Source organism: Pseudanabaena sp. UWO310 (assembly GCF_006861605.1).
Classification (GTDB): domain Bacteria; phylum Cyanobacteriota; class Cyanobacteriia; order Pseudanabaenales; family Pseudanabaenaceae; genus Pseudanabaena.
Genome location: NZ_SELU01000031.1, coordinates 1 through 57671, shown reverse-complemented (window position 1 = coordinate 57671; position 57671 = coordinate 1). Strand labels below are relative to the sequence as shown.

The following is a 57671-nucleotide window of genomic DNA, read 5'->3' as shown; positions in this document are numbered from 1 at the left end:
ACGATCGCCAATATGATCACGATCGCCACAGCGATCGATCGCACCGAATTGATGATTTTCATATTTTCTTAACTAAACCTATGGTAGTACTCGCCCATGCATTCCTGCTCCCTTGGCGCTGATGGGAATACACATCGGTGTGCCTGCGATCGGATCGGGATAGATGCGACATTTTAAATTAAATACCGCCTGAACGATGTCTTCAACGATTACTTCTTGGGGTGTTCCCTCCGCAAAGATCCTGCCATCTTTGATCGCTACGATGTAATCCGCATAACGACAGGCATGATGAAGATCGTGCAACACCATGACAATCGTGCGTTCTTGTTGTTGATTGAGATAGTGCAGCAGATCTAAGACTTCAATTTGATGTGCTAAATCGAGAAAGGTGGTTGGCTCATCCAGTAAGAGAACTTTCGTATTCTGGGCAAGTGCCATCGCAATCCAAGCTCTCTGTCTTTGTCCCCCTGAAAGGGTATCCAGAGGGCGATCGCTCAGTTCCACAAGGTCAGTCATTTCTAGTGCCTGCTGGACAAATTGGCGATCTTGAATCGACCACTGTTGCATCCAAGTTTGATGGGGATATCGACCTTGAGCCACCAGATCTCTTACGGTCAAGCCTTCAGGGGCACTGGGGTTTTGTGGTAATAATCCTAATTGTTGGGCAACGGATTTGGTCGATCGCTGAGCGATCGATTTTCCATCTAGATACACCACTCCATCGGTTGGTTTAAGTAAACGCGCTAATCCTTTTAATAAGGTGGATTTACCGCAACCATTGGCTCCCACTAAAGCCGTCACTTTTCCCGTAGGAATGGTTAAGGTCAAGTCTTGAATTATATTTTTCTTTTCGTAAGCTAGGGATAAATTTTGGGTAGAAAGTTCCAGCATTAGCGTTTGCGATGATGAATGAGTAAGGATAGAAAAAACGGAGCGCCGATCGCCGCCACAATCGTGCCACAGGGTAATTCTGTAGGTGCAAATAGAGTTCGCCCTAACCAATCGGCGATCGTGACTAATAGCCCACCGATGAGGGCGGCGATGGGTAGAAGGTTTTGATGATTTCCCCCCACAAGTTTGCGACCAATATGGGGAGCCATCAAGCCCACAAAGCCAATCGTTCCTGCGGTGGCAACTGCGGAACCTCCTAAGGCAACCGCGACGATTACTAGTAGCCCTCGCTCCCATTCCAATCGCGTGCCCAATCCCTTGGCGACATCATCCCCTAAGTGCAAGACGTTGAGATGGCGGGATAAGCCCAGAGCAAGGGGAATACCGCAGAGACACCAAGGCAGAAAAGCCCAAAATTGCAGCCAAGTACGACCGTAGACACTTCCTGCGAGCCAAACGATCGCCTGACTGACATTGGCAATTGCCCCAAAAATAATTAATAAATTGGTCAGAGCCGTGGCGATCGCCGATAGCCCAATGCCCAATAAAATCAATAAAATCGGCGAACTTCCGTCATTCCAAGCTAAGCGATAGATCAGTACCGCCATTAACAAAGCCCCAAGGAAAGAAGCGATCGGTAGGATATATAGGGGCGCTGCGGGAAATAAGACGATGGTACTGACAGCCGCGAGGCTTGCCCCCGCATTGATGCCAATCATGCTGGGGTCGGCGAGGGGATTGCGGGTTAACCCTTGAAAAATCGTGCCAGAAATGGCAAGAGCAACGCCCACCATGAAGGCAACGAGGGTACGTGGCAATCTCATGGTTTGGATGACAAAGGGATGATTGGGGTTGCCCGTATCTAGCCCCAAAATGGTTTTGAGAATATCGGCGATCGCAATCGGATATTCCCCCTGCGACACATTGAGCAAGATCGCGACCAAACTAAGGGCGATCAGGATTGCAGCGATCGCAGGTAAGCGGCGATCGATGGAAAAGGAAAGAACGGGATTCCGAACAACGAGCGATGACTTCATTTTCTGACCTTATTTTCTGACCTTATTTTCTGACCTTGGATTTCGCGAGATAGACAAACATAGGAGCGCCAATAATGGCGGTCATAACCCCTACAGGCAATTCTTGTGGTTTGAGCAATAGTCGCGCGGCAATATCGGCAGTTAATAAAAGAAGTGCCCCAAAAATTGCTGAGTAGGGCAAAATCCATCGATAATCGGTTTTGATAAAAAAGCGCACTCCGTGAGGAACGACTAAACCCACAAAGCCAATAGGACCTGCGATCGCCACAGAGCTTCCCGTCAATAAGACCACGCTAATTACGGTCAGTAGCTTAACGCCTAAGGTTTGTTGACCCAAACTGGTCGCGATTTCCTCTCCTAAGCTCATGGTTGTAATCTGCTTTCCCAATAACAGAGCCATAATTAGTCCTAGGATCGTTAAGGGAAGTACTTGTAAAAACAGATCGAAATCTCTCCCCGCTAAGGAGCCCGCTAACCAAAATCGAATTTCTTCTAAGGTTTGTTGGCTGAGGACGAGAATAGCCGTGGTAATCGAAGAGATAAATGCGGTGAGAGCTGCTCCTGCGATCGTTAGATTTAAGGGCGTGGCTCCACCCGCACCGCAAGAAGCCAGCCCATAGACTGCCACCGCTGCGATACTTGCGCCTAACAAGGCTGCCCCTGCATAGACCACCGATGAAGAGTTGCCAAATACAAAGAGGGTTCCTACTACGGCTAAGGCTCCCCCTGCGCCAATGCCTAAAATTCCAGTTTCGGCTAAAGGATTGCGGGTTAAGCCCTGCATCAATGCCCCCGATACGGACAGGGCTGCCCCAATGGCGATCGCCATTAGCGATCGCGGTAGCCTTACCGTTTGGATAATCAGGGGCTCGAAACGATCGCTATCGGCAAAGCTTGCAAAAGCGGTAAAGGATTTAAAGATAGTCTCTAGGGAAATATTGGTATTGCCTAGAGTCAAGCTGTAGATAGTGCAAATTAGCAAAGCGATCGTCCCTAATGTCAGTCCGATCGCGGGAGATGCTCGTAAATATTTGGGCAACCTAAAAAAAGGTCTAAACAGTGACAGGTGAAACATGAAAAGCTTGGGTAAATGACCTTGTAACAAGAAAGAGACGGAGCGTGGAAGAAGCCTTTTAGGTAGAGAAATCGCAAGAATCGATCAACTTCTGATCAACCTCTGATCAACTTCTGCTAAAGTTTGCCAGCGGCAATCGGACAAATTTCTGATTTATTATTGATATTTTATTGCAATTAACTCAGCTTTTTGCTATTAGTTTTAGTAGTTATTGATATTATCTAGCAATAAGTATGTCCAATATTAAATTATTTTATGCAACTTTGTCAGCCTTAGAAAAGCTTTAGACTATTTTATCGGGATTTTATTGGGTTTTTATTGAGCTTTATTGGGTTTGAGTCTTTCTAATCTATTGAATTATCTCTAAAAAACTAATTGCTAGTAATTCCTATCCTGTAGTCAACAAACCGATTCATGGCGATCGCCAAACACAACTGGGCTGAGGCAATTTTTTGCCTAAACCAAAAAAATCACAAAAAAATTCGCCAAAAAATTCGCTAAAAAATTCACAAAAAACAGGGCAAGCGCCAACTTGCCCTTGAATCATCAATATCAAATCGATACCTACCATCATAATGAAATCTGATCGTGTTTTGTTTGCCAGCTTGGTCTGTGCAGTCGCTAGTATGGCTACACCCGAATTATTGAAATTCGATGTCGCTGAAGTCTCCGCCGAAAATCTCACAAAAGAAGAAACTATTCAGTCAGATATTCTCGCTAATCCTGAAGCTGGGTCTCAGATAGATTCCCGCAATTCTAAATCTGATGGACAAATTTCTAGCGTTCGCGATCTGCGCCAAGTTTCTACCAAGGCCTCAGCGCTACTCGCTCAAGCTTCTACCAATCCCGTCCAAATTACGGGTGTAAAGGTAAATCCCACTGCCGATGGGATTGAAGTCATTTTAGAAACATCGACAGGCAACCTCGTTGCGCCAGTGGCAAAAACTTCGGGTAAATTAGTTTACTTCGATATTCCCAATGCTAAACTTTCCCTCTCTAGCGGCGATCGCTTTGTCGTGGAAAACCCTGCTAAGGGAATTGTGAGCGTATCGGTGAGCCAAGCTAATGCGAGCTATGTGCGAGCGATCGTTACTGGCGTTAGTGCTGTACCTAAAGCGACAGTGAGTTTTAGTAATCCCACCAGTCCTGTCACCCAAAAGCCCGATGACGGAGAGGAAGAAGTACAGGTAACGGGCAAAGTCGAAGCTCCTCCAGCCTATGTCGTACCCAATGCTTCTACCGCTACACGTACGAATACTGCCATCATTGATACGCCCCAATCTATTCAAGTAGTTCCACAACAGGTCTTGAAAGATCAACAGATTGTTCGCGTCGATCAAGCCCTAAGGAATGTGAGCGGGGTAACGGGAGAATTGGGAAAATTTGCCTCCTCGCAAAGTTTGACAATTCGCGGATTTACCACCGATAGCTTTTCCAATGGTCCCATTTTACGGGATGGGTTTCGCAGCTACTACAACCTCGGCGCACAGGAAACGGCCAACCTCGAACAAATTGAAGTGCTTAAAGGACCTGCTTCAGTTCTATACGGACAGAATGGACCTGGCGGGATCATTAATTTAGTGACGAAGCAGCCTCTATCTAAGCCCTTTTACGATCTACAATTTCAAGTCGGTAGTTTCGGACTAATTCGCCCCAGTGTCGATTTCTCAGGTCCCTTAGATACCAATGGCAACTTGCTCTATCGCCTCAATGCAGCCTATCAGCGATCGGATGGATTTCGTGACTTCTCGACTACTTCGGAGCGATTTTTTATTGCTCCCGTCGTGAAATGGAAAATTAGCGATCGCACTAGTCTCGCCTTTTCTCTAGAGTATTTGAACGATCGCTCTCCCTATGATGTCGGACTGCTTGCCTATGGGAAGGGCGTAGTCAATGTGCCCCGCGAGCGCATTTTTGGCGAACGGGATGATACGAATAACTCTAAAAGCCTGAGCATCGGCTATAACTTTGAGCATCAGTTTGATGATAATTGGACATTACGCAATGCTTTTCGCTATACCAACCAAACTCAGCAACTTTTGACGACTCTGCCCGCTGCATTTAATGAAGTGTCGGGAACTCTAATCAGAGTATATGGAAAACGGGAATTTGAAGTTAATGACTATTCACTCCAAACCAATGTGGTTGGGAAGTTCGATACGGGCTCGCTCAAGCATACCTTGCTGGCGGGAGTCGATCTTAATTGGAGTAAATTCAAGGATGTCCTTACGAAAATTGATTTTAGTAAATTACTGCCTCTGAATGTCTATAGTCCAACCTATGGGCTATTTTCCCGACCAAATTTCGACAATATCTCTCAGATAGCCTCAGGGTACAGCGATGCTGACATCAGTCGAACAGGGGTTTTCCTGCAAGATCAAATCGCTCTTAGCGATCAGTTTAGCGTCATTGCGGGAATTCGCTTTGATGGAGTCAATAATACTAATCCCTCCAATGGGAAGAGTCGGTATGATAATGCTTGGAGTCCTCGCTTGGGCTTACTTTATAAGCCGACCGAATCTGTATCTCTGTTTGCTAATTATTCTCAATCCTTCAGTCCTAACACGGGACAGGATGTGAATGGCAATTTTCTAGAGCCAGAAAAGGCTCAAGGTTACGAATTTGGTGTTAAAGCGGAGTTAAGCAAAAAACTATTTGCTACCCTGTCCTATTTCGACATCACCAAGCAAAATGTAGCGACTTCGGCATCGCCTCTGAGTCTATATTATGTCGCGACAGGAAAACAGCGCAGTCAAGGGATTGAACTTGATATCTCTGGCGAAATTGCCCCCAATTGGAATATTACGGGTTTCTATGCTTACACCAATGCGCGAGTGACCGAGGACAATGATATCCCTGTGGGTAATCGCTTGCCTGGTTCTCCGTACAATAGTTTTGGGCTATGGACAACTTATCAGATTCCCGATGGTGATTTGCAGGGGTTAGGATTTGGTTTGGGAGTCAACTATGTTGGCAATCGCGTAGGCGATCTCGCCAACTCCTACGAGGTTGGCGACTACTTTCTCACTAATGCCGCTATTTTCTATAAACGCGATCGCTGGCGGTTTGGACTGAACTTCAATAATATCTTTGATGTCAACTACATTAGTGGTGTCGGTGGCAGTGGACGCACGTTAGGTATTGCTCCAGGTGCGCCATTTTCCATGACAGCCTCGATTGGCTTGCAGTTCTAATTGCTATTAACAGCAGGATGGCAGGCGCTTCGCGCCTGCCATCCTGCTTACAAAAGCGATCGCAACCACTGTTCGGCTGCGAGTGGATTTGCGAATACTTGTCCCATACATCCAAACAAACCTGCGATCGTTTTAGGAGCGGCTTTTTGCCTTTTGCCTAATTCATGCTCCTCAACGACAAGTGCGATGCCAACACAGAACAAGGTGATTTGCGGTTTATGCTCCTTAGCCCAATGGACAGTTAATTGATGGACTGCCTCAATTTCTTCGGGATCGTTTTCGATCTGTTCTAAATCCTGTTTTGCTGAATCCTGTTTTGCTAGATCCTGTGGAGCATTAGCTTGATTGAGAATTAGCCCAAATTTTTGTTCTTGGGATAGCCATTTATCAAAATAGGAGAGATACTTCTTCGTACCTTCTAAGGTTGTTTTTCTGCCAAAATTTATGGATACAAGGGGATATTTATCTTCGTCAATGGTAATCATAAAATCAGCAAATCCTCTAGCGAAATGATTGCGAAGGGAATAATCGAACGGGATAATCGAACGGAATATTTTCGTTTCTAAGCCTGCGATAGATTGCGAAGGGTTTAACGTAAATATGCTTAACGTAAATATGCTTAATGTGAATATTATTACTAATTATTATTGCTAATTCTTCTTAATAATTTTCCTGATAAATTATCTCCAAATTTAGGCTCTTAAAGATGCTTAAGATGGCTTTTTATAAACCGCTAACAACTTGGAGCAGATCTTGGGACAGTAACTCTAGCAATGGCGATCGCGCTGAATGCAAGAAAAAATGATCGCCCTGCAACATATGCAATGCAAAAGCAGCATTGGTTTGCTCCCGCCATGCTAGGAGCATATCGATACTCGCCTCAGAATCCTCATAACCACCAAAGGCAGTTATGGGGCAATCTAGGGGTATCTCTTTTTGATAAATACTGGTTTCCACCACCGCCAGATCGGCGCGTAGGGTCGGCAATAGCAGTTGCATTAATTCGGCATTATCTAGAACTTCGGCGGGCGTACCATTGAGGCGACGCAGCTCTAATAAAAAATCTGGTTCGGGTAAATCATAGGTAGGAGCATTGCTACTGGGAATTTGCGGCGACCTTCGTCCCGAGACAAAGAGATGTGCTGGCAATAACTGATTATTTCGGCGCAGAAATCTCGCTAATTCAAAACTCAGTAAGGCTCCCATGCTGTGACCAAAGAAGCTAAAAGGTCGATCTAGGTAGGGTATAAGTGCCTCAGCGATCGCTTGCACGAGGGGCTCTAGTCTGGTAAATGCAGGTTCATGGAGCCTAAACCCCCTACCTGGCAATTCAATTGGGCAAATTTCGACGGTTGAGGGCAGATCCTTTGCCCAGTTACGAAAACTCAACGATCCGCCCCCTGCATAGGGAAAGCAAAATAGTCGTAAAGCTGCCTTAGTATTGGCAAAAGGACTGGTTAACCAACGGTTTAAGGTTTTTGTCTCGATCACAATTGTGCTAATTCTCCGAACTGTAGATTCTGCTTGCCAAAAGTCAAGCTAATGTAATAAGCTATTTACATCTTATTAATAGTTATTCTCAATAGCTAATATACACTAAGTAGTTAATAAGCAAGCAAGTAATACTAAATAATGCTGTGTTTGGCGTTATTTAGCCCATCTTTGCGAAAGAGCCTTAGCATCAAAATCGTGGTAGTTCTCAAAAATGATGATGAGCATCGCGGAGCAAGACTCTTGATCACCCCAAAATCATTACTACCCTAGGACTGCGCAGTTCAGCATAGGTGCAATCCCCAAAGCATACCGCTAGCGTAGCGGACAGAACGCTCTCTGGTTTTGGTTTTTAATTATGCTGAACTACTTACATCAAAAGAGTCACATCAAAAGAGTTAAGTAGCTAGGCATAGGTAAACTTAAAACCCAGAAGAGCATACCGCTCGCTGCGCGGGCGGTATGCTCTCTGGTTTTGGTTTTTAATTATGCCTAGCTACTTACATCAAAAGAGTTACATAAAACAAGAGAGAACTACTTGGAGATAGAAGTAATAGATACAATCAAAGCCATCTTGGTGGATTTAGGTATTCCCCAAGAATCACTTCATGCAGAAACATTACTGTATGCAGATTTGGGGTTGGACTCCGTTGAGACCATCAAGCTATCCCTTGAATTGAAGCGCCGACTTGCGATCGAACTGAAGCTAGGGAATCGCCATGACATGACCTTGGCAGAAATTTGTCGCATTGCCAATGCACAGGAATCATTAACCGCAAACGTTACTGCTAAAGTAAATTAAGATGGAAAGTATTTCTGCACAACTGCCTAGCATTTTTAATGTGGCAGCCCATTTTCTCGAAATCAATTTAACCGATCGCCGTAGTGAGAGAGTCGCTTTTTACTACCAAGAGCAATCCTATACCTATGCACAGGTAAGCCTTTGGGTGCGACGCATGGCTGGATTTTTGCATGAATTGGGGTTAGAACGCGAAAACCGCATTGCGATTCTTTTACCCGATACACCAGAATTTGTATTTGCTTTCTGGGGAGCAATTTGGCTCGGTGCAGTGCCCGTACCAATCAACACAGCTTGCACCGCAGACGATATTCACTACATTCTGCAAGACTGCCGCGCCAAAGTCTTACTGACCAATCAAGCATGGCAAACGAATCTCGCTCCGATTGAGTCTCCATACTTAAAGCATATTATCCAAACCGATGGCGATATACCGTTGATTTCGCAATTAAGCCAACAGGAAGAATTTATCCCTTGGGAGAAAACGAATCGCGAAGAACCTGCCTTCTGGCTTTACACATCTGGCAGTACTGGACGACCGAAGGGAGTAATTCACCTACATCAAAGTATGGTGGTCTGTGCCGAGCGCTACGGAAAAGAAGTTCTTGATTTACAAGAAGATGATGTAATTTATTCCGTTGCCAAAATGCCTTTTGCCTACGGTTTGGGCAATACTCTATATATGCCCATGTCGGTGGGAGCCGCCGCCGTTCTTACCGATGCGGCGAATGCGTTTGATATTATTGAGGATATCCAAACCTACCAACCCACGGTTCTATTTGGAATTCCAGGGATTTATGCGGGGATTCTCTCGGTTCATGAAATTGCCCCTCTCAATTCAGCGTCCTTACGGCTCTGTCTCTCCGCTGCCGAGCAATTGCCGCAAACAATTTGGCTGAAGTGGCGAGAGCGTTACGGGATCGAAATTTGTGAAGGCATCGGTACGACCGAGCTGCTGCATGTTTTTCTATCCAATAGACCGCATCAATGTCGTTCGGGTACTTCTGGCTATCCAGTGGCTGGCTACGAGGTGCAGATTGTTGATGATCAGGGTGTCCCTACTCCCGATGGTGAAATCGGTAATCTCCAAGTGTCTGGAGAGAGTCTCATGCTCGGATATTGGAATCGGTTGACAGCGACGCGCAAGGCTTTGTATGGAACGACCATGCGTACTGGCGATAAGTACGTCAAAGATGCGGATGGTTATTTCCGATTTATGGGACGTAATGATGATTTCTTTAAGGTCAATGGCATGTGGGTATCGCCCTTTGAAGTGGAGGATATTTTACTTCAGCACGAGACCGTTCTTGATGCCGCAGTTTTGCCATCCGATCATGATGATGCTTTGACGCAAGTGATTGCTTATGTCAGCCTGAAATCGGGATGTTCTCCCAATAAGGATCTGGAAAACCATCTTCGGCAAATGGTGAAATCGCAATTACCCCACTTTAAGGCTCCCAAGACGATCCATTTTCTCGATACCTTACCACGGACATCCACGGGCAAAATTCATCGTCAAGCATTGCTCAAACATGCTTGTTGATTGGCTATGGATTGGGATTGGTTGGACTTCACGCCCATTACCCTAATCCTAAAATTCTAAAATTATTCCCACGCATTCCCACGCATTCCCACCCATTCTTTTATTTTAAGTATTTAGGTATTTATCCATGTCTCCAATTGCTACTCAAGCCGATACTCAAGCTGCTGCTCAATCTGCTGCTCAATCTGCTACTCAATCTGTTATTTATCATGAGTTGTTTGTCCCCTCACCCAAGGATCCGCAATGCCTATTGCAGAATCTCTTGGATTTCGGACTTTTTTCGAGCTACATGTTGTATCAAGGCGATCGCGAAACTCGGATTGCGGGAAACACCCTAGGGAGTATTTCGGTAAGTACGGAAGCGGTGACCTGTACTTATATGGGGCAAACCCAGTCTGAACCGATTACCGATCCACTCAAACAGGTGGAATCGGCTCTAGCCTCTTTACCAATCGAAAATTGGACTGCCTATGGCTACGTTAGTTTTGACATGGCGAGGTTTTATTCACCCTATACCAAGGCAATTCAACAGCCGCTCCTCAATTTTTTCATTCCTGAGACAGAATTGCATATTACCGATCGCGGCATTCGGATCAGAAGTGTGAAGCCCATTACGAAAATCCTTGAAGCTCTGTCTATCGATGCGCCACTGCGTAGCTATAAGGCTACTCCTCCTGTTGTTGATTTTGCCGATCGCGAATACTATCAGACGCAGGTAAGCAAATTGATCCAAGCAATTCGCGAAGGACATCTGCATAAGGCGATTCTTTCGCGCTCTGTCAAGGTGAAAGGCGAAATGGATTTACTAGGAACCTATTGTCTTGGTTCTCAAAGCAATAATTCCGTCCGCTCCTACTGTTTCCAGATGGACAATGTGAGTGCGGTCGGTTTCAGTCCAGAGATTTTGATGACCGTAGATCGCGATCGCTTTGTTATCACTAACCCCTTAGCAGGCACTCGTCCCCGCTCGGAAGATCTCGAGCAAGATCAACAGTTAAACCGCGAACTATTTACCGATGCGAAGGAGGTCAAGGAACATGCCCTATCTATTTGGCTTGCCCAAGATGAGATCGGTGAGTTTTGCATCCCTGAAACGGTGAAGGTTTTTGATTTCATGCAGGTCAAACAATATCGCTGCGTGCAACATCTTTCCTCTCGCGTTGGTGGCGAGTTGAAACCCGAAAAAACGCTATGGGATGCCTTAAAAGTCCTATTTCCAGGCATTACGGTTTCGGGCATCGATAAACAGAATGCTTTGGCATGGATCGATCGCTTAGAAGCCGAGCCAAGAGGTTTGTATGCTGGTGGAATCGGCTGGGTGGACAGTCACGGAACTGCGGATCTCGCGATCGCGATTCGTTCCGCCTATCAGTACGATGAATCAATCTGTTTTAATGCTGGTGCAGGAATTGTGGCGGAGTCGATACCCGAAAGTGAGTATGTGGAATCCGTCAATAAAATGAATACGATGTTGACCAATTTAGTTCTCAAGTAGCTTCGTCTGAGAGAGCCGCAGGTTATGCGACTCTCTCTGTTAACCAATTCACGTTCGTGAATTGGTATAACAATGTGACAACACTTTCGTGAATTAAAAAATAAACCTAGTAAGAGTTTCTAAGAAATGACTACGCCATTTCTTAGAAACCATTTAAGAATCACTTTTTGCGGTCAAAAAATCTAAGAGATCCCCCTCAATCCCCCTTAAAAAGGGGGAAGAATTGAATTCTCCCCCCTTTTTTAAGGGGGGCTGGGGGGGATCTAGTGAATTCTTAAATGGTTTCTTAACTTGGTATTACTACGATTTTTTGCGGTCAAAAAATCTAAGAGATCCCCCTCAATCCCCCTTAAAAAGGGGGAAGAATTGAATTCTCCCCCCTTAAAAAAGGGGGGCTGGGGGGGATCTAGTGAATTCTTAAATGGTTTCTTAACTTGGTATTACTACGATTGACCGTGGTCTGGAAGTAAATCTTCTGCGTTGCGGAGCGTCGGGAATTTATAACTAATTACCCCAATTGCGACCATTAAAAGGGAGGCGATCGTCACCAATAGGGCAATTCCTGAACCTTTACCTATGCCAATAATGGGCGTAAATATGGTGGCAATGAGGCTCCCAGAATTCATGGCGGGTTCAAAAATGCGATCGGCTAACACTCCCGCGATTAGGCTCGCAAATGCGCCAACTACCAATCCCAATGCATGGGCTGATGCTAGCACTCGTCCTTGCACCTCAGGCTGTACTTTGGCATACCAGACGGCATAACTGGAACTATAGGTTAGAGGAATACTAAAGGCGGCGAAGAAATGGGCTCCAATCCAAATCCAAGGCGTTTGTCCCAGCCCTAGGACGCAACTGCCGAGCCCCACGCCGATAAATCCGATGATCATCCCGCGAATTTGGCGTTTAAAGCCCCCGAAAACGCTCAAGGTCGCCCCTCCCACAACACCGCCTATGCCTGCCGCAGTCACAACCATGCTCAATATCTGAGTACTTCCATTAGTACGCGCAAGGATCATGGGTTGATATAGGGTTTCCACCATGTGGTAGGTAAAGAGAAACAAACAAAAAGTAACGGTCATCGCCAATAGACTCGGTCTAGCGAGGATGTAATTAATCCCCCAAAACAATTGCTGTCCGATCGTCTTGCGATTGATTTCCATAGTTTCTTGGCTTTCTAGTTGGGGAATGCGTACCATGAGCACCGTCCCAATGCCGATTAAAAAAGTTGTGAGGTCGATCGCAATGATGCCAATCAAGCCGATCGCGGGATAGAGTGCACCGACAAGCGCGGGCGCTATAATTGCCGAACTGTAGTTGATCAGCGTTCTCATGCTACTCACGCGGGCGTAGTGCTGCTGAGGCACGATGGATGAAATCGATGCGGAAAAAGCTAGCCCTTGTATCTGTCCACAGCAGCCATAGATGACCGCTAAGGAATATAGATGCCAGAGATGGAGGTTTTGCGTTGCGTAAAGCAATCCAATTAAAACCGTACATAGAGCGACCCCCACATCGCTAAAAATCATCAGATATTGACGATTGAAGCGATCGATAATTAACCCAGCGAATAGAGCGATCGCTATTTGGGGGAGCAGAAAAAAGAAACTGAGGAGCGCGATCGCTGTGGTTTGCTGAGTCATCTGCCAAATCCAGATGGTGAGTGCAAATTGGGTCATCTCTGTCCCAATCGCCGAAGCCATCTGCCCGCTCCAAAGAATTGTAAAAATACGCACGACAAAAATCTTTAAACATCTTCAAAAATAATGTTCCATCATGGCATATTTATTGATAAAGATTACTAATAAATAAAATTGAATTTCCCATGATATCTTTGTAGATATTGCTTGTTTCTCGGAGATTGATATGTTAATGTCAATATATTCTCTTGAGAATTATGTGCAAGAAGCTTGTAAACCTTTGAAAAATTTATGAAGATCGTGCAATCGGTTGGTATTCGTTCGCTGGCAGTCAGCTTTCCCCACACAATTCGCACCAATCAATATTGGCAACAAAAATTCCCTGAATTGTTTCAGGTTAACCCAAGGCAAAGGCGAGTGAAACTCTCTGAAGCCTCTAAAGCCTTTGAATCTGTAGCCTTTGAATCTGTGGAATCTAGCGCCACTGCCAACGGAATCGATCTCTGGTTGCAAGAACTTACGACCTATCTAGCCGATCCATTTCGAGGCAGTGTCAATCGGCATGTGGTATCAGAAGGCGAATCCTCCCTATTGCTTGAATGTCAAGCGGCTCAAGATGCGATTAGGGCGGCGAATCTATCGCCCGATCAGATCGATTTAGCCCTCGTTTCTTCGCTCTTTCCCGATACGGTGGGAACTGGGCTAGCGACTCAACTGGCGGAGCGACTGGGACTGACTTGCCCAGCTTGGAATCTAGAATCGACCTGTGCTAGTGCCCTAATTGCGCTCCATACTGCTCAAGCTTTCTTGCAAACTGGAACCTATCGTCATATTTTGATTGTGGCTTCCCATCTGGGCTCTCAAGCGGTGAATGAAACTGATACTCTTTCCCTGTCGATGGGGGATGGGGCTGGAGCGATGGTTGTGAGTAGCGATCGCCCAAATCGTGGATTCATGAGTACAAAAATCGTACCGACTACCGCAACGATCGGAGCCTACATCCATGGGTTAGCGATCGATGCCCAAGGGAACCCACGCTTCCAAACTAGTACAGGTGACAATGCCAGTAGCCTCGGAGAAACGGCTGTGGATCGGGTGCGCCAATGTTGTTTAACCGCTGTTAAAGAAGCAGGTGTTAGTCTCGATCAAATCCATTGTTTTGCCTTTAATACGCCCACAGCTTGGTATGCGAGCGTATGTGCTAAAGCCTTGGGAATCGATCCTGCGAAGGTAATCGACCTATATCCCCTCTATGCCAATCTTGGTCCCGTTTTTCCCATTGCTAACCTCTATCATGCAGCAATGCAGGGGAAAATTCGTGACAATGATTTGGTGCTGGTATATGCCAATGGTGCTGCCGCAACTGCTGCCGCGATCGTAATGCGTTGGGGGGATGTGGGTTTAGGGGCTAGGATTCCCCCAGCCTTGAATATTTCCCAAGATAATTCTCAAAGTAATTCTCAAGATAATTTCCAAAGTAATTCTCAAGATAATTCCCAAAATAAATTGCAAGGAATTGCGCAGTTAGAAAATCTAATTCCTTTAGAAAAACAGATAGAAAAACAAATTCTCCCTCTTCCTATCGAGCAGTCTGTAGCTTTGTTTGCCGAAGCTTCTATCAAGCAGCGACTGGAGACAGCTGATTTGGACGATCGCTATAGGATCTTGGTTGCTTATCTACAGGATTGGCTAGCAAATTCACAACAAATTACCCCCAGTAATATCAGCGATCGCGATTGTTTGGCGACTTTACTGGATTCTTTAATGGCGATCGTCTTCCGCCATCGTATTGAAACCGATTTACAAATCCGCGTACCAATGGAGAATTTTTTTGGCGAAAATACGATCCAGCATCTGGCGGAATTCTTGCTAGCTCGGCTCGCCGTTGCCAAGGTTATTAACCATAATGCGCTTGAAAATGCGATCGGCAATGTGCTTGAAAATGCGATCACGGGAAACTCTCACAGTCAGCTAAATCGAGAAATTATCAGCTTGTAGAGCGTTCCCATCCATACCATTACCCCTCTCATTTCTCATTTCTCCTTATTGTTATCAATCTCATTATTTTTACCTAGGCAGAAATAATGAACGAACATTTATCCAGCTAATCTAGAGCTAATTTAGAGCTAATTTAGAGCTAATCTATGAATCTGTATTCACTTTTAAACTCACTCTCTAATATCGGTATTAAATTATCGGCTGAAGGCGAATCTCTGCTAGTGGATGCCCCGCAGGGAGTCTTAACTGCTGAACTGCGCGACTCTATCATTAATCGCAAGAGCGAGATTTTAGCATTGCTGCACCAGCACCAGACTAGTCCTACGGAAAATGATTTGCCCGCGATCGTTCCCGATCCCGAATCGCGTTATGAGCCATTCCCGCTGACCGATATGCAGCATGCTTTTTGGATCGGACGCAGTGGCGTACTGACCTTGGGCAATGTTTCCAATCATGGATACTATGAAATAGAAGGAAGTCATCTCGATCTCGATCGCTTAAATCGCGCCCTACAGCAATCGATCTCGCGCCATGATATGTTGCGGGCTATCGTGCGTCCCGATGGACAACAGCAAATCCTGAAGGAAGTTCCTCCCTATCACCTTGCAGTGGTAGATCTGCGCGGACAAACCCCGACAGCGATCGCCGATCGCCTTGCAGCCATCAGGGAAGAGATGTCCCATCAAGTATTACCCGCCGATCGCTATCCTTTGTTTGATTTTCGCGTGACCTATTTAGATGGCGATCGCACCCGTTTGCATATCAGTTACGATCTGCTTGTATTTGATGCTTGGAGCCTATTCCGTCTATTTGAAGAATGGTTTCAACTCTATCAATGTCCCGAGGCGGTTTTGCCACCATTAGAGCTTTCCTTTCGGGACTACGTTCTTGCCGAACAGTCTTTACCGCAAACCAAGCTTTATCAGCGATCGCAGGAATATTGGCTCAAACGCCTCAGCAATTTGCCCCCCGCGCCAGAATTGCCCCTCGCCAAAAATCCGCAAGAACTGAAACAGCATCGCTGTAAACGCTATCACGCCCAAATGGAGCGAGATGACTGGCAAAGGCTCCAGCAAAAAGCCAAAAATATTGGTTTAACGCCTTCAGGGCTATTACTTGCCGCCTTTGCCGAAATTATTGCTCTCTGGAGCCAAAATCCGCAATTTACCTTAAATCTGGCGCTATTTAATCGCCTACCAATGCATCCCCATGTCAATCACCTATTGGGGGACTTTACCTCAGTAACCTTACTAGAAGTCGATAATTCTCGGCAAGAAGCCTTTGGCGATCGCGCCCTGCGACTCCAAAAACAACTCTGGCAGGATCTCGAACATCGCTATTTTAGCGGGGTAAGGGTGACACGAGAACTCACTCGCCAACAGGGTAATGTGCCCAACGCGATGCCCGTAATTTTTACCAGTACCCTCGGATTTGCCGCTATGGGGCAGGAAACTTTAACCTTTAGTCATTTTGGTGAGTTAGTATATGGCATCAGCCAAGCTTCTCAAGCTTGGATGGATGTGCAGGTTTGGGAAGAGAAGGAAACTCTCACCTTTAACTGGGATGTAGTGGACGAACTGTTCCCCGATGGCGCGATCGCCGATATGTTTGCGACCTATTGTCATTTCCTCGAACGCCTAGCTAAGTCTGAGGAAATCTGGATCGAACCCAATCGACAACTACTTACCTCTGAGCAACTGTTAAATAGAAATATTGCCAATTTCACAGATGCCGATATTCCGAAGGTTTTATTGCAAGAACTATTTAAGGAGCGAGTAAGGGAATATCCCGATCTCCCTGCGGTAATTACTTCCCAAAAATCTATTTCCTATCAGGAATTAAGCGATCGCGCCCATCAGGTCGGTTATAAACTCAGACATTTAGGTGTAGTTCCCAACCAGCTAGTAGCGATCGTTATGGAAAAGGGATGGGAGCAGATCGTTGCGGTCATGGGAGTTTTGTTGTCAGGAGCTGCCTATGTGCCCATTGCCCCCGATCTGCCGCCAGAGCGCTTGCAATATCTCCTGAAAAACAGCGAAGCACAAATTGTATTAACTCAATCTTGGTTAGATGACACCTTGATTTGGGATCGAAGCATGAAGAGATTTTGTCTCGATCGTGAAGACTTTTATAAAGATTTTCATAAAGATTTTCATGACGAGAAGGAACTATCTCTCCCACCTCTGCAAAATCCCGACGATCTTGCCTATGTAATCTATACTTCTGGCTCCACGGGTTTACCCAAAGGAGTAATGATCACCCACCGCAATGTCGCGAATGTGATCGTTTACACGAACCAAAATTATCAGGTTACCCATCGCGATCGCATTCTTGCTTTAACGGCGCTTAATCACGATCTATCGGTTTATGACATTTTTGGGATGCTCAGTGCGGGGGGCGCGATCGTCTTGCCTGACGCGCGATCGCTCAAAGATCCCCACCATTGGGCAGATCTGATCGAGACGCAGCAAGTGACATTGTGGAACTCGGTTCCAGCCATGATGGAAATGTTGGTGAATGCTATCAGCGATCGCGCGGCATCCGCTACTTCTAATTTGGCCTCTAATTTGCGTTTAGCCATATTGGGAGGGGATTGGTTTCCCGTTTCGTTACCCCATCGCATTAGGGCTGTAGTTCCCCATATCGATCTATTGAGTATTGGAGGACCCACCGAAACCACCATTTGGAATATTGGCTATCAAGTGAATGAAGTCTCGCCTGATTGGAAAAGTATCCCCTACGGTCAGCCGATGACCAACTCAAAATACTACATTTTGAATGAAGCCTTAGATGATTGTCCGACATGGGTAGCGGGTCAAATGTATTGCGCGGGAGTGCAGGTAGCCAAGGGCTATTGGCAAGATGAAACTAGAACTAAGGCTGCTTTTATCACTCACCCAAGAACGGGGGAGCGAATTTATCGTACTGGCGATCGCGGTCGCTATTTAAAGGATGGCACGATTGAATTTTTAGGTCGGGTCGATTTTCAAATTAAACTACGCGGTCAGCGTATGGAAGCAGGGGAAATTGAAGCCGCCTTAATGCAACATCCCAAGGTCAAAACCGCCATCATTAAGATCGTGGGAGAGGGACAACAGGCTCAGTTAGCGGCTTACATTATTCCCCAGATGGACGATGCGACGCTAGCACCAACGGTGGAGGAACTTAGTCAATTTCTGGGACATAAGTTGCCGAGTCCGATGATTCCTTCTATCTATTTGTTCCTTGACAAATTCCCCCTATCGGCTAATGGAAAGGTCGATCGCCAAGCCCTACCGACGCAGGTATCCTTATTTCAAACCAGAGTGGCAGCCTACACCGCTCCGCAAAATGCAATCGAACGGGCGATCGCTTCTGTTTTACAAGCGGAGTTAGAACTGGAAAAGGTTGGGGTCAATGACAATTTCTTCGATCTCGGCGCAAATTCACTGCTAATTACTAACGTTTATCGCAAACTAGGGCTCGTCTTGCCACAGGAAATTCAATTGATTTCTCTGGTCGATCTCTTTAGTTATCCCACGGTGAAGGCTTTAGCGCAACGATTGACCCAAGGGCAGACCACAAATGTTTTAGAGCAGCAGAAATCAGCGCAAAGATTGGATGCTGGCAAGAATCGGATTAAACAACGATTGGATCGATCTAAACAGACAAATGTGCTGTGATAAATGGCTACTTAATCCCAATTCCCAAAATGGCAACGCCATTTTGGGAATCTTAAAACCTCACACTAAATTAAGAAATGGCGTAGCCATTTCTTAATTTGAGAACCCTTATACCGATTCCCAGAATGGCAACGCCATTTTGGGAATCTCAAAACCTTGAATGCGCATAAATCCTGCGATCGCGATTAATCGAGATTAATATTTTTACCAAATAAGCATTATGAATTCCCATCAAAATGGTTTAGAAATAGCAGTAATCGGTCTGGCGGGAAAGTTGCCAGGAAGCCCTACCATTGATGATTTCTGGAAAAATCTAGAAACAGGGGTAGAGCTAGTCACTCCCTTTAGTAAGTTTAATAAATCCCAACCATCCCAACAGGGATCAGATGCGAAGGATATCCCTTTGTCCGCAAAGATGCCTCGATTTGGATCGGTATTGCAGGATGTTGATCGATTTGATGCTGCTTTCTTTGGGTTCAATCCTAGGGAAGCAGAAGCTATGGATCCCCAGCATCGACTCTTTCTGGAATGTGCTTGGGAAGCCCTCGAAAATGCAGGCTATCGGTCTGAAACTGAGGCTAGTCCCATTGGCGTATTTGCTGGCGTAGGTATGGGAACCTATCTGCTCTACAACCTGAGTCCCAATCCCAACTTTATTGAATCGAGGGGATTCTTACAAACTTTAGTGGGAGTGGACAAAGACTATCTTCCTACCCGTGTTTCCTACAAGTTGAATCTCAAAGGTCCGAGCATGAGCGTGGGAACAGCCTGTTCGAGTTCTCTCGTCGCAGTCCATTTAGCCTGTCAAAGCTTGTTGAGTGGCGAATGTGATATGGCTCTGGCAGCGGGAGTTTCCGTAAAAGTGCCCCAGAATGAATCCACCCTATCCCCCGAAGAGATCGTCTCTCCCGATGGTCATTGTCGAGCCTTTGACTGTGAGGCGAATGGCACGGTGGGCGGCAATGGTTTGGGAATCGTGGTACTAAAGCGCTTAGAAGATGCGATCGCCGATCGCGATTGCATTTATGCAGTAATCAAGGGCTCAGCGATTAATAATGATGGATCGATGAAAGTCGGTTATACCGCTCCCAGTCAGGAAGGTCAAGCAAGAGCGATCCGTGCCGCGCAAATGATGGCGGAAGTAGAACCCGACACCATTACCTATATGGAAACCCACGGTACGGGCACGGCTCTGGGCGATCCGATCGAAGTTGCTGCCATGACCCAAGCTTTTCGAGTCGCGACCGATCGCCGCCAATTCTGTGCGATCGGTTCCGTGAAAACTAACGTGGGGCATTTAGATGCCGCCGCAGGAATCACGGGTTTCATTAAAACCGTACTGATGTTGCATCACAAAAAGATTCCCCCCAGTCTTAACTTCACAGCGCCCAATCCTCAGATTGACTTTGCGAATAGCCCATTTTTTGTCAATACCCAACTGACATCATGGGAACCCCAAGGAATCCCTCGCAGGGCTGGGGTGAGTTCCTTTGGCTTTGGTGGCACAAATGTACATGTTGTGTTAGAAGAAGCTCCTGCGCCAATAACAGCCGATCTAAAACCGAGGGCTTATCAGATCCTCGCGCTTTCCGCCAAAACAGAGACAGCCTTGGACAAGGCAACTGCAAATTTAGGCGATTATCTCAACCAAAAAACCGAGCTTAACTTAACGGATGTCGCCTATACCTTGGGGATTGGACGTTGGGCGCTACCCCATCGAAGGGTGGCGATCGCCCAAACCTTGGCAGATGCGAGCCAAATCTTGCAACAGCCAGAGCGATCGCTGACAGGACATGCTGAAGCAAATAATACGGCAGTTATGTTCATGTTTTCTGGGCAAGGCTCGCAGTATCTAAACATGGCGCGAGAGCTATATATGAGCGAGCCGACTTTTCAAGCAGAATGCGATCGCTGTTTTACGATCCTCTCGACCCAGCACCAAATTGATCTGCGTTCCATATTATTTGCCGAGGGTGAAGCAATACCATCCGCGCAGCAGAAATTAAGGCAGACGGCGATCGCCCAACCTGCCATATTTGCGATCGCATATGCCCTTGCCAAATTGTGGATGTCTTGGGGAGTAAAGCCCCAATCGATGATCGGGCATAGTATCGGCGAATATGTAGCCGCCTATCTTGCGGGCGTGTTCTCGCTTGATGAGGCCCTCGCTCTCGTTGCTCTGCGCGGGAGCTTGATGCAACAACAGCCCCAAGGAGCGATGCTTGCCGTGAGCCTATCGTCCACAGATGTTCAGTCTTTTCTCGGAGCAGATCTCTTCCTTGCCGCCATTAATAGTCCATCGCTCTGTGTCGTTTCAGGAGCAATAGAAGCGATCGCCAAACTGCAACAGGTGCTATCCGCTCAAGAGATCCCTTGTCAACCTTTGCATACCTCCCATGCCTTTCATTCGCCCATGATGGAAGGAGCGATCGCGCCATTGGTCGAGCACTTACAAAAAATAACGTTGCATCCACCACAAATTCCATTTATTTCCAATGTGACGGGTACTTGGATTACGGCGGCATCTGCCACCGATCCCCAATATTGGGCGCAGCATTTGCGGCAACCCGTTCAGTTTTCGCAGGGTATTGCCGAGCTATTAAATAATGCCGATGGCATTTTATTGGAAGTAGGTGCAGGACGCACGCTCAGCACCTTAGCCAAGCAGCAGTCAAGCGATCGCGTAATTCTTAGTTCTTTACCCCATCCCCAAGATCGATCTTCAGAACTAGAATTTCTCCTCAAAACCTTGGGACAACTTTGGCTGCATGGGGTAGAAATTGATTGGGCGGAATTTTATGCTCAACAGCCATCGGCGCGGGTTCCCCTTCCTACCTATCCCTTTGAGCGGCAGAGCTATTGGGTCGCGGCTCCCCAGCTAGAATCGAACGATCGACCTACGATCAATCTGAACAAGAAGTCGGATATTGGCGAATGGTTCTATTTTCCCTCTTGGAAGCGTGCGGCTTTACCGATGCGAAAGGAATTAAGCGATCGCTGCTGGGTCATCTTTGGCGATCGTCAGGGCTTAGGTGCGACGATGACCCAAAGCTTGCAGCAGCGTGGATATCGAGTAATTCAGGTGCATATTGGTACTGAGTTTAGTCGCAGTGACGATGATATCTATCGGATTAATCCCAGCGATCGCCATCACTATGAGCTGCTAATTCGAGAAGTTCTCACCTTGGGACAATCGCCCATCATTGCCCATCTCTGGACTTTAGGAGATCGGCTTGATGGGGAAGAATCGCAGAGGTTGGGCTTCTTTAGCCTGCTCTATTTAGCTCAAGCGATCGGTCAGCAAAATGTGACGCAAGCAATCTGCCTTGGGGTGGTCTCGAACCATACGCAAGATGTATCGGGAACGGAAGTAGTTTTTCCAGAAAAAACCACGATTTTGGGAGCCTGTAAGGTGATCCCTCAGGAATATCCCCAGATCGCCTGCGGTGCGATCGATGTGGCGATCGCTGCCGACCCTGAGAATAAACTCGATCATAAACCTGAGAATAAACAGTGGGGCGATCAATGCGATCAAATCGTTGCGGAAATTCTCAATCTCGTCGATCGCCCCTCTGCGTCCATAGTTGCCTATCGGGGCAACTATCGCTGGTTACCAATTCATGAAGAAATCTATTTACCCTCGGTAACTTCACCTTCAGATCGGACAACAGATCTGACAACAGATCGGACAGCATTTCGGCATCGGGGAGTATATTTGATTACTGGCGGCATGGGTGGCATTGGCATGACTATTGCCGAATATCTCGCCCGTAATTTCCAAGCCCAGCTAGTTTTAATCAGCCGCACCGCTTTGCCTCCTAGGGATGAATGGGAACGATGGATGCAAAATCACGGTGACGAGGATAGTATGACCGTCAAAATTCGCAAAATCCAAGCCATGGAAGCGCATGGTGCGAAAGTGATGGTGTTAAATGCCGATGTTGCCGATCGCGAACAAATGCAATCCCTGCGCGATCACATTCAACAAACCTTTGGAAAACTCCATGGTATTTTGCATACGGCTGGAGTCGCTGGCGATGGAATTATGCAACTCAAAGATCCCGCCGTAGCCGCTCAAGTCATGCGTCCCAAGGTTCAAGGTACGCTCGTTCTGCAACAGACTTTCCAAAATGATGGTTTGGATTTCTTGGTGCTATTTTCCTCTCTTAGTGCCGTTCTCGGTGGACTAGGACAAGTGGACTATTGTGCTGCTAACTGTTTCCTCGATGCCTTTGCGGCGCAGTCCACGCACCAACGCACCATTTCCATTAATTGGGATATCTGGCAGGAAATAGGCATGGGTGCAGATCTTAAGGGATTACCCGATCGCATCAAGCAGGAACGTCTAGAGGCTCTAGCGCTGGGCATCGCTCCCCAAGAGGGGCTAGAAGCTCTACAGCGCATTTTGCACAGCGATTATCGTCAGGTCTTAGTTTCCACTAAAGACTGGTCATCGGTGCTGAAGCAAAGGCAACAGAACAATATGGCTCTACAGCAACCCGATGCTCCTGCCGCAAAACCAAATGATCAAGTATCTTCTCAAGCATCGTTGCCATCGGCTATAGGAGTCGCAGGACACCAGCGATCGCTCCAATCCACTAGCTATGTAGCCCCAAGTAATGCGATCGAACAGAAAATCGCCGAACTCTGGCAAGCTCAACTAGGGCTAGAACAGGTGGGAGTTAATGATAATTTCTTCGAGTTGGGAGGACATTCCCTCTTAGCGGTGCGATTGGTGTCACAGATCCGCGAAATGTATCCTGTGGAACTATCGCTGCGGACATTGCTTTCGGATGCGCCCACGGTGGCGGGATTGGCAAGTTTAATCGGGGAGCAACTTTTACAGCCACTTTTACAGCCAGAGGATTCCGATGAGATGGCAAAGATTCTTGCCGAGATCGAAAAATTATCCCTAGATGAAATACAAGCCCAGTTAGCTCAAGTGCAGGATTAGAATTATGGAATTTAGTTTGTTTTATTTCTCTGGCGATGGTTCCACAACCAGTCGCGACAAATATCATCTATTGCTAGAAGGGGCAAAATTTGCCGATCGCCATAAATTTGCCGCTGTTTGGATTCCCGAACGTCACTTCGATGCCTTTGGGGGGCTTTATCCCAACCCATCGGTGGCGGGCGCAGCGATCGCGATGATTACCGACCATATCCAAATTCGCTCTGGCAGCGTCGTCATGCCATTGCAAAATCCTTTGCGCGTTGCCGAAGAATGGGCGATGGTAGATAATCTGTCCAAGGGGCGTGTTAGTCTATCCTTTGCTCCAGGATGGCATCCCAACGATTTTGTGCTTTATCCCGAAAAGTATGCTGCCAAAAAAGAAATTATGTGGCGCGATATTCAAGTATTGCAGCAGCTTTGGCAAGGCGAGGCGATTGCCTTAATCGGTGGCAATGGTAAGCCTGTCAATATTCATACCTTTCCCAGACCCTTGCAAACCAATTTATCCATCTGGATCACCGCTCTCTCCGACGAAACCTTTCTGGACGCTGGCAAAATTGGCGCAAATATTCTCACTTCGCCCCTATACCAAAGCCTCGACGAAATCCTGCGGAAAATCACCCTCTATCGTCAAGCCCTAGCGCAACATGGTCACGATCCCCAAAGTGGAAAGGTTGCCATGATGATCCATACATTTATCGATCGCGATATGGATGCCGTGCGGCGCAAGGTGAAACAGCCCTTTAAAAATTATCTCAAAACCCATTTCGATCTAGTAGTCAAATCCTCTGGTGACCTGCGGTTTTCCATCGATCCTAACACCATGACTCCGCAAGACCTAGACGATCTGCTTGAGTTTAGTTTTGAGACCTATTTTAACGGCAAGGTATTAATGGGAACTCCCGCCTATTGCCAAACCATGATCGATAATCTGCAACAGGCAGGAATCGATGAAATTGCTGCCCTCATTGACTTTGGTGTGGAATTTGATTGGGTGATGGAAAGCCTAGACTTTCTCAAAGACATCAAAAATAGCTACCTATCCCATCCCAACTCCCTTCCCAAATCTCCAATTCTAGTTTAGCGAGCTACCTGATGATGAATGATTTATCCAAACGAATTGCGGCGTTGTCTCCAGAGCAACAGGCTCTATTGAAATGGCGAATGTCCTTAAAGCCGAACCCATTGCCCCTTTCTCAGTCGATTCCCCAGCGCCAAGAGAAGGAGGGCAAGGGTCATCTTGAGGTTTCGTTTGGACAGCAGCGGATGTGGTTTCAGGATCGGTTAAGTCTTAATAGCGCGGTCTCCAATAATATTTCGATCGCCTTAAAAATTAAGGGCAATCTGCAAGTCACAGCCTTAGCCCAGAGTCTTCAAGCAATTCTGCAACGTCACGAAATCCTCCGTACCACTTACCAAACGATCGCAGGGGAACTAACGCAGATTATTAATCCGATCGATGATTGGCAATTAATAATCACCGATTTGCGATCGCTATCAACCGAAGCAAAAGAGAGGGAAGTCGAAAACATTACGCAGTCGCAAGCTTGCCAGCCCTTTAATTTAGAACGAGATATCCTATTGCGGGCAGATCTACTGCAACTCAGTACTACCGAATATATGCTGCTATTAACTTTGCATCATATTGCGGTGGATGCTTGGTCGATTGGTATCTTTTTCCGCGAACTGAGCAGGCTTTATGCAGCGCTGTCGATCGGGAACTCCTCGCCCCTCGCTTCCTTGCCCATTCAATATGCGGACTTTGCGATCTGGCAGAGACAATACCTGCAAGGGGCAGTATTAGAGAAAGATCTCAATTATTGGAAACAGCAATTGCTCCATGCCCCCGATCTCTTGTCCTTGCCGAGCGATCGCCCGCGTCCTGCCGTCCAGTCTTTTACTGGTAAAACCCTATCTTTTACTATCCCTAAGGATCTCACGGCGGCGCTCAGGGATCTATCACAACAAACGGGCAATACCTTATTTATTACCCTACTAGCGGCGTTGCAAACATTACTATTTCGGTATAGCGGACAGGAAGATATCTTAATTGGTGCGCCGATCGCCAATCGTCAACAACCAGAACTGGAAAATTTAATCGGTTGTTTCATCAATACCTTGGTGCTGCGTACTGACCTATCGGCAAATCCTAGTTTCCTAACCCTAATGCAGCGCGTACGCGAAACTGTCTTAGGAGCCTTAGCGCATCAAACGCTTCCCTTTGAAAAATTGGTCGATGAATTACAACTGGCTAGAAATTTAAGCTACGCGCCCCTATTTCAAGTCATGCTGGTATTTCAAAACGCCTTTTCGATTGAGAATATCGAACTTCCTAATTTACAGGTTGAGCATGAGCGTATCGACAATCACACATCTCAATTTGATTTTACGATTCACCTTGTGGAAGCGGATGGCTTAATCGGAAAGTTAGAGTACAACACCGATCTGTTTGATGAAGCTACGATTACCCGTATGTTGGCGCATTTCCAAACCCTATTAGCGGGAATTGTGACGAACCCCGATCGCTCCCTATCTGCCTTGCCCCTACTGCCCCTAGAAGAGGAACAACAGTTACTGGCATGGAGTCAAGCGCAAACCACTCCTGTTACTAATGCTTGCATTCATCAACTATTTGAGGCTCAGGTGCAGAGGACTCCTGATGCTATAGCGGCGATCGCTGGCGATCGCCAAATCACCTATCAAGAACTCAATCAAAGAGCCAATCAGTTAGCGCGTTATCTCCAGCATCTAGGGGTTAAATCTGAAAGTCTGGTCGGACTTTATGTCGAGCGCTCGATTGATATGCTGGTGGGACTGTTCGGTATTCTCAAGGCGGGAGGGGCTTATGTACCGATCGATCCCAACTATCCATCGCAAAGACTGGAATTTATTCTGTCCGATGCCAAAGTTTCCGTATTATTAACCCAGAGAACTTTGATTGAGAAAATACCTCAGTTTATTGACTCTGTTACTGCGCCTGTAATTTTGATCGATGGTGATTGGGAAAAAATTGCCTCCGCAAGTCGGGATAATTTAGAACTAGGGTCGGTGCAGAGCGATCATCTTGCCTACATTATCTACACATCAGGCTCGACGGGGCAACCTAAAGGGGTAATGGTGGAACATCATTCCTTAGTCAACTACACGGAAGCGGCGATCGCGGAATATGGTATCAGCGATCGCGATCATGTGTTGCAATTTGCTTCCATCGGCTTTGATGCGGCTGCCGAAGAGATCTTTCCCTGTCTATCGACGGGGGCAACTTTGAGCTTGCGATCGGAGGAGATGCTTGGCGCGATCGCCTCATTTCTCCAAACCTGTGCCGACTGGCAGATCTCCGTACTCGATCTCCCTACGGCTTTCTGGCATCAGATGATGACGGAAATGACCGATCGCCAGCTTACATTACCTGACACCATCAGGCTAGTGATCCTCGGTGGCGAAAAAGCCCTCAGCGATCGCTTTGCCCTCTGGCAAAAAATAGTCAAACCTCACGTACGTTTAGTCAATAGCTACGGGCCGACGGAAGCAACGATCGTTACCACCACCGTCGATCTCGCTACCCTCGATCTCGCAGGTCGGGAGATTCCCATTGGGAAGCCTGTCCGTAATGCTCGCACCTATATCCTTGATCCATGCTTGCAGCCCACGCCGATCGGCATTGCTGGCGAATTGTATATCGGTGGCATGGGTTTAGCTAGGGGCTACCTCCATCGTCCCGATCTGACCGAGGCGAAGTTTATTCCCGATCGCTTTAGCCCAGCAGGGGCAAGGCTCTACCAAACAGGCGATCGCGCTCGCTATTGGGCTGATGGAACCATTGAATTTCTCGGTCGGTTCGATCGACAGGTAAAAATACGTGGATATCGGATCGAGTTAGGAGAAATTGAAGCATTGCTAGCTCAGCATCCTGAAGTACAGGAAAGTCTGGCGATCGACTGGGAAGATCATACTGGGGATAAACGTCTGGTTGCCTATGTCGTTCCGAAGGTGGGCGATCGTCCTACGGCGGCAAGTCTGCGACGCTTTCTGGAAAAGCGCCTACCTAAATATATGATTCCTGCGGGATTCATGCTGCTCTCGGCAATGCCCCTCAACAAAAATGGGAAAGTAGATCGTTCGCAATTACCCGATCCAGAGCTATCACGTCCCGAATTAACCGAAACTTTTATTGCTCCCCGTAACGCAAGAGAATCCCAAATCGCCCAGATATTTGCCGAAATTTTGCAAATCGAACGGATTGGGATTCATGATGACTTTTTTGAGCTCGGTGGACATTCGTTACTCGCAACTAAACTAATCGCCCAGTTATTGAGTGCTTTTCCGTCAAATCTCACGATTATCGACCTATTTCAATCGCCTACCGTGGCTGGCTTAGCCGATCGCATTGAGCAAAGTCAGATTGCTTCCCCAGATCTCCTCCAGAGGAGCGAAAAATCCCCGATCACTATTACCGAACTTCAATCGCAGCGTCCGTTAGATCTACCAATTCCCCTATCGTTTTCGCAGCAATATATTTGGGAAGCCCATCAGTCCAGTAGCACAGGTGCAACCCTCAATAGTTCGATTATTTTACGGATGAAGGAAGCAGTCGATCCTGCGGTGGTGGAACGGAGTTTTAACGAACTCATTCAACGTCATGAAATTCTGCGAACGGGCTTTAAGATCGTTGACAGTCAACCGATGCAGTTCGTTTTACCATCTATGCATTTGCCGCTTGTCTATAGGGATTTGCAACACCTAGCCCCTACGGAACGCGAATCTGAAGCTTTTAATTTGGCGATCGCGATCGCCGAACCTGCCTTCGACTTAGCGATCGCCCCTTTAATCCGCACGACATTATTTCGTCTCGCACCACAAGAGCATTGGCTATCGATCTCGATGCACCATCTTATTACCGATGGCGCTTCTTTTAGCCTCCTGCTTCAAGAATTGCATAGCCTCATCCAAGCCTTTTCCCGCGATCTGCCTTCCCCACTTCCCGCCGTGGCTTTGCAATATGCAGATTTTGCTTTTTGGCAGCATCGGGTATACAACGAAGCGGCGATCGCGCAGGAACTGCAATATTGGCAGCATAAATTAGTGAGCGAATTAGTGAGCGATCGGAATTCCTTACCCCTTACTCAGCCATTGACCAGTCGCGAGGCAAGGCATTATTTTGCGGAAATACCCACATCCCTAGTAGAAGCGATCGTCGCTTTGAGTCGTTCTTTGGGGGTTACCAGTTTTGCTGTCTTCCTTGCGGGATTGAAACTAACCCTAGCTGCATGGCAAGGACAGCAGGAAGTGAGCATCTTGACAACCGTGGGCAATCGTCCCCTACCTGAAACTGAACAGATGCTCGGTTGTTTTATCAATGATGTTATTTTGCGATCGCCAATCCTTCCCGAACAAACGGGCTCGATTTTTATCAAGCAATTACAAACCAATATCAAGGAAGCGATCGAGCATAAAGAAATCCCCCTCAATCGAGTCATCGCCCAAACGCAACAGTTAGGGGCTTTGCGTCCGATCGCAAGTGTGACGATGACTGCCGCCACTCAGGGATTAGAAATGATACCCCATTGGGAAGTGGTGGAAATGCAAGCTAGAAAGCAGTCGTGGGAGGATATTAAGTCAGAACTGTATATGGAAAATATACCGTTGGAGTTTTATTTGGAAATGTCAAAACCCATGCGCATCATCTTAAATTACAGTACCGAGAAATTTACAGGTGAGATGGTGGCGCAGTTGTTAGCGAACTATCAAAAGGTGCTCTTAAAACTCGTAGATTTCCCTGAGGCAAGTATTTTATCCCAATTCACGAAAGTGTTGTCACACTTTCGTGAATTGATATAACGCCCTAAGCCCTGCGGCGCACGCTGCGCGTGCACCGCAGGGCTTATACCAATTCCCAAAATGGCAACGCCATTTTGGGAATCTCAAAACCTTACTGGGTTTGGTTTTTAATTCACAAAAGTGTTGTCACACTTTCGTGAATTGGTATTAGATCTGGATTTTAATTATGCTAAGGGAATTATGACTTAGGACAAATCAAAAGCAAACATTGATTGGTGGCGCTCCGCGCCACCAATCAATGTTTGCTTAGGACTGCTTCATGAGAACCATGACCCGACTCACAGCTTCTCGAACAAAGGCTTTGAGAAATTCATCGCGGCGATTTAATTGGAACTGTCGTTGTACCACTTCGGCAATTCCCCCATCACCCCAATCGCGATCGCGACTGAAATACTCAATGAAACTCTTGCCCGCAATGCGCGTAAGATAGGCTGCTGTTACAGATTGAACAGTGGCTTTGAGCACTAGTCCCACGACAGTTACGGAAATTAAGGTGGTAATAATTTGCACTACCCCTTTTACAATTCCCAAACTAACGAGAGTGCGTGTCAGCGAGTTAGCTAATTCTTTACCGCGATCCATATTGATCTCACAACCATAGACCCTCCCAATTTCCACCACCATTTGGGCATTGATCGCAGCCGTGGCAAGGAGATCGACTACGGGTAAGGGCGTAGCGAAAACCACACCTACCACTAACCATTGGAACTTCTCGACCACCTTTTCGGCTTCCTGCTGTTGCTGTTGGGCGAGGGCTTCGCGGGTTTCCTCGGTGAGCCTCTGCGATCGCAATAGCACGTTATCGGCAACTAACTCATCCCCTTCATAACTGAGAATATCGAGAAGGCGCGACAACAGGGGTTGAATTTTGGGTTTGGGCGTGACGACTGCCCCCGAATCGAGGGTAATGGCGGTAGGATTTGCCGCGATTGCGACGATATCTTCGGGGGGAATAAAATCCAAAACCCGCGATCGCAAACTGGTGTGGATAATATCGCGATCGCTGGGGGTGAGGCGATCGATTTTATTGAAGGCGAGAATGGTGCGCTTGCCGATTTCCGTAAGGGCTTTGAGAACTTCATACTCCGATCGGCGTAAATCATCATCGACGACAAAGACAATGAGGTCAGCTTCGGTTGCGATTTGCCGAGCCTCCCTTTCGCGATCGCTCCCTAGGGCACTCGCCTCTAAAATTCCTGGACAATCGGTAATTTGGACGGGGACATCTAAATTTGCAAATCGCACAGGCGCATAGAATTTTCCCAACTGGGTCGTCCCCATAGTCGCGCCAGTCTCACCTCGGCGGTCTTCGCGGCGACGATCGAGATCGCGATCGGCAAGATCGAGCAATCCATTGACAAGGGAAGTTTTGCCTGCGGAGCCGACCCCAAACACGACCACCCGTAACTCTTGACGGATAAAGTTATTTTTGAGCTGTTCGGTCTGTTCGGATAGCGATCGCCGCCTGACCTCATCTTGAATCCGTTCCACCTGACGCTCTAGCGCTTCCAGACTATCTTGAGCCGCTTCGATCTTGTCCGTCGGGACTTCGGGAAGGGGACGCGGTTTAGAGGGTTCAGCCTGAAATAAGCGTAAATAGCGCCAGACCAAAAAGCCCAATCCTGCCAATAGTCCGATTACCAATAGGACGACAAACCCTCCAAGGATCGGCGAAGTGGTGGCGGCAATTGCTTGATAGATTTGGATCAAGCGATCGAGTAATGGAACGACAAAAGAAATTATTAAGGCTATGCAGCCGATGGTAATTAGCGATCGCCACCAAGAGAATCTATTTTTCATAGCCCTTTTTCATAGCCCTTTTTCATAGTCCTTTTTCATAGTCCTATTTGGCAGATGCTGACAAACGACGCTTGCTCCACCACCTGAAGCCGATTTTCTCTAGCTCGACCCATAGCACTAATAACAGACTAAATCCAAAACATAAACCAAGTTCCGAAGCATTCAGGGCACTCGTTCCGAAAAATTGCCTTAAGCTCGGCACATAGAGAAGAGCAAGTTGTAAAATCGTGGTAAAAATCACGGAAACTAGGAGGTAGGGGTTAGAGATGGGATTTAACTCGATCAACAACTTGGAATCGGAACGACAGGCGAGGGCGTGTCCCATTTGGGCAATGCAAAGGGTTGTGAAGGTGATAGTTTGCCAATGCTCGTGCCATGCGGGATTACCAGAGTTGTAGGCGATTTCCATTAAGGCGATCGTTTGCAATCCGAAGATAACACCAATACGGAGGATATACCAACCCAAACCCCGCGCAAAGATGTTTTCTTGAGGGTTAAATGGAGGTCGCTTCATCACATCGTCTTCCGCTGGTTCCACCGCAAGGGCGAGGGCTGGTACCCCATCGGTCACTAGATTCATCCAGAGAATCTGTAGGGGCGTGAGGGGCACGGCTCCAAAGCCAAGAAATGGAGTCGAAGCGATCGCAATGACCTCGCCGACATTACTGCCGAGAATATATTTAATAAAGCGGCGAATATTGGCGTAAACCGTGCGTCCTTCCTCAGTTGCCGCTACGATTGTGGCATAGTTATCATCTAACAAAATCATGTCACTGGCTTCTTTGGAAACATCGGTTCCCGTAATTCCCATCGCAATGCCAATATTCGCTTGCTTCAGGGCTGGGGCATCGTTTACGCCATCACCAGTCATCGCGACTACCTCCCCCGATCGCTGTAAAGCTTGCACGATTCGGAGTTTATGCTCGGGCGAAACTCTCGCATATACGGTAGTTTGCCGCGCGATCGCCGTTAGTTCTTCATCATCCATATGTTCGATTTCACGACCCGTGAGCACCCTATTGCTATCGGGATAGAAAATATTCAGATCGCGGGCGATCGCCTGAGCCGTCAGTTGATGGTCGCCCGTAATCATAATCGTGTGAATTCCCGCATGTTGACTGATCTGTACAGCTCTGGCGGCTTCCCCACGGAGGGCATCACGAATGCCAACTAAGCCTAACCAAACGAGATTATTTTCGATATTGGGGAGTTCGGTTTCGGTTGGTAAATTCTCTAAAGGAAGATAGGCGAATCCTAAAACGCGCATTCCCTTAGAGGCAAGCAGATTGTTTTGCGTGTTAATGGAGTTGATCTGCGAAATCGAGATGGGATTGCTCTGCTTCTCATTATGTATGCGATCGCAGCGCTCTAGAACTAACTCGGGCGAGCCTTTGCAAAAGAGAATGTAAGCTGTTTTGGGCAGTAGGGCAGCGATCGTACGGATTGATTCGGGGGTATCTTCCGCATCCATACCTTTGATTGCCGCGATCGCACTCATGAGTTTGCGCTCAGAACTAAAGGGAATCTCCGCAACCCTAGCAAAATAGCTCATCAGTTGATCGTGCCGAAAATTGGCTTTGCCTGCCAAGGTTAACAAAGCGCCTTCGGTCGGGTCGCCGATAATTTGCCATTGCGATCTGTCTAGCCCTGTAGGCGAGGGAATTAAGCCGTTCGCGCCTTGATGGTTAGCATTATCTTTCTGTAAATAGGAATCGTTACAAATCACTCCCGCCGTTAATAAAATTTGTAATTCTGGGCATTGATAGATACTCAAATCACTAGCTAGCATATCCCCCGCCAGTCGAGAAATTGCAAATTCTCCGATCGGTTCATAACCAGTGCCCCCAACCTGAGCGACATAATTCGCCGTGAATGCGCTTTCTGCCACCATTTTGTTTTGGGTGAGCGTACCCGTTTTGTCAGAACAAATCACGGTTACCGAACCGAGGGTTTCCACCGCAGGGAGTTTACGAATGAGCGCGTGGCGCTTGACCATTCTTTGCGTTCCCAAGGCTAAAGTTACCGTAATCACCGCAGGCAGACCTTCAGGCACGGCTGCCACCGCCATACTCAAGGATGTGTTCAATAATTTAACTAAATCACCATGCCGCCACAGTCCAACGCCAATTACGAGAACCACCAGTACCAAAGAAGCAATTACTAGAACCTGCGAAAGCTCTCCCATCCGCTTTTGTAATGGAGTTTCTTCGACTTCCACATCCTGCAACAGATTGGCAATCTTTCCCAATTGCGTCTCCATCCCCGTTGCCACGACGATCATGATGCCTCGCCCCTGCAAGACTTCCGTACCCTGAAATACCATATTGCGCCGATCGCCTAGGGATTCATCGGCATTAAACAAGCGATCGGCAAACTTTTCTACGCCCTGCGATTCCCCCGTGAGCGCTCCTTCTCTAATCTTGAGGCTTACAGCCTGCAATAAGCGCCCATCTGCCGCAATCTGCATTCCCGCATCCACAAATACGATATCGCCGATGACTAATTCTGCTGATGGAAGTTCGGCAATTTTACCCTCCCGCAATACGCGCACGTTGGGAGCTGCCATTAGTTTTAATGCGGCTAGGGCTTCCTCAGCACGACTTTCCTGTACATAGCCCAAAATTCCATTGAGAATGACGATCGCCGCGATCGCGATCGCATCTTTGGGGAAATTCCCTTCTCGCAGATCTAAAAATGCCGAAACGACAGCCACGCCCATCAACATCAGTAACATGATGTTGGTAAACTGATCGATAAAAATGCTGAGTCGGGCTCTTCCTGTTTTACCTTTTAGCTCATTGCGTCCATAGATATTTTGGCGATCGCTAATCTGCCAAGACTCCAGCCCCATTTCGGGATTAGTATCCAACGCGGCGATCGTTTCATCGATTGTCAGCGCGTGCCAAACTTGCTTAGTTGGTATATTTGTTGCCATCGGGGTTGTCAACGCTCTTGATTCTGAAGTCTCTGTTTTAAGCCTATCAGAGTCTATCCTATCTCTAAGCTAAGATGTATTGAGAGATTGTTACGCCTTACAAGCATAGTAAAGCTGGCACCTTACAAATTTTATTCACAGCCTTTATTCACAACTTTTATTAACTCTTCTGCGCTATGTCCTACGATACCCCTCGCATTGCCAAAGTCCACCGCAAAACTGGCGAAACCGATGTCACCGTGGCGCTTAATCTGGATGGCACGGGCAAGGGCAATATCAATACTGGTATTCCCTTTCTCGATCACATGCTGCATCAAATTTGTTCCCACGGCTTAATCGATCTTGATATCCAAGCCACTGGCGATTTACATATCGACGATCACCATACGAATGAAGATGTGGGCATTGTATTGGGGCAAGCTCTGGGGCAAGCGTTAGGCGATCGCAAAGGAATTAACCGTTTTGGTCATTTTGTGGCTCCTCTCGATGAGGCTTTGGTGCAGGTTGCCCTTGATTTTTCTGGTCGTCCCTATCTGGTCTATGGCTTAGTGATTCCCAATCAGCGAGTGGGGACTTACGACACCGAGCTAGTCAAAGAGTTTTTTCAAGCCGTAGTCAATCATGCCCAAATGACTCTACATATTAGGCTTTTAGAAAGCGGTAACTCCCACCACATCATCGAAGCAGGTTTTAAAGCCTTTGCCCGCGCGATCAAAATGGCGATCGAGGTAGATCCCCGCCGCGCCAGTGTAATTCCTAGTTCTAAGGGCGTTTTATAGGATTTGATATTTGCGGCACAAAGCACCGCAAATATCATTAACTTGAGTTCGGGATAATTTAAAACGGGATTTAAGAAAGGGTTTGCGTAGCAAACCCTTTCTTAAATCCTCAAAGTAAAAGCCTTGCTACGCAAGGCTTTTACTTTGGGATTTGAAAATTTGCCAGCCTAACCCGAACTGACGTTATGATTAGGCGATGCTGTTGCGTTTTCGCGATTCCTTATAGGAAGTGGTCACATTGCGCAAACCAGATTTCACCATTTGCTGTTCTAAAATTGCAAAAAAACGACGACGATCGCTACCTGTCACTACCGCTTGATTGTGTGCTTCTGCTAACGCCACAGGGTAGCCATAGCCCTTTTGTACTTGAGAGAGAATAATTTGTAAAGCTTGCGATCGCAGTTCTTGATCTAGCGCCGTCCAAGCGGGCATTTCAATTCTGGCGATCTCCGTGCCCACATGGAGGTAACAGAAATAAATTTGATGCTCGCCATATTCCTGCAAGATTCTGGCATGGCTTTTCCATAAAGGACTGCATTCACCGACCTTGAGTAAGCGATTCCATAATGTTCCATCGCGCAAAGGTTGGAGCTGACTGCATGGCGCAGCATCAAGGATCTGTTCGGAACAGTGGATATGGCAATCGGGGCGCTCAAAAGGACAGAGTTCTAATCGTAAAAAGTTAGTAGCTTCAGCAGCGCGAGGGGCACTAATATATCCTGCTAGGGGAATCTTCTCAGCCTTGAGGAGATCCCAAGCCTCAAGAATATCGGGCAAAAGTTGCGCTCTTCCTTCAAGGGGGACTTCATCTAGTTCCCAATGGATTAATGCGCCATCGGTGAAGGCAAGGATTGGCAAAGATGGCGATCGCGTTTCGACAGCTAAGTCCGCTAAGGCGACAGTTTCTGCCACGGTGCGCTTGAGGGTCATCCATTCCTCGGTTTGGATTCCCCATTGCCGTGCTTTATACAGATCTTCGGGGCGATAAAAGACTTCGGGTAAGTTGTCCAGTAATGGATAGATCCCAGAGTTATAGTAAATGGCAACTCTACCGATATTAATCAGATAGCAATAGGCGATTTCGTGACGACTAGGGGCAATTTGCGAACCATCCGTAGCGATTACGATATGAGGGGCAGAAATGGGGGCGATCGCTTGAATTGCCTCTAGAGGCTCAACGGGTTCCGCACAATTAAAGGCAAGGCGATCGCGGGACTGTTGGCTGTTTTGACAGAGATGAGCTTGGTTGGCGGCTGCTTGATGAAAGATAGTCTCAGCGCGATCGAGTTTGACCGTCAATTGCTTAGCTTCCTTCTGCAATTGCTCGGACATTCCCTGCATCTGTCCCATTAATTTCTGTACGTCAAGCATAAGCTCTTATTTAAATTTTTAAGAAATTCATCAGTCATCCTAACATTTGAAGAAGTAGCTGTAAGTGAATTTCCCAAGCTGACTTATTAAGCATTTAGATAATCGACAATATAATTAACAATCGTTTCATTAAAAACAACTTCAGGAATTCTTGGATCGTGGCCTGAAGCTCCCTGATCTTGTGGGTTACTGGTTTTCCTAAAAATATTTCTTTGAGCCAATGAGTTAACAAGCTTTGATTACTTGTGCAATCTCTTGAGCTGTAAGATCATCTTCCCAATACTTTCCATGGGCATCAAATAAAGCGGCATTAATTGCTGCACCAATCCATGTCAATGACTTTCCATTTAAAACTATATCTTTTAGATCGATGCACCTTGCTGCGTGTCTTAATACGTTAAAAAGTATGGGATCTAAGGGATTAGCAATGAGATCCGCAGGATGAATGAAATTACGCCACGGCAATCGATTTGTCCCTCTTTCTTGATAAAGATACTCAAGAATTAAGCGAAGACTAGGCGTTATAGTATGAGATGAACCATATGAAGGGTAGAGCTTATCAAAAATACGCTCTTCATGATCTAGCGGATCTGGTTGTCTATCTGCATCTGTCATTAACAAACTGAAAATTGTGATTGGTGATCCCATTGTGTGAATACTGGAGAGATGAAAACCCTCTTTATACTGTCCATTATTACCCTTTAAACCAAAAACTCCATTTCTAAGTAGTAAAGCGCTATTTTGGTCTGTACTATCCAGATTATCCCAGCGAGACGAGAACAGAATATCAAACAAAATAACAGTACCCCAACTGTGAGTAATCAGGTGAACATGATCTTTCTTTTTGGGATCTGAATCAAATTTGTAGTCTTGTAATCCATTTGCGATTTGTTCTTTCAATCTATTGGCAACGTCAAGCCCCACATGTCGGCTAATATAAAGAGCAGCATCACCAGCAAATCGTAAAACTTGTGATTTGCGTTCATCTTGGAAATCTAATTGCTTGAATGCATCGGAATGATTAAAGGCATCAATAACTTCCTGTTCGTGGTACTCATTGACATCACCCCAGAAGCAAAAGATTGGTTTAAGATCGCATTGGGTTAGTCCTTCTTTGTCTAAGTCTCTGCGAATGCCACCGAGCAATTTTTTATAAGACTTCTCAGTATCTTCCTTATTGCGATTGTTGACACCATGGTTGAAAATTAGATAGTGGGTAGACATTATTTTTATCTCCTTCCTTTAATTACTCTATTTCTGGAAGATTGCGCAGACTCTACAGAATTACGTGTATCTCTTATATTGTAAGTACTTCAGCATAATTAAAACCCTAAAAACTGCGGCACACGCTGCGCGTGCGCCGCAGTTTTTAGGGTTTTATATTAATTAAGCCAACTTACTTATTCACCTGTTCGGATCTATCAGTTCTACTCCTCAGATTAAGTATAATTATGCGTTAACGAAGTGGAACAATTCTTACCTACTTCGCTAACGCACTTTACTGACTAGATTCTATATTTAGCCTATCAGGCGGTGACTGCTGTGTTAGAGGGATGTCCTAAGTTAGCAACTAAACTCAATGACTGTGCGTAGCTAATAGGAATTTCAAATCTGCCAAGGGATATATGCTGCGGACTATCTGGTTTGTAATGCACCCAAAATGTTAGATTAGGCTGAAAATTTATAAACGCAACGCCGAAGCCTTCAAAGCGATAATCTGTGTTCCCTTTCAATCCATCAAATGCAGGGGGTAACCCCTTAACAATGCAAGCCTGATTTACCTTGCTTCTAAATTGATCTGCATCACCTAAGATCTTTAGGACTATATCAAGTGGATTCATATTATTGATCCTCAAAGCTAATGTGTTTTTCTTAAATCAAGAAAAGTTAGTTAGGAGAAAATAAGGATTTTAATTTCTAATAAGGCAAAAATCTTTTTTCTTATCGCTAACTTGTTGTTAGATTAACTTGAATAACCTATGCAATGACATGATGATTTAGGTAAATAAAATTGCGTTAACCCGCAAATAAAATAACTGGTATTGGCATTGAGAAGCGTAAGGTATTTAGATAGAATGTGTCGAATGATAGAACTTTTGATTATTAAGATTTGTGTTCATTTCGATAGCCTAATTCTTAATCCACATCATGCGATACAAGAGATATGATTCCCCATAAAGCATGGCAACGTAATGCCAGAATGTCTTGGCTTTTGCACATCATTCTGCTGGGTAGTTTTGGAATTTTAGGCGTGGTCATGTTTTGGGCGCAACTTCACGTTCCCATCGTCATTCCTTCGCTGATATTGGTTGCTATAGGGCTGCTAATTCTTTTTGCCTTAAGACTAAATTGGCAGAAAAACTTAATTAATGAGCAGCAATGCGAACTTGATCGCCTGCACGCAATCGAACAGACAGCCGTGATATCCCAAACTCGTAAACTACTACATCGTATTGCGGCTGACATCCATGATGGACCGCTCCAAGAACTGAAGCTAGCGATGGATCAGCTAGAATTTTTGCAAATGAATTCTCCCGATCTAGATTTCAATCCCATTCTCGATCGCTTAGAAGATTTAGGCGATCGCCTCCGTCAACAACTCAACCAGACCCGCGAGCTTGCTCTAGAAATTACGCCCGATCTTCGCGAAGGATTGGGCATTGGTATTACTAAAAAACTGCAACATTTAGTTGAGTCTGGGGAATTGAAACTCCAGATCGTTCAAAATCTGCAACCGCTAGCCGAATCGCAGTTAAACAGTAGTTGGCTTGAAGCCCGTGAAGATATTTATCGTTTTTTTACCGAGGCGATCGCCAATGTTATCCACCATGCTCAACCACCTCAAGGAACTGCCACAAAGGTTAAGGTGATTTTAAAGCAGCAAGATCGGCTATGTACGATGATCGTCGAAAATGATGGTGAAATATTAGATCGCTCCATATTTGAACTTACGGCTCAAAAACGACAGCGTGGCGGTTATGGGATGAAGCTAATGCAGGCGATTGCTAATGACTTGCCTAACGGTATATTTGAAAGAATTACTTTAGTTGAAGGGGGAATTCGCGTTCAACTAACTTGGCATTTGTTGCGTAGTAGTGAATAATTCGGATATATCTAATAGGCGAACTAATGCAAATCAGTACAGCCGACTCTAAGCCACTCCTATTTCTGATTTTAGAGGATCACCCTGAAGTGGCTCAGAATAACTGCTTGTTTTTGCAAAAGCTAGAACCATCAGCTCGTTGCCTTATCTTTAATAACCACACAGATGCATTAGAAAGGATCAAACTAGAAACACCCGATTTAGTTACCGTCGATTTACTATTTGGGACATTGGCGGGAGAACAATATGCGGTATCTAGTTTGAATTTTTTACAGCAGGTTTTTCAGGACTATCCCTTACTAAATATTCTGATTTATACGAGTGAATACAATTACTTAAAACCATTAACAAATTTCATGGGTCGTCACCAAGGTGGATTTGTGGTGGTTAGTAAAATCGAGCGACGCAAAGCTTTTTTAGAGGGAGCGAGACATGCCCTAGAAGGTAAGCTAGAAATACCCAAGGAGCTACGCCAATTCCTTGAATTAAGCGATCGCGAACTTCTGGTGTTATGTTTGCTTTGTAAAGAGTCCCTAACCGATAAGGCGATCGCGCAGCGACTAAATTTATCGCTCAAAAGTATACAAAACTGTGTGTTGCGGTTAAAGAGCAAGCTAGATATTGATCACCTTGATGAAACTATTACTAGTCCAAGAGTTGCACTCTGTATGCAAGCCATGCGCCGAAAAATCATTTTGTGACCAACCTCTCATATGGGTATTCTTAAGCCGCTCCCAGAAGTGATTATCGCCTGCGTAGCAGGCGATAATCACTTCTGGTTTTTTGCACTAAGACATCAACCCCAAGAGAAGAGTGGCGATGCTTTGCACCGCCACTCTTCTCTTGGGGTTTGAAATAGTGGATGCGCCTCGCGCATCCATTATTTTAGTCATCGTTATTCTTTGACGGCAGCGGCGGCGCGTGCAGCGGCGGCTTCATCGGGATGAATGCCCAAACGAGTGAGATTAAAGCGTCCGCGATTATCAACTTCGCGGATCTTAATCAAGACCTCATCGCCAACAGCAACTTCATCTTCGACTTTGCCCACACGACCTTCGGCAAGTTGCGAAATATGTACCATTCCTTCCTTTCCTGGAAGGAACTCCACAAATGCGCCAATGGGAATGATGCGCGTCACTTTACCGAGATATACATCGCCCGAACCGACCCGACGAGTCATGTTTTCGATGATGCGTTTGGCTTTGAGCGCACCATCTCCATTCATCGAAGAAATCATTACTGTGCCATCATCTTCAATATCAATCTTGGCTCCAGTTTCCTCCGTAATTCCCTTGATGTTTTTACCGCCAGGTCCAATGATCATGCCAATTTGTTCGGGATCAATCCGAATTGTCAATAATCTTGGTGCATAAGGAGAGAGTTGAGGTCTTGGTTCAGACAGCAATTCCAACATCTTGCCCATGATGTGAGCGCGACCAGTTTTGGCTTGCATGATGGCTGAGCGTACGGTTTCCATAGAGATGCTGGTGATCTTCATGTCCATTTGCAGCGCGGTAATGCCTGAGTCCGTACCTGCCACCTTGAAGTCCATATCGCCAAGAAAATCTTCAATACCTTGGATATCGGTGAGGATGCGAACTTCATCGCCTTCCTTAATTAGACCCATTGCTACACCACTTACGGGTTTAGAAATCGGTACGCCTGCATCCATGAGAGCCAAGGTGGAACCGCAAACGGAACCCATGGAAGTAGAACCATTGGAGGACAATACCTCAGAGACTACCCGTAGGATGTATGGGAATTTATCCTTGGGCGGTAAAACAGGCAACAAAGCGCGTTCGGCTAAGGCTCCATGTCCAATTTCGCGACGACCAGGCGATCGCATTGGTTTTGCCTCGCCAACGGAATAGGGTGGGAAGTTGTAGTGATGCATGTACCGCTTCTTCGCGTCGGGATGCAGATCGTCTAGCTCTTGCGCATCTCCGGGCGTACCCAGAGTAGCGATCGAGAGCACCTGAGTTAAGCCACGATTGAATAAGCCGCTACCATGAACGCGAGGAATTACACTCACCTCTGTCCAAATCGGACGTACTTCATCGAGCTTGCGCCCATCGATGCGGACATTCTGCTCGATGACTTGCAAGCGCATCAGCTTTTTGGTGAGTTCCTTGTAGGTGGCGCTAATTACCTTCTTGTCGGCAACCAATTTAATGGGATCTTCATCGGGTAAAGCGGCGATCGCTTCTAACAGATCGGCTTTAATCGCATCGAGGGCAGCATCGCGGACATTACGATCTTTTTCGCAGCTAGCGACAACTTGAGCGACTTTATCTTTGACAGTATCGGCAATAAAGTTTTCTAGGGTAGGATCGGTAACGGGCTCAGTGAGGTCTGGGGGCGCGATTCCTAATTCTTGAATTAACTCAAGCTGAAATTTGATCAGTTCTTGTACTGCTTCATAGCCAAAGTCGATCGCTTCGATCATGTCTGCTTCGGGCAGTTGATTGGAGCCTGCTTCTACCATGATGATGCCTTCAGCAGTACCCGCGACGACAAGATCGAGATCGCCAGCTTCAACTTCAGCATAGGTAGGGTTGATAATGAATTCATCACCGACCAAGCCAACCCGCACTCCTGCCATGGGTCCCATGAAGGGTAGCCCTGCAACCATAGCGGCGATCGATGCACCAGTAACGGCTAAAACATCGGGAGGTACTTTTTCGTCAATCGCCATCGTGGTAGCGACAATTTGCACATCATCACGCAACCAATTAGGAAATAAAGGACGCATGGGGCGATCGATCAGGCGGCAAATCAGCGTTGCCTTTTCAGGAGGTCTACCTTCACGACGCAAGAAGCCACCGGGAATGCGTCCTGCTGCATACAGGCGCTCTTCATAATCAACAAGCAGAGGCACAAAATCAACTCCATCGCGAGCAGGACCTCTGGTCGCTGTCACTAATATTGCAGTCTCACCACACTGGACTAATACTGAGCCACCAGCCTGAGGTGCAAACGTGCCAATTCTTAATTTAATTTCCCTGCCATAAAAAGGGATAATTTTTGTTACGGCATCCATCTATAATCTACTTCCGTTTTGACTTTTTTCTCGTTATATATCTCGCAATGTTAGCATTGATGTAGTAAGGTCTGCTGTTTATTGGATGCGAACGGGGCAAAAAAAGGAAATATACGCTGCGGAAACACCTCTAAATCTTCATTATTGGCGATCGCATGTTAAAAATTAAGAAATTTAAATCCTGTCTAGCTATTTTGATTATTACAATGAGTTCAAGAATCTAAGCCCATAATTTTAAGCTGAGAATTTTAAGCTCAGAATTTTGCTTGGATTTAATATCTCATATCCGAATTACAGTGCTAGGTAGGAATTATGTTTAAGACTGTTTTATTTCCTTTAAACAGAAGTCAAGAAACCCGCCAAGCTGTAGATATAGCGATCGAGCTAATTCAAAAGTATCAGGCGGAGCTATATGTGCTATCAGTGATGGAACCTGATGGCGATCGCCAATCATCACAGGATCTGATTCAAGAGGTTCAATCCTATTTTTCGGCGGTGAACATTCCTGTAAAGACTAAAATTGCTGAAGGTAAAGCAGCCTTTGTAATATGTGATTTTGCGGATGAAATTAATGCTGACCTAATTATCATGGGCTCGCGAGGGGTTAGCCTTGCGGAGGAACATCCCGATGATAGCGTGAGCCAAAAAGTGATTAATCTCTCACCCTGTCCCGTATTAGTCGTTCCTTAGAACAAGAATTTCCTATTATCCCAATTCCCAAAATGGCGTTGCCATTTTGGGAATCTCAAAACCTTACTGTGTTTGGTGTTTAATTCACAAAAGTGTTGTCACACTTTCGTGAATTGGTATTATAGCTATAGTCCAAACGCAATAGAGAGTTGCGGCGCGAAGCGCTCCAACTCTCTATTGCGTTTGATGTCCTGACAAAACGTCAGTTCGGGTTATACCAAAACACAAAATGGCTACGCCATTTTGTGTTTTGGTATTAGGCTAGGCGATGGAGTATTTGATGTATTGCCATCGCTGTCCAATCAATATCAGCTTCATTATTAGATTTCCCAAGGGTCAATCGGATACTATTTCGAGATTCTATGGGTGAATATCCCATTTCTAATAGGATCGAACTCGGTTCGCTCTTACCGCTACTACATGCAGAGCCAGAACTGATCGCTATACCCGCAAAATTCATTTCGCGGACAAGGCGGCGACCATCGATATGTTGATGATAAAAGCTGAGGTGGTGGGGTAGTCTGTCATTTCCCCGCATACCCGTAGGGACTAGTTCGGGAATATCTGCGAGCAAAGCATAGAGGCGATCGCGTAGGTTTGCCAAACGCCGAGACTCGGCAATTAGTTCCCCCTCGGCAAGTTCGGCAGCTAACCCCAGCCCTGCGATCGCCGCAACAGCCTGTGTTCCTGAACGGTAACCTCGTTCTTGTCCGCCGCCTTGGATGAGGGGAATCAGCGATCGCTCATTTGTAATGAGAGGTGCAATGAGCGGATTGATATAAAGCGCTCCGATCCCCTGCGTTCCATAAAACTTATGCGCTGAAAGTGAAAGCAGATCGATGGGTAAAACTTGGACATTGATCGGTATCTTACCGATCGCTTGGACGGCATCGGTATGGAATAGTACATTGGCATGACGGCAGATTTGCCCTAATTTCTCAATTGGTTGGATCGTGCCTACTTCATTTTGGGCTGTAATAATTGAGACGAGGACAGTATTAGGACGGAGCGATCGGGCAAGCTCCGCAGGATCTACTTGACCTTGACGATTGACAGATAATCGGGTGATTTCCCAGCCATGTCGTTCGAGGTAGTGAGCTGGTAGACTTACGGCTGAATGCTCGACCGACGAGATGATCATGTGCTGTGGGGTACAGTAATGCCGTGCGATACCGAAGATCGCCATGTTATCCGACTCAGTACCGCCAGATGTGAAGATGATACCTTCGGGATCGGCATTAATCAAGCTTGCCACCTGCAAACGAGCCCGCTCGATCGCCATCGTCGAACGTTCCCCCCACCAATGTAGGCTGGAGGGATTGCCCCATTGCGATCGCATTACCGATGCCATCAGGTCGATGACTTCGGGGCGGGCAGGGGTTGTAGCACCATGATCTAGGTATATTTGCATAAAACAATTTTAACTGTTATGGCGTTAGTCAGTTTCATAGAGTCGTTGTTCTAAGTAGCTAAGCGCAATTAAATATAAAGCCCAAAAAACATTGACGTACGCTGCGCGTACGTCAATGTTTTTTGATCTGGATTTTAGCTACTTTTTAATTATTAAGAAAGGGCAAATAGTTTAAAGGCATTATTTGTCGTTTGCTCAGCCAAGACCTCTAGTTCCATAGTGCGAAGTTTTGCCAAGCTTTCGGCTACATGCAACACATAGGCAGGCTCGTTACGCTTACCCCTTTTAGGTACAGGTGCGAGAAATGGGCAATCGGTTTCCACCAGTAGGCGATCGCTCGGTACGATCTTTGCCGATTCATGCAAATCAACTGCATTTTTAAAACTGACCACGCCGCTAAAGCTGATATACATCCCTAAATCTACAAACCACTGCGTTTCTTCAGGATTCCCCGCCCAGCAATGCATCACGCCACGGATCGGCTCACGGGGAGCTTCCGCATTGATTTCTTGCAAAACTTCACGGGTAACTACGGAGGCTTCGCGAGAGTGAATAATCACTGGCAGGGATAGCGATCGCGCAGTACGAAGCTGGGATTTAAAAGCTTCAACCTGAGCGGTTTGCTGATCGGACTTAAAAAAATCTAATCCAGTTTCGCCAATGGCTACTACTCGGGGATCGCTGATGGCTAAGGACTTAATGCGATCCCCAATCTCAGGCTCCCACCCCAACTCATTTAAACTTTTATCGAGGGGATGTAAACCAACGGCAAAACTTACCTCAGGAAATCGATCAGCGATCGCCTGAATTTGTGCAAACTCATTAGGGCTCACGCAGGAATGTACGAGTCGGGTTATTCCATTGCGCTGCCAGCGATCGCGTACTGCCTCAAGATCGGACTGAAAGTCTTTGAAGTTGATATGCACATGAGTATCTACTAGCTGCATAGAATAAAAACCTAGAAAACCAAAAACATTAAAATTTGTAATCCATACATGTAATACGTAGATGTAATTCATACATGTACGTATTACATGTTAAGTCATAAAAGTAATCCATAAAGCAGCGAGAAAATTAAACACCTCCCCTAAGTAGTATTAATTTTCTCGCTCCTAATAATCACTTAAGCCATCTGATGTTTTTGCGATCTCAAATTTATTGTCAGATATCAAAGGTAAATCAAAGTTTAAAGTGATATTTCAGACTGTATAAATTTAAGAACATCAAACAGAGACTTATATTTGAGGATATCTAGTTATTCTTCGTTATCTTCGGATTGATCATTTTGCAACTGGATTAGGTGAATATGCTTGTAGCCAAGCTTAATTTCAAACTCATCACCTTCATTTAAACCCATCGATCTTGTATAGGTAGAACCGATCACAATTTGACCATTTTTATGGACGCTAACCCGAAACGTAGGTTCGCGACCACGACCATCTTTATTCTGTTCAGGGTTAATCGCAAATCCCCTAGCAGCAAGTACTGCCTCATAAAATTCTGTCAAATTAACGCGATCCACCCCATCTTTTCCGCGAGTGAAATACCCGCATTTTTTAGCTTGCTCACGCTTGGGCAGGTTGTTTAGCTCTTTTGCTTTTTGAAGAAGCGCCTTTCCTGTTAAAGGAGAAGTTACAGTATCTATCATAGGATTATCAGAAATTTCAGGATTTCAAAATTTAAAACTTCTCTCTAGGTAATAGGAGAAATTTTGCAAGTCTTGAGATTTTAACCTACATGGAATTGCTTTCTTATTGTCGTACATTTTTAAACATATTGAACATAATTTTCAATAAGATTTAAAAAATATTTTAAAACATACTAGTAAATTTTAAAAATGTACATTAAATAATACAAAACAATTCAGATAATCTATGGAAATATGAAAAAGGGATATCTCGATGATGCCTTTTTCTTGGGGATAATTGTTACAATAAAAATTGTTTAGATACTTTTGAACCAATTTTTAATTAAATTCGTCTAAATATCAATTTGTATAATTGAAGAGGGGATATTTTTTAATATATGGGATACAAATGCTCTTAATGGGTTGGCTAACTCAAACTTGACACTAGTTGGCGACATCTTTCTTCACCCATATAGGTGATTTATCCCCATTTGTCGTCAGGTAAATATATTTACAGAAGTCAACTTACTTCAGGTTGCACTTCTATAAATAAAAAAAGTGTAAATAATATAGGTTTGCTATAAGATTTGCAAATATTATGCAGCGATGCTAGATATTTTAGGGTGTTTTAGATTGTTGGCAGTGCAGATAAAAGGAGGCTTTTCAAAAGCCATTTAGGATAGCTAGGTATTTAGGGTTAATTAAATGCAATCCCAAAAATAACAACTGACAATCATAATTATGAAAAGAGCTTACTCCTACGCCAATAGCATCTATATAAGTAAATGGGCGCGATTAAATATAAAACCCTTAAACCTGTAGCGCACGCTGCGCGTGCGCTACAGGTTTAAGGGTTGATTTGTAATTATGTTCAGCTATTTAGGAGTCCTAAATCATTTATGAGAAAAAATAGGGCCTCGAGATTGCTTAGCGATTTAGGATTGCCACATCTTTGAGGTAGTTCTAAAAAATCAAGGATTTATATAGTAAGGATGGGCGGCGCTTCGCACCGTCCATCCTTAGCTATTTAGCTTTTGATGGACAGAATAAAAACCTAAAACCTGCAACGCACGCGCAACGTGCGTTGCAGGTTTTAGATCTGGATTTCAATTATGCTGAGATACTTATTAATTTATTAATTTAGTTATTAACTTGGGTTAAGTCTTGGCTTGTGCTAAGTTGTTACCCCAAACACGAAAAGTAATTTTAATAGTTTGATGGAGTAAGTTTATGAGCGCACAGGATCGAGTCCCCGTAGGTATTATTGGTGCGTCAGGTTATGGTGGCATTCAACTGGTTAGGTTGCTGCTGGAGCATCCATCGGTGCAGGTTACCTATATGGGTGGTAGTGGTTCTGTTGGTCAAAATTTTGCGGATCTATATCCGCATATAGCCCATGCTGTTAATTTACCCATTGAAAATCTTGAGCCTGAGGCGATCGCCGATCGCTGTAAAATTGTCTTCCTGTCGTTACCCAATGGCTTAGCTAGTAAAATTGCGCCGAGACTACTGGCGAAGGGGTGCAAAGTCCTCGATCTATCCGCAGATTATCGCTTTACCGATTTGCAAGTCTACGAATCTTGGTACAAAGAATCGCGAACTGATAGTGAAGTTAATAGTAAGGCTGTCTATGGATTGCCTGAAATCTATCGCGATCGCATTGCCACTGCTGACTTAGTAGGCTGTGCAGGTTGCTATCCGACTGCAAGTCTATTGGCTTTGCAGCCATTGCTGAAACAGGGCTTAGTCGATCCTAGTACCATTATTATTGATGCCAAGTCAGGGACATCAGGGGGCGGTCGTCAGCCTAAAACCAATCTATTACTAGCGGAAGCGGATGGATCGCTCGGAGCCTATGGTATTGCCAGTCATCGTCATACTCCAGAAATCGAACAGATCTGTAGTGATATGGCAGGGCAAGAGGTATTAGTTCAATTCACTCCGCACCTGATCCCGATGATTCGCGGTATCCTTTCGACGGTATATGCAAAATTACGCGATCCTGGATTGGTTAAAGAAGATGTATTAACGATTTATAAATCTTTTTATCGCAATTCAGAATGGGTACAGGTTCTACCCAAAAATATCTTCCCCCAAACTAAATGGGCGTTAGGTACAAATCTCTGTTATCTCGGTGTAGAGGTCGATGAGCGGACTGGGCGAGTTATTGTCGTTTCAGCGATCGATAATTTGATGAAAGGTCAAGCTGCTCAAGCCGTGCAATGTATGAATATTATGATGGGTTGGGAAGAGTCGCTAGCTTTACCAAAACTGACTTTCTATCCTTAGTTTTGATCATCCCTACGCTGCTCATTCTTAACCATTTAAGTAGTTAGGCGCAATTAAGTATAAAACCCTAAAACCTGTGGCGCAAGCTGCGCTTGCGCCACAGGTTTTAGCTCTGGATTTTATAGCTGCCGCTAACTGGATCAGGACATAATACCAATTCCCAAAAGTGTGGCTACACTTTTGGGAATTGGAAACCAAACCCAGTAAGAGTTTTAAAATCACAAAATGGCGTAGCCATTTTGTGATTTGGTATAAAACCCCAAAGAGAGTTGCTGCGCTCCGCGCAGCAACTCTCTTTGGGGTTTTGATTTTGTCCTAACCAAACTGGCGGCAGCTATAATTACGCTGAGGTACTTAGGAAGAGAATGGCAAGATAAAGGTTTAGAAACCATTTAAGAATTGGATAGATCCCCCCCAGCCCCCCTTAAAAAGGGGGGAGAATTAAATTCTTCCCCCTTTTTAAGGGGGATTGAGGGGGATCTCTTAAAGCTTTTGACCGCAGAAAGTAATTCTTAAATGGTTTCTTAAGTAGCTAGGCATAATTAAAAACCAAAACCAGAGAGCATACCGTCCGCGCAGCAGGCGGTATGCTCTTCTGGATTTTAAGTTTACTTATGCCTAGCTACTTAGTGTTAACTATTCCTAGTAAATGACATTAAATGACAGATACAGTTAGAATTTTAGGCGAGCAAGGACTGCTGAAAATTTTTCGGCAGTTTTGTAGTGCCGTGGTGGGGGATGATGCTGCTCCGATGGGGGCAACCTTGCCAGAACATCAAATGGTTGTTACCACGGACATGCTGATCGATGGCGTGCATTTTAGCGATCGCACGACTAGCCCTGAAGATGTTGGTTGGCGGGCGGCGGCTGTGAACTTATCAGACTTAGCAGCAATGGGGGCTAAGCCTTGGGGTTTAGTCATGTCAGTAGGATTGCCCCCTGATACGGAGGTTGCTTGGATTGAAGGTGTCTATCGAGGCTTTAGTGAATGCTTGCAACGCTATGGCACGGAGCTAGTAGGTGGTGATACGGTGCGATCGCCTGTTCGGACATTATCTGTAACAGCCTTCGGTCAAGTGCCTAAGGATCGGGTCATTCAGAGACATACCGCTAAGGTGGGTGATGCGATCGCGATTACGGGTTGTCATGGACTTTCTAAGGCAGGTTTGGAAATTCTATTTAATGACAGTTTAAAAGAGAAGTTATTAGCGCCACTGAAGGTTGGTAATCGTATTCTGGCAGGGAAAGAGTTAGTACAAGCAATCTGTCGCTATCATCAGCGACCAATTCCCCGTTTTGATGCGATCGCTTTATTGAATAAGCTACTCAGGCAGCAAAACTATTTAAAGGATTTTCCCGTTTCGGGCATGGATAGCAGCGATGGCTTAGCCGATGCGATCGCCCAAATTTGTCGAGCTAGCCATGTTGGAGCCAAGATCTATTGGCGATCGCTACCAATTCACAGAGCGGTAAGGACTTTGGCAGGCGATCGGGCGCTAGATTGGGTCTTGTACGGTGGGGAAGATTTTGAACTGGTCTTATGTATGCCAATGGATTTAGCAGTGCAGTTTGTCAATCGATTATCTGGAGCGGTGATTATCGGTGAAGTGATTGAGGGTAATCAAATTGATGGGTTAGAAATGCGATCGGCTTTTCAGCATTTTGATTAAGCAATACCAATTCCCAAAATGGCAACGCCATTTTGGGAATCTCAAAACCTTACTGGGTTTGGTGTTTAATTCACTGAAGTGTTGTCTCACTTTCGTGAATTGGTATAAAACCCAGAAGAGCATACCGCCCGCGCAGCGGGCGGTATGCTCTTCTGGGTTTGTGTTTTAAATCAGCATATTGACTCTCCCCTTAGGGTAGACGATGTAATTACAACAAGAGGTTTATGAGGTCAACGAAATGCTCAAAATTGGAGACTTTTCTAAGCTCAGTCAGGTGTCTATAAAGGCTCTGCGCCTCTACGACGAAATGGGATTGCTCAAGCCAATCTCCGTTGATCGCTTTACAGGATATCGCTTCTACTCTGCTAGTCAATTACCTCGGCTCAATCGCATTCTCGCATTTAAAGATTTGGGATTTTCTTTGGAACAGATCGCTCGACTGTTGCAGGAAGAGATTTCCATTGAGCAAATGCGCGGTATGTTGCGGCTAAAGCAAGCCGATTTGCAGCAGCACATCGAGCAAGAGCAATCTCGACTGGTAAGAGTAGCTGCCAAACTCAAACAAATTGAACGGGAGCATGTTATGTCTGATTACGAAGTTGTGATTAAAAAGATCGAGCCGATTACCGTTGCTTCGATTCGCGAAGTATTACCCAATTACTATGCGATCGCCGAGCTTTTCCAAGAGCTCTATCAGTATCTTGCTCAACAGGGGATTACCAAGTTTGAGTATGACACTGGTATCTGGCATGACTATGGTTATAAGGATAGTGATATTGATGGTGAAGCAGTTGTGGCTGTACCGCCTTCGGTGAAAGGTAACGATCGCATTAAAATTTACGAACTACAGGGCTATGAAGCGATCGCCTGTTTAGTTCATCATGGCAGCTATAGCGGCTTGTCTACTGCGTATCAGCATTTACTAACTTGGATTGAGAATAATGGATATCGCTGCATCGGCGCAAACCGTGAGTTCTATATTCAAGGTGGAGCTGATTGTGATGAGGAATCCTACATTACAGAAATTCAATTCCCAGTCGAGAAAATATAAATTATGCCAATTCCCAAAATGGCGCTGCCATTTTGGGAATCTCAAAACCTTATACCAATTCCCAAAAGTGTAGCCACACTTTTGGGAATTGAAAATCAAACCCAGTAAGGGTTTTAAAATCACAAAATGGCGTAGCCATTTTGTGATTTGGTATTACTGGGTTTGGTGTTTAATTCACGAAAGTGTGACAACACTTTCGTGAATTGGTATTACTCTTCTTCAATTCCAAAAACTTGATTGAAGGTTTTGAGAACTTTGTAGCCCGTATCAATGGATTCGAGGGGATCTTTGCGCAGACGGTGGCGGAGACATAGACCAATGACACGCTTGATGTCATCTACTTCTACTTCCTTGCGACCTTCAAAAGCAGCGATCGCTCTAGAGGCTCGATTGCTCACAATATCGCCACGCAGACCATCAACATTCAACTCCGAGCAAACTCTGGAGATATTCAGGCGTAGATCGTGAGGGATATCAACTTCACCGAGAATTGTTTGCGCTCTCACGATTTTAGACTGGAGTTCTTCCTGTTGAGATGCATAGTCTTTGAGGAATCCGTGAGGATTGCTATCAAAATTAGTCCGCTCTTCAACCACACGTACCCGTAGTTCTGGCTCGCGGACAGTGCGAATTTCCGCATACATCCCGAAGCGATCGAGTAATTGAGGACGTAATTCTCCTTCTTCAGGGTTGCCCGATCCGACCAAGACAAATCTGGCAGGGTGGCGGATGGAGATCCCTTCCCGCTCAACGGTATTCCAGCCCGAAGCGGCTGAGTCTAGTAATACATCGACGAGGTGATCGTCGAGGAGATTCACTTCATCAATGTAGAGAATGCCACGGTTAGCTTTGGCAAGTAGTCCTAGTTCAAAAGCTTTGACCCCTTCCGATAGAGCTTTTTCAATATCGATGGTTCCGCATACACGGTCTTCGGTTGCACCGAGGGGTAAGTCCACCATGATTACTTGCTTGGTGCTAACGGGTAATGTTTCACCATCAGCAATACGGCGGCGCACTTCTTCACTTTGTAAGTCGCCATCGGTGGGGTGGCTGCTAAAGGGATCGTCTGCAACAACTTCGATTTCGGGTAGGAGGTCGGCAAGGGCGCGAACGGTGGTGGATTTGCCCGTACCGCGATCGCCCATGACCATCACCCCACCGATTTTGGGATCGATGACGTTGAGCAACAGGGCGAGCTTCATTTCTTCCTGTCCGATCACAGCGGTGAAAGGAAATACAGGTCGTCTCGTCGTTACAGTTGGTTTAATGGGAGTAGCAATCAAGGTTTTTTAAATTTTGGATCGATAAAATTGTCACTCTAGCCAATATACAGCTTTTCATCTACCATCTTCGGGAAAATCATGGAAAGACTACTAAGTAGCTAGGCATAATTAAAAACCAAAACCAGAGAGCGTACCGCCCGCGTAGCGGGCGGTACGCTCTTCTAGGCTTTAAGTTTACTTGTGCCTAGCTACTTACCAATTCCCAAAATGGCAACGCCATTTTGGGAATTGGTAAGTAGCTGTTGCAGCGCGAAGCGCCGCAACAGCTAGTTATTGTTTAATGACTCTAGCTGTAAAGAGCGATCGCCTAAGCCTTATTGGGGGACTTCGTGGCTTGAGCGAGATATTTCTCTAACTGCTCCATGGCAAGCATCAACTGTGGGGTAGGGTCTATCGCGACTAAACCATCTTTCATCTTTTGCCAAATCTCAAAATGCAAGTGGGGACCAGTTGCCATACCCGTACTACCGACTAAACCAATCACCGTCCCCTGCTTGATTTCCTGACCGGGTTTAACTAAGACTTCAGACAGGTGGGCATAGCGAGTTTCGTGGGTTTCTCCGTGGGAAATGACGACGATTAAGCCATAGCCACCCAGCCATCCCGCTATTTCGACACGACCGCTAAAGGCTGCAATCACAGGTGTTCCTTCGGGGGCTGCCAAGTCTGTGCCTTGGTGAAAGCGGACTTGCCCCGTAACTGGATGCACGCGAGTTCCAAACAAAGAACTAATGGTAGTCGGCGCAATTAATGGAAACAACATGCGCTTGTCGCCATTGCTAGGCAAGCTCATGGCAGCAATTTCTTGGGGGGTGAGGCGACGGACTTGGATGGAGTTATCCCCAGATGCGGCGGCGTAAAGAACATTACCGTTTTGGTAGTACTTTTGTTTAGAAGCGATCGCGACTTCTGGAGCGCAGAGATTGTTACTCCGTCCTGAAATTTCACTAGCTCTTGCCTGACAACCATTGGAGCGATTTTCGAGAACAATTTCGACGGGTTGCGATCGCTTGACATCAGTTTTTGAACCCGATTTTGATGAAACTGATGAAACTGTAGATGCGGACTCGATATTAACCTTCACGGAGTTTTGGGCAGAGTCTTTATAGCCAGAATTTCCTACGGCTTGATTGACTGGCGCTGAATTTGGGGCAGCAGTAAAGTTACTTTTACCTTCAATTTCGATTGTAGTGGGCGCGACAGGAGCGACCCGAGGTTGGGATTGAGTTGCGGGGGTGGAAGGTTGGGATACTGCGATATCAGGTGAGATGGCGGATTTGTTAGCGGCATATGCAGAGCCAACTAGAACATAGTTATTTGTGGAGAGGCAAAGCAGCGTTGCTAGGGTAATTGTCGAGATTGTGGATTTGCGCATATTTTAAGTCTACTGATAGCCGACAGAAAAGTTTTGGGGCTGATAGATCGCGTTTTGGGAATTTCCCTCCCATCTTACTACCAGTTCGCCTGTTGGTCTAATGTCGATTATTTCTCCCTGAAGTTCCCGACCATCAACCATTTGGCGCACTTTTTGGCGATCCAGCATCTGTAAATATTCCGCCAAAATGCCCACCATTCCTTCCTGTTCGCTGCGAGTTTGTCCCAGTTCAAGCCCTGCCAGCACCACCTCAATGAGTTCGTCCATGCTCGATAAAGTTGTCGGCAATTCGCCCAGAGCGATCGCTCCTTCAGGTACTTGATTTGTCCAGTTAATACCGATCCCCACTACTGCATACAGAATTTTCCCCGCCTCAATTCTTGTCTCAGTGAGGATTCCTCCCAATTTGCGGCGATCAATTAACAGATCATTCAGCCATTTGAGCTTTACATTTGCCCCAGTGGCGTTAAGGGTCTTGGCAATTCCCCAAGCTGACCAGAGTGTAATTTGATTTGCCTGTGATGCGGCTAAGTTAGGCTGCAAAATTACCGACATAAATAAGCCCCCCAAGTCGGACTGCCATTGGTTGCCACGTTGTCCCCTACCTTTAGTTTGGCGTTTGGCAATAATGGCTGTCTGGGATGTAACTTCAAGGCGATCGAGCAATCGCCAAGCTTCACTATTGGTCGAGTCCAGCTCTTCGTAGTTGATAACTGTAAAATTCACAAGGTAAAATTCACAAAGTAATATCCACTCAAAAGATAACACCAGATAACACTACGCTGATAGGATAAAAAACACTAGTGTTATTGTCCCGTACAGCATGGATTTTCAGTCGGTTATATTGGCGTTGCAAACCTATTGGAGCGATCGCGGATGTTTGATTGCCCAGCCCTACGATATAGAAAAGGGGGCTGGCACTATGAGTCCGCATACTTTTTTAAGAGCGATCGGTCCAGAGCCTTGGAGTGTCGCCTATGTCGAACCATGTCGCCGCCCAACCGATGGGCGCTATGGGCAAAATCCCAATCGCTTGCAACATTACTACCAATTTCAGGTCATCCTCAAGCCATCACCCGATGATGTCCTCGAGCTATATCTAAATAGTCTCAAACATCTAGGTATCGATCCCGCCGATCATGATGTCCGTTTTGTCGAAGATGATTGGGAATCACCGACCCTTGGTGCTTGGGGCGTAGGTTGGGAAGTGTGGCTCGATGGAATGGAAGTTACCCAGTTTACCTATTTTCAACAGGTTGGCGGTTTAGATTGTCGTCCCGTCTCTGCGGAAATCACCTATGGTTTGGAACGTCTAGTTATGTATCTGCAAGGGGTGGATTCGGTTTATGACATCCTATGGCGATCGCACCCAACCCTAGGCGATATCAAATATGGTCAAGTGCATCATCAAGGAGAGGTCGAGCATAGCGGCTATAACTTCGGTAACTTTGGCGGTAAACCACAGGATTCTGACTTGTTATTCCAGCTTTTCTTACAGTATGAAAAAGAGGCAGGGCATTTGTTAGAAGCTGAATTAGTATTACCAGCCTTTGACTATGTTTTGAAATGTTCTCATTCCTTTAACTTGCTAGATGCAAGAGGGGTAATTTCTGTAACCGAAAGGGTGCGCTATATCGGACGCATTCGCAACTTAGCGCGTCAAGTTGCCAAACTGTATTACGCCCAAAGAGAAGCGTTAGGCTTTCCTTTAGGTGCTGAGTTAGGCGTACCAATCTAAAAAGGACGGGCGGCGCTTCGCGCCGCCCGTCCTTTTTAGATTTTCTTGGCTAAGAGAGGGCGGTACGCTCTCTGGTTTTTGTTTTTAATTATGCCTAGCTACTTATACCAATTCACGAAAGTGTGACAACACTTTTGGGAATTAAACACCAAACCCAGTAAGGCTTTGAGATTTCCAAAATGGCAACGCCATTTTGGAAATTGGTATTACTTGCGCTATCGTTCGGAAAAGAATCCCACTAGGCGAATGTTTAATCGATTTAATCGATTCTATGGTTCGGGATGGACAGAAGAATATATTCATGGCTTCCAGTTTGATTTAGAGCGCAAATCTTAGATTGTGAATTGCTTCTGCGATCGCAAATTATGGGTTTTGTTAACGGATACTTTATAAATTGTGACAATCTGTAATGAAAAACGATCCAACGACATAGTATAAACAAAGAAGCTGAAAATTTGAACGAGCTAAACGAGGCTAAATAAATTATTGACTGAGTATTTATACTCGATACAAATATTCAATGATTTATTTAATTTCGTCTTCAATCAAATTATTCGGTCTATTTAAAAATATAAATTTTTCTAGTTTGTGTTAACTACAGATTAGAACAACTGCTTAGACTAAATATCCATTGATGGGCTTGCCCTATCACAGTCTTTTAAAAGACACTTAAACACATTTGGAGATAAACGTAACATGTCATTAGATGTATTTGCCAAGGTAGTATCCCAAGCTGATTCGCGTGGTGCATACCTCACTTCTTCTCAACTAGATGCATTGAGCGCATTCGTTGCTGAAGGTAACAAGCGTATCGACACAGTTAACCGCATTACCAGCAATTCTTCGACCATCGTTGCTAATGCTGCTCGTGCTTTGTTCGCCGAACAGCCTGCATTGATCGCTCCTGGTGGAAATGCATACACCAACCGTCGTATGGCTGCTTGCTTGCGCGACATGGAAATCATCTTGCGTTATGTTACCTACGCTATCTATGCAGGCGATTCCAGCATCCTTGATGATCGCTGCCTCAATGGTTTGAGAGAAACCTACTTGGCTCTTGGTACTCCTGGTGCTTCCGTTGCTGTAGGCGTACAAAAAATGAAAGAAGCCGCTATTGCGATCGCTAACGATCCTAATGGCGTAACCCGTGGTGATTGCAGCAGCTTGATGTCTGAACTCAGCAGCTACTTTGACAGAGCCGCAGCCGCAGTTTCCTAGTTTTTAATTCTTTTGTTTAACTCGCGTTAATAATTTTTATTTGGAGATATTGTAAATCATGTCGAAGACCCCTTTAACCGAAGCATTAGCTACAGCAGATTCTCAAGGTCGTTTCCTCAGCTCTAGCGAATTGCAAGTTGCTTTTGGTCGTTTCCGTCAAGCAGGTTCTGGACTAGCTGCTGCTAAAGCTTTGACCGAAAAGGCTGAGTCCTTGGTATCTGGTGCTGCTAATGCTGTTTACCAAAAGTATCCTTACACCACCACCACCCCTGGTCACAACTTCGCTTCTAGCCAAACTGGTAAAGAGAAGTGTGCAAGAGACATTGGTTACTACCTCCGCATTGTTACCTACTCTCTAGTTGTTGGTGGTACAGGTCCTCTTGATGACTACCTCATCGCTGGTTTGGCTGAAATCAACCGTACCTTTGAATTGTCTCCTAGCTGGTACGTTGAAGCTTTGAAGTACATCAAAGCAAACCATGGTTTGTCTGGTGATGCTGCTGTTGAAGCTAACTCCTACCTCGATTACGCAATCAACGCATTGCTATAGTCTGGTCTAGAAAACAAAAAGCACCCCAATGGGGTGCTTTTTGTTTTCTGGATTTATTAGTGCCATTTAGCTAACCATAAAACCTGCGGCGCACGCGCAGCGTGCGCCGCAGGTTTTATGGTTT

The 57671-nt window shown here is 45.8% G+C and carries 39 protein-coding genes (1 of these 39 running past the window's edge); 20 read left to right on the top strand and 19 right to left on the bottom strand.

Translation table 11 applies throughout. The features are described 5' to 3' along the window. The 4 genes in view from PseudUWO310_RS12030 to PseudUWO310_RS12015 are tightly spaced (at most 22 nt apart) and all read right to left on the bottom strand, a layout consistent with a single transcriptional unit that may run on beyond the window. Positions 1-62 carry the start of an iron-siderophore ABC transporter substrate-binding protein gene (locus PseudUWO310_RS12030; RefSeq protein ID WP_142601537.1) on the bottom strand. 979 nt of this gene lie to the left of the window's left edge, so only the first 62 of its 1041 coding nucleotides appear in the window; its start codon is at positions 60-62; the stop codon falls past the left edge of the window. A gap of 16 nt (positions 63-78) precedes the next feature. Then, the gene (locus PseudUWO310_RS12025) at positions 79-891 is read right to left on the bottom strand and encodes an ABC transporter ATP-binding protein (RefSeq protein ID WP_142601535.1); all 813 of its coding nucleotides are present in this window, start codon (positions 889-891) and stop codon (positions 79-81) included. Then, the gene (locus PseudUWO310_RS12020; RefSeq protein WP_142601532.1) at positions 891-1928 is read right to left on the bottom strand and encodes a FecCD family ABC transporter permease; all 1038 of its coding nucleotides are present in this window, start codon (positions 1926-1928) and stop codon (positions 891-893) included. Before PseudUWO310_RS12020 ends, PseudUWO310_RS12025 begins: the two co-directional genes overlap by 1 nt. A 22-nt stretch (positions 1929-1950) precedes the next feature. Beyond that, on the bottom strand, positions 1951-3003 hold the full coding sequence (locus PseudUWO310_RS12015) for an iron ABC transporter permease (protein ID WP_190316000.1): 1053 nt from the start codon (positions 3001-3003) through the stop codon (positions 1951-1953). A 575-nt stretch (positions 3004-3578) separates the two neighbouring features. On the opposite strand from PseudUWO310_RS12015, the gene PseudUWO310_RS12010 reads away from it, so the two are divergent. Continuing rightward, the gene (locus PseudUWO310_RS12010; RefSeq protein ID WP_142601529.1) at positions 3579-6197 is read left to right on the top strand and encodes a TonB-dependent receptor; all 2619 of its coding nucleotides are present in this window, start codon (positions 3579-3581) and stop codon (positions 6195-6197) included. 47 nt (positions 6198-6244) lie between these two features. Here PseudUWO310_RS12010 and PseudUWO310_RS12005 read toward each other — a convergent pair whose 3' ends face one another. Both PseudUWO310_RS12005 and PseudUWO310_RS12000 read right to left on the bottom strand, forming a co-directional pair. Beyond that, positions 6245-6682: a hypothetical protein gene (locus PseudUWO310_RS12005; RefSeq protein ID WP_142601527.1), complete on the bottom strand. Its 438-nt coding sequence runs from the start codon at positions 6680-6682 to the stop codon at positions 6245-6247. Positions 6683-6920: 238 nt separating this feature from the next. After that, positions 6921-7688: a thioesterase II family protein gene (locus tag PseudUWO310_RS12000; RefSeq protein ID WP_142601525.1), complete on the bottom strand. Its 768-nt coding sequence runs from the start codon at positions 7686-7688 to the stop codon at positions 6921-6923. Between the two features lie 538 nt (positions 7689-8226). On the opposite strand from PseudUWO310_RS12000, the gene PseudUWO310_RS11995 reads away from it, so the two are divergent. From PseudUWO310_RS11995 to PseudUWO310_RS11985, 3 genes are all read left to right on the top strand, one after another. Further along, on the top strand, positions 8227-8490 hold the full coding sequence (locus PseudUWO310_RS11995) for an acyl carrier protein (protein WP_190315999.1): 264 nt from the start codon (positions 8227-8229) through the stop codon (positions 8488-8490). Position 8491: 1 nt separating this feature from the next. Further along, on the top strand, positions 8492-10030 hold the full coding sequence (locus PseudUWO310_RS11990; RefSeq protein WP_142601522.1) for a benzoate-CoA ligase family protein: 1539 nt from the start codon (positions 8492-8494) through the stop codon (positions 10028-10030). 127 nt (positions 10031-10157) lie between these two features. Continuing rightward, the gene (locus PseudUWO310_RS11985; protein ID WP_142601520.1) at positions 10158-11525 is read left to right on the top strand and encodes a salicylate synthase; all 1368 of its coding nucleotides are present in this window, start codon (positions 10158-10160) and stop codon (positions 11523-11525) included. Between the two features lie 443 nt (positions 11526-11968). Here the strand turns inward: PseudUWO310_RS11985 and PseudUWO310_RS11980 are convergent, their stop codons facing one another. Continuing rightward, entirely contained in the window at positions 11969-13261 is a 1293-nt protein-coding gene (locus PseudUWO310_RS11980) for an MFS transporter (protein ID WP_142601517.1), read from the bottom strand. A 195-nt stretch (positions 13262-13456) separates the two neighbouring features. On the opposite strand from PseudUWO310_RS11980, the gene PseudUWO310_RS11975 reads away from it, so the two are divergent. The 5 genes from PseudUWO310_RS11975 to PseudUWO310_RS11955 all read left to right on the top strand — a co-directional run bounded on the left by PseudUWO310_RS11975 (position 13457) and on the right by PseudUWO310_RS11955 (position 29617). Then, positions 13457-15163: a 3-oxoacyl-[acyl-carrier-protein] synthase III C-terminal domain-containing protein gene (locus PseudUWO310_RS11975; protein ID WP_142601514.1), complete on the top strand. Its 1707-nt coding sequence runs from the start codon at positions 13457-13459 to the stop codon at positions 15161-15163. Positions 15164-15309: 146 nt separating this feature from the next. Next, the gene (locus PseudUWO310_RS11970; protein WP_142601511.1) at positions 15310-18825 is read left to right on the top strand and encodes a non-ribosomal peptide synthetase; all 3516 of its coding nucleotides are present in this window, start codon (positions 15310-15312) and stop codon (positions 18823-18825) included. Positions 18826-19045: 220 nt separating this feature from the next. Next, positions 19046-23779 carry a type I polyketide synthase gene (locus tag PseudUWO310_RS11965; RefSeq protein ID WP_142601508.1) on the top strand — a complete coding sequence of 1578 codons (4734 nt, stop codon included), beginning with the start codon at positions 19046-19048 and terminating at the stop codon, positions 23777-23779. A 4-nt stretch (positions 23780-23783) separates the two neighbouring features. After that, on the top strand, positions 23784-24863 hold the full coding sequence (locus PseudUWO310_RS11960; protein ID WP_142601506.1) for an LLM class flavin-dependent oxidoreductase: 1080 nt from the start codon (positions 23784-23786) through the stop codon (positions 24861-24863). A 14-nt stretch (positions 24864-24877) separates the two neighbouring features. Beyond that, on the top strand, positions 24878-29617 hold the full coding sequence (locus tag PseudUWO310_RS11955) for a non-ribosomal peptide synthetase (RefSeq protein WP_223805637.1): 4740 nt from the start codon (positions 24878-24880) through the stop codon (positions 29615-29617). A 246-nt stretch (positions 29618-29863) separates the two neighbouring features. Here the strand turns inward: PseudUWO310_RS11955 and PseudUWO310_RS11950 are convergent, their stop codons facing one another. Both PseudUWO310_RS11950 and PseudUWO310_RS11945 read right to left on the bottom strand, forming a co-directional pair. Then, positions 29864-31417, bottom strand: a complete 1554-nt coding sequence (locus PseudUWO310_RS11950) for a YcjF family protein (RefSeq protein ID WP_142601501.1) — start codon at positions 31415-31417, stop codon at positions 29864-29866. A 43-nt stretch (positions 31418-31460) separates the two neighbouring features. Continuing rightward, the gene (locus PseudUWO310_RS11945) at positions 31461-34352 is read right to left on the bottom strand and encodes a cation-translocating P-type ATPase (RefSeq protein WP_142601499.1); all 2892 of its coding nucleotides are present in this window, start codon (positions 34350-34352) and stop codon (positions 31461-31463) included. A gap of 176 nt (positions 34353-34528) precedes the next feature. Here PseudUWO310_RS11945 and hisB point away from each other — a divergent pair, with 176 nt between their 5' ends. Beyond that, positions 34529-35131, top strand: coding sequence for an imidazoleglycerol-phosphate dehydratase HisB (gene hisB / locus PseudUWO310_RS11940; RefSeq protein ID WP_009629273.1), 603 nt, complete (start codon positions 34529-34531; stop codon positions 35129-35131). Positions 35132-35320: 189 nt separating this feature from the next. Here the strand turns inward: hisB and PseudUWO310_RS11935 are convergent, their stop codons facing one another. The 3 genes from PseudUWO310_RS11935 to PseudUWO310_RS11925 all read right to left on the bottom strand — a co-directional run bounded on the left by PseudUWO310_RS11935 (position 35321) and on the right by PseudUWO310_RS11925 (position 38343). After that, on the bottom strand, positions 35321-36502 hold the full coding sequence (locus tag PseudUWO310_RS11935) for a DNA double-strand break repair nuclease NurA (RefSeq protein WP_142601496.1): 1182 nt from the start codon (positions 36500-36502) through the stop codon (positions 35321-35323). A gap of 225 nt (positions 36503-36727) precedes the next feature. Beyond that, the gene (locus PseudUWO310_RS11930) at positions 36728-37726 is read right to left on the bottom strand and encodes a hypothetical protein (protein ID WP_142601494.1); all 999 of its coding nucleotides are present in this window, start codon (positions 37724-37726) and stop codon (positions 36728-36730) included. 302 nt (positions 37727-38028) lie between these two features. After that, the gene (locus PseudUWO310_RS11925) at positions 38029-38343 is read right to left on the bottom strand and encodes a hypothetical protein (protein ID WP_142601492.1); all 315 of its coding nucleotides are present in this window, start codon (positions 38341-38343) and stop codon (positions 38029-38031) included. A gap of 323 nt (positions 38344-38666) precedes the next feature. On the opposite strand from PseudUWO310_RS11925, the gene PseudUWO310_RS11920 reads away from it, so the two are divergent. Together PseudUWO310_RS11920 and PseudUWO310_RS11915 are read left to right on the top strand one after the other, a co-directional pair. After that, a complete protein-coding gene (locus tag PseudUWO310_RS11920; RefSeq protein ID WP_142601490.1) occupies positions 38667-39605 on the top strand; it encodes a sensor histidine kinase in 939 nt (312 codons plus the stop codon). Between the two features lie 26 nt (positions 39606-39631). Further along, positions 39632-40306 (top strand): response regulator transcription factor, encoded by a 675-nt coding sequence (locus PseudUWO310_RS11915; RefSeq protein WP_142601487.1) that lies wholly within the window; start codon positions 39632-39634, stop codon positions 40304-40306. A 194-nt stretch (positions 40307-40500) separates the two neighbouring features. Here the strand turns inward: PseudUWO310_RS11915 and pnp are convergent, their stop codons facing one another. Continuing rightward, positions 40501-42645 carry a polyribonucleotide nucleotidyltransferase gene (pnp, locus tag PseudUWO310_RS11910; protein ID WP_142601484.1) on the bottom strand — a complete coding sequence of 715 codons (2145 nt, stop codon included), beginning with the start codon at positions 42643-42645 and terminating at the stop codon, positions 40501-40503. A 312-nt stretch (positions 42646-42957) separates the two neighbouring features. Here pnp and PseudUWO310_RS11905 point away from each other — a divergent pair, with 312 nt between their 5' ends. Beyond that, positions 42958-43335: a universal stress protein gene (locus tag PseudUWO310_RS11905; RefSeq protein WP_009629269.1), complete on the top strand. Its 378-nt coding sequence runs from the start codon at positions 42958-42960 to the stop codon at positions 43333-43335. Between the two features lie 256 nt (positions 43336-43591). On the opposite strand, the gene PseudUWO310_RS11900 is transcribed toward PseudUWO310_RS11905, so the two are convergent. From PseudUWO310_RS11900 to PseudUWO310_RS11890, 3 genes are all read right to left on the bottom strand, one after another. Next, positions 43592-44746, bottom strand: coding sequence for a cysteine desulfurase family protein (locus PseudUWO310_RS11900; protein ID WP_142601481.1), 1155 nt, complete (start codon positions 44744-44746; stop codon positions 43592-43594). A gap of 152 nt (positions 44747-44898) precedes the next feature. Then, positions 44899-45693 carry a TatD family hydrolase gene (locus PseudUWO310_RS11895; RefSeq protein ID WP_142601479.1) on the bottom strand — a complete coding sequence of 265 codons (795 nt, stop codon included), beginning with the start codon at positions 45691-45693 and terminating at the stop codon, positions 44899-44901. A gap of 308 nt (positions 45694-46001) precedes the next feature. Then, complete coding sequence (locus tag PseudUWO310_RS11890; RefSeq protein WP_142601476.1) at positions 46002-46394, bottom strand: AbrB family transcriptional regulator; 393 nt, start codon at positions 46392-46394, stop codon at positions 46002-46004. Between the two features lie 1209 nt (positions 46395-47603). Between PseudUWO310_RS11890 and argC the strand changes: the two genes are divergently transcribed. The 3 genes from argC (at position 47604) to PseudUWO310_RS11875 (ending at position 51383) form a co-directional block, all read left to right on the top strand. Next, a complete protein-coding gene (gene argC / locus PseudUWO310_RS11885; protein ID WP_142601473.1) occupies positions 47604-48662 on the top strand; it encodes an N-acetyl-gamma-glutamyl-phosphate reductase in 1059 nt (352 codons plus the stop codon). 659 nt (positions 48663-49321) lie between these two features. After that, on the top strand, positions 49322-50332 hold the full coding sequence (gene thiL, locus PseudUWO310_RS11880; RefSeq protein ID WP_142601471.1) for a thiamine-phosphate kinase: 1011 nt from the start codon (positions 49322-49324) through the stop codon (positions 50330-50332). A 238-nt stretch (positions 50333-50570) separates the two neighbouring features. Continuing rightward, entirely contained in the window at positions 50571-51383 is an 813-nt protein-coding gene (locus tag PseudUWO310_RS11875) for a MerR family transcriptional regulator (RefSeq protein WP_142601469.1), read from the top strand. A gap of 209 nt (positions 51384-51592) precedes the next feature. Here the strand turns inward: PseudUWO310_RS11875 and bchI are convergent, their stop codons facing one another. From bchI to PseudUWO310_RS11860, 3 genes are all read right to left on the bottom strand, one after another. Beyond that, on the bottom strand, positions 51593-52666 hold the full coding sequence (bchI, locus tag PseudUWO310_RS11870; protein WP_190315998.1) for a magnesium chelatase ATPase subunit I: 1074 nt from the start codon (positions 52664-52666) through the stop codon (positions 51593-51595). Between the two features lie 307 nt (positions 52667-52973). Beyond that, the gene (locus PseudUWO310_RS11865) at positions 52974-54041 is read right to left on the bottom strand and encodes a M23 family metallopeptidase (protein WP_142601467.1); all 1068 of its coding nucleotides are present in this window, start codon (positions 54039-54041) and stop codon (positions 52974-52976) included. Between the two features lie 9 nt (positions 54042-54050). Further along, positions 54051-54767: a biotin--[acetyl-CoA-carboxylase] ligase gene (locus tag PseudUWO310_RS11860; RefSeq protein WP_190315997.1), complete on the bottom strand. Its 717-nt coding sequence runs from the start codon at positions 54765-54767 to the stop codon at positions 54051-54053. A 97-nt stretch (positions 54768-54864) separates the two neighbouring features. Here PseudUWO310_RS11860 and glyQ point away from each other — a divergent pair, with 97 nt between their 5' ends. From glyQ to cpcA, 4 genes are all read left to right on the top strand, one after another. Continuing rightward, entirely contained in the window at positions 54865-55779 is a 915-nt protein-coding gene (gene glyQ / locus PseudUWO310_RS11855) for a glycine--tRNA ligase subunit alpha (RefSeq protein WP_142601462.1), read from the top strand. Positions 55780-55944: 165 nt separating this feature from the next. Beyond that, positions 55945-56115 carry a hypothetical protein gene (locus tag PseudUWO310_RS11850; protein ID WP_263363428.1) on the top strand — a complete coding sequence of 57 codons (171 nt, stop codon included), beginning with the start codon at positions 55945-55947 and terminating at the stop codon, positions 56113-56115. 360 nt (positions 56116-56475) lie between these two features. Further along, positions 56476-56997, top strand: a complete 522-nt coding sequence (locus PseudUWO310_RS11845) for a phycocyanin subunit beta (RefSeq protein ID WP_142601459.1) — start codon at positions 56476-56478, stop codon at positions 56995-56997. 58 nt (positions 56998-57055) lie between these two features. Further along, the gene (gene cpcA, locus PseudUWO310_RS11840) at positions 57056-57547 is read left to right on the top strand and encodes a phycocyanin subunit alpha (protein ID WP_055077562.1); all 492 of its coding nucleotides are present in this window, start codon (positions 57056-57058) and stop codon (positions 57545-57547) included. Positions 57548-57671: the final 124 nt, after the last annotated feature.

Coding starts and splice junctions, on each gene's coding strand:
- PseudUWO310_RS12025 (WP_142601535.1), bottom strand. CDS start 891: ATGCTGGAACTTTCTACCCAAAATTTATCCCTAGCTTACGAAAAGAAA.
- PseudUWO310_RS12020 (WP_142601532.1), bottom strand. CDS start 1,928: ATGAAGTCATCGCTCGTTGTTCGGAATCCCGTTCTTTCCTTTTCCATC.
- PseudUWO310_RS12015 (WP_190316000.1), bottom strand. CDS start 3,003: ATGTTTCACCTGTCACTGTTTAGACCTTTTTTTAGGTTGCCCAAATAT.
- PseudUWO310_RS12010 (WP_142601529.1), top strand. CDS start 3,579: ATGAAATCTGATCGTGTTTTGTTTGCCAGCTTGGTCTGTGCAGTCGCT.
- PseudUWO310_RS12005 (WP_142601527.1), bottom strand. CDS start 6,682: ATGATTACCATTGACGAAGATAAATATCCCCTTGTATCCATAAATTTT.
- PseudUWO310_RS11990 (WP_142601522.1), top strand. CDS start 8,492: ATGGAAAGTATTTCTGCACAACTGCCTAGCATTTTTAATGTGGCAGCC.
- PseudUWO310_RS11985 (WP_142601520.1), top strand. CDS start 10,158: ATGTCTCCAATTGCTACTCAAGCCGATACTCAAGCTGCTGCTCAATCT.
- PseudUWO310_RS11975 (WP_142601514.1), top strand. CDS start 13,457: ATGAAGATCGTGCAATCGGTTGGTATTCGTTCGCTGGCAGTCAGCTTT.
- PseudUWO310_RS11970 (WP_142601511.1), top strand. CDS start 15,310: ATGAATCTGTATTCACTTTTAAACTCACTCTCTAATATCGGTATTAAA.
- PseudUWO310_RS11965 (WP_142601508.1), top strand. CDS start 19,046: ATGAATTCCCATCAAAATGGTTTAGAAATAGCAGTAATCGGTCTGGCG.
- PseudUWO310_RS11960 (WP_142601506.1), top strand. CDS start 23,784: ATGGAATTTAGTTTGTTTTATTTCTCTGGCGATGGTTCCACAACCAGT.
- PseudUWO310_RS11955 (WP_223805637.1), top strand. CDS start 24,878: ATGAATGATTTATCCAAACGAATTGCGGCGTTGTCTCCAGAGCAACAG.
- PseudUWO310_RS11950 (WP_142601501.1), bottom strand. CDS start 31,417: ATGAAAAATAGATTCTCTTGGTGGCGATCGCTAATTACCATCGGCTGC.
- PseudUWO310_RS11945 (WP_142601499.1), bottom strand. CDS start 34,352: ATGGCAACAAATATACCAACTAAGCAAGTTTGGCACGCGCTGACAATC.
- hisB (WP_009629273.1), top strand. CDS start 34,529: ATGTCCTACGATACCCCTCGCATTGCCAAAGTCCACCGCAAAACTGGC.
- PseudUWO310_RS11935 (WP_142601496.1), bottom strand. CDS start 36,502: ATGCTTGACGTACAGAAATTAATGGGACAGATGCAGGGAATGTCCGAG.
- PseudUWO310_RS11930 (WP_142601494.1), bottom strand. CDS start 37,726: ATGTCTACCCACTATCTAATTTTCAACCATGGTGTCAACAATCGCAAT.
- PseudUWO310_RS11925 (WP_142601492.1), bottom strand. CDS start 38,343: ATGAATCCACTTGATATAGTCCTAAAGATCTTAGGTGATGCAGATCAA.
- PseudUWO310_RS11920 (WP_142601490.1), top strand. CDS start 38,667: ATGATTCCCCATAAAGCATGGCAACGTAATGCCAGAATGTCTTGGCTT.
- PseudUWO310_RS11915 (WP_142601487.1), top strand. CDS start 39,632: ATGCAAATCAGTACAGCCGACTCTAAGCCACTCCTATTTCTGATTTTA.
- pnp (WP_142601484.1), bottom strand. CDS start 42,645: ATGGATGCCGTAACAAAAATTATCCCTTTTTATGGCAGGGAAATTAAA.
- PseudUWO310_RS11905 (WP_009629269.1), top strand. CDS start 42,958: ATGTTTAAGACTGTTTTATTTCCTTTAAACAGAAGTCAAGAAACCCGC.
- PseudUWO310_RS11900 (WP_142601481.1), bottom strand. CDS start 44,746: ATGCAAATATACCTAGATCATGGTGCTACAACCCCTGCCCGCCCCGAA.
- PseudUWO310_RS11895 (WP_142601479.1), bottom strand. CDS start 45,693: ATGCAGCTAGTAGATACTCATGTGCATATCAACTTCAAAGACTTTCAG.
- PseudUWO310_RS11890 (WP_142601476.1), bottom strand. CDS start 46,394: ATGATAGATACTGTAACTTCTCCTTTAACAGGAAAGGCGCTTCTTCAA.
- argC (WP_142601473.1), top strand. CDS start 47,604: ATGAGCGCACAGGATCGAGTCCCCGTAGGTATTATTGGTGCGTCAGGT.
- thiL (WP_142601471.1), top strand. CDS start 49,322: ATGACAGATACAGTTAGAATTTTAGGCGAGCAAGGACTGCTGAAAATT.
- PseudUWO310_RS11875 (WP_142601469.1), top strand. CDS start 50,571: ATGCTCAAAATTGGAGACTTTTCTAAGCTCAGTCAGGTGTCTATAAAG.
- PseudUWO310_RS11865 (WP_142601467.1), bottom strand. CDS start 54,041: ATGCGCAAATCCACAATCTCGACAATTACCCTAGCAACGCTGCTTTGC.
- glyQ (WP_142601462.1), top strand. CDS start 54,865: ATGGATTTTCAGTCGGTTATATTGGCGTTGCAAACCTATTGGAGCGAT.
- PseudUWO310_RS11845 (WP_142601459.1), top strand. CDS start 56,476: ATGTCATTAGATGTATTTGCCAAGGTAGTATCCCAAGCTGATTCGCGT.
- cpcA (WP_055077562.1), top strand. CDS start 57,056: ATGTCGAAGACCCCTTTAACCGAAGCATTAGCTACAGCAGATTCTCAA.